General features: G+C 43.5%; 50 protein-coding genes (2 of these 50 cut by a window edge). 47 read left to right on the top strand and 3 right to left on the bottom strand.

Going from position 1 to position 57,671, the window contains the following annotated elements; all coding sequences use genetic code 11:
• The 7 genes in view from ACQKL0_RS04565 to pyrE are tightly spaced (each overlapping or abutting the next) and all read left to right on the top strand, a layout consistent with a single transcriptional unit that may run on beyond the window.
• A protein-coding gene (locus tag ACQKL0_RS04565; RefSeq protein WP_427686436.1) for a dihydroorotase crosses the window boundary here: on the top strand, nucleotides 1–71 show its end. 1,216 nt of this gene lie to the left of the window's left edge; the window shows 71 of its 1,287 coding nt (coding positions 1,217–1,287); its start codon lies beyond the left edge, outside the window; its stop codon occupies nucleotides 69–71.
• Nucleotides 68–1,174: a carbamoyl phosphate synthase small subunit gene (locus tag ACQKL0_RS04560; RefSeq protein WP_402868214.1), complete on the top strand. Its 1,107-nt coding sequence runs from the start codon at nucleotides 68–70 to the stop codon at nucleotides 1,172–1,174. Before ACQKL0_RS04565 ends, ACQKL0_RS04560 begins: the two co-directional genes overlap by 4 nt.
• Nucleotides 1,153–4,359, top strand: coding sequence for a carbamoyl-phosphate synthase large subunit (gene carB, locus ACQKL0_RS04555; protein ID WP_403080025.1), 3,207 nt, complete (start codon nucleotides 1,153–1,155; stop codon nucleotides 4,357–4,359). The genes ACQKL0_RS04560 and carB overlap by 22 nt, the downstream gene beginning before the upstream one ends.
• Nucleotides 4,356–5,135 carry a dihydroorotate dehydrogenase electron transfer subunit gene (locus ACQKL0_RS04550; RefSeq protein WP_427686433.1) on the top strand — a complete coding sequence of 260 codons (780 nt, stop codon included), beginning with the start codon at nucleotides 4,356–4,358 and terminating at the stop codon, nucleotides 5,133–5,135. Before carB ends, ACQKL0_RS04550 begins: the two co-directional genes overlap by 4 nt.
• Complete coding sequence (locus ACQKL0_RS04545) at nucleotides 5,132–6,073, top strand: dihydroorotate dehydrogenase (protein WP_427686431.1); 942 nt, start codon at nucleotides 5,132–5,134, stop codon at nucleotides 6,071–6,073. Before ACQKL0_RS04550 ends, ACQKL0_RS04545 begins: the two co-directional genes overlap by 4 nt.
• Nucleotides 6,045–6,761 (top strand): orotidine-5'-phosphate decarboxylase, encoded by a 717-nt coding sequence (gene pyrF / locus ACQKL0_RS04540; protein WP_407407297.1) that lies wholly within the window; start codon nucleotides 6,045–6,047, stop codon nucleotides 6,759–6,761. The genes ACQKL0_RS04545 and pyrF overlap by 29 nt, the downstream gene beginning before the upstream one ends.
• Nucleotides 6,755–7,390, top strand: a complete 636-nt coding sequence (gene pyrE / locus ACQKL0_RS04535; protein ID WP_427686428.1) for an orotate phosphoribosyltransferase — start codon at nucleotides 6,755–6,757, stop codon at nucleotides 7,388–7,390. Before pyrF ends, pyrE begins: the two co-directional genes overlap by 7 nt.
• A 283-nt stretch (nucleotides 7,391–7,673) precedes the next feature.
• On the opposite strand, the gene ACQKL0_RS04530 is transcribed toward pyrE, so the two are convergent.
• Entirely contained in the window at nucleotides 7,674–8,423 is a 750-nt protein-coding gene (locus tag ACQKL0_RS04530; RefSeq protein ID WP_427686426.1) for an FxLYD domain-containing protein, read from the bottom strand.
• Between the two features lie 385 nt (nucleotides 8,424–8,808).
• Complete coding sequence (locus ACQKL0_RS04525; RefSeq protein WP_427591080.1) at nucleotides 8,809–10,536, bottom strand: Rqc2 family fibronectin-binding protein; 1,728 nt, start codon at nucleotides 10,534–10,536, stop codon at nucleotides 8,809–8,811.
• Nucleotides 10,537–10,859: 323 nt separating this feature from the next.
• On the opposite strand from ACQKL0_RS04525, the gene ACQKL0_RS04520 reads away from it, so the two are divergent.
• From ACQKL0_RS04520 to spoVM, 17 genes are all read left to right on the top strand, one after another.
• Complete coding sequence (locus ACQKL0_RS04520; protein WP_427686424.1) at nucleotides 10,860–13,538, top strand: calcium-translocating P-type ATPase, SERCA-type; 2,679 nt, start codon at nucleotides 10,860–10,862, stop codon at nucleotides 13,536–13,538.
• Between the two features lie 152 nt (nucleotides 13,539–13,690).
• Nucleotides 13,691–14,566 (top strand): YicC/YloC family endoribonuclease, encoded by an 876-nt coding sequence (locus tag ACQKL0_RS04515; protein ID WP_427686422.1) that lies wholly within the window; start codon nucleotides 13,691–13,693, stop codon nucleotides 14,564–14,566.
• Between the two features lie 54 nt (nucleotides 14,567–14,620).
• On the top strand, nucleotides 14,621–14,884 hold the full coding sequence (gene remA / locus ACQKL0_RS04510) for an extracellular matrix/biofilm regulator RemA (protein ID WP_034313813.1): 264 nt from the start codon (nucleotides 14,621–14,623) through the stop codon (nucleotides 14,882–14,884).
• Nucleotides 14,885–14,894: 10 nt separating this feature from the next.
• A complete protein-coding gene (gmk, locus tag ACQKL0_RS04505) occupies nucleotides 14,895–15,509 on the top strand; it encodes a guanylate kinase (RefSeq protein ID WP_402868230.1) in 615 nt (204 codons plus the stop codon).
• Nucleotides 15,510–15,512: 3 nt separating this feature from the next.
• Nucleotides 15,513–15,719 carry a DNA-directed RNA polymerase subunit omega gene (rpoZ, locus tag ACQKL0_RS04500; protein ID WP_402868232.1) on the top strand — a complete coding sequence of 69 codons (207 nt, stop codon included), beginning with the start codon at nucleotides 15,513–15,515 and terminating at the stop codon, nucleotides 15,717–15,719.
• 264 nt (nucleotides 15,720–15,983) lie between these two features.
• On the top strand, nucleotides 15,984–17,186 hold the full coding sequence (coaBC, locus tag ACQKL0_RS04495) for a bifunctional phosphopantothenoylcysteine decarboxylase/phosphopantothenate--cysteine ligase CoaBC (protein WP_402868234.1): 1,203 nt from the start codon (nucleotides 15,984–15,986) through the stop codon (nucleotides 17,184–17,186).
• Nucleotides 17,187–17,192: 6 nt separating this feature from the next.
• The gene (priA, locus tag ACQKL0_RS04490) at nucleotides 17,193–19,604 is read left to right on the top strand and encodes a primosomal protein N' (protein ID WP_427686420.1); all 2,412 of its coding nucleotides are present in this window, start codon (nucleotides 17,193–17,195) and stop codon (nucleotides 19,602–19,604) included.
• 82 nt (nucleotides 19,605–19,686) lie between these two features.
• Nucleotides 19,687–20,172 (top strand): peptide deformylase, encoded by a 486-nt coding sequence (def, locus tag ACQKL0_RS04485; RefSeq protein ID WP_402868238.1) that lies wholly within the window; start codon nucleotides 19,687–19,689, stop codon nucleotides 20,170–20,172.
• Nucleotides 20,169–21,128, top strand: coding sequence for a methionyl-tRNA formyltransferase (gene fmt / locus ACQKL0_RS04480; protein WP_427650972.1), 960 nt, complete (start codon nucleotides 20,169–20,171; stop codon nucleotides 21,126–21,128). The genes def and fmt overlap by 4 nt, the downstream gene beginning before the upstream one ends.
• On the top strand, nucleotides 21,115–22,467 hold the full coding sequence (rsmB, locus tag ACQKL0_RS04475) for a 16S rRNA (cytosine(967)-C(5))-methyltransferase RsmB (protein ID WP_402868242.1): 1,353 nt from the start codon (nucleotides 21,115–21,117) through the stop codon (nucleotides 22,465–22,467). The genes fmt and rsmB overlap by 14 nt, the downstream gene beginning before the upstream one ends.
• The gene (gene rlmN / locus ACQKL0_RS04470) at nucleotides 22,467–23,561 is read left to right on the top strand and encodes a 23S rRNA (adenine(2503)-C(2))-methyltransferase RlmN (protein WP_402868244.1); all 1,095 of its coding nucleotides are present in this window, start codon (nucleotides 22,467–22,469) and stop codon (nucleotides 23,559–23,561) included. The genes rsmB and rlmN overlap by 1 nt, the downstream gene beginning before the upstream one ends.
• 4 nt (nucleotides 23,562–23,565) lie before the next feature.
• Nucleotides 23,566–24,315 carry a Stp1/IreP family PP2C-type Ser/Thr phosphatase gene (locus ACQKL0_RS04465; protein ID WP_402868245.1) on the top strand — a complete coding sequence of 250 codons (750 nt, stop codon included), beginning with the start codon at nucleotides 23,566–23,568 and terminating at the stop codon, nucleotides 24,313–24,315.
• A gap of 5 nt (nucleotides 24,316–24,320) precedes the next feature.
• On the top strand, nucleotides 24,321–26,339 hold the full coding sequence (gene pknB / locus ACQKL0_RS04460) for a Stk1 family PASTA domain-containing Ser/Thr kinase (RefSeq protein ID WP_402956247.1): 2,019 nt from the start codon (nucleotides 24,321–24,323) through the stop codon (nucleotides 26,337–26,339).
• Between the two features lie 25 nt (nucleotides 26,340–26,364).
• Nucleotides 26,365–27,246 carry a ribosome small subunit-dependent GTPase A gene (gene rsgA / locus ACQKL0_RS04455; RefSeq protein ID WP_402956249.1) on the top strand — a complete coding sequence of 294 codons (882 nt, stop codon included), beginning with the start codon at nucleotides 26,365–26,367 and terminating at the stop codon, nucleotides 27,244–27,246.
• Between the two features lies 1 nt (nucleotide 27,247).
• A complete protein-coding gene (gene rpe, locus ACQKL0_RS04450; RefSeq protein ID WP_402956252.1) occupies nucleotides 27,248–27,895 on the top strand; it encodes a ribulose-phosphate 3-epimerase in 648 nt (215 codons plus the stop codon).
• Between the two features lie 100 nt (nucleotides 27,896–27,995).
• Nucleotides 27,996–28,649, top strand: a complete 654-nt coding sequence (locus ACQKL0_RS04445; RefSeq protein WP_402956255.1) for a thiamine diphosphokinase — start codon at nucleotides 27,996–27,998, stop codon at nucleotides 28,647–28,649.
• Nucleotides 28,650–28,769: 120 nt separating this feature from the next.
• The gene (gene spoVM / locus ACQKL0_RS04440) at nucleotides 28,770–28,850 is read left to right on the top strand and encodes a stage V sporulation protein SpoVM (protein WP_034313769.1); all 81 of its coding nucleotides are present in this window, start codon (nucleotides 28,770–28,772) and stop codon (nucleotides 28,848–28,850) included.
• A gap of 201 nt (nucleotides 28,851–29,051) precedes the next feature.
• Here spoVM and rpmB read toward each other — a convergent pair whose 3' ends face one another.
• A complete protein-coding gene (gene rpmB, locus ACQKL0_RS04435) occupies nucleotides 29,052–29,240 on the bottom strand; it encodes a 50S ribosomal protein L28 (protein ID WP_402868250.1) in 189 nt (62 codons plus the stop codon).
• A gap of 251 nt (nucleotides 29,241–29,491) precedes the next feature.
• Here rpmB and ACQKL0_RS04430 point away from each other — a divergent pair, with 251 nt between their 5' ends.
• The 23 genes from ACQKL0_RS04430 to ffh all read left to right on the top strand — a co-directional run.
• On the top strand, nucleotides 29,492–29,854 hold the full coding sequence (locus ACQKL0_RS04430) for an Asp23/Gls24 family envelope stress response protein (RefSeq protein ID WP_402868253.1): 363 nt from the start codon (nucleotides 29,492–29,494) through the stop codon (nucleotides 29,852–29,854).
• Between the two features lie 18 nt (nucleotides 29,855–29,872).
• Nucleotides 29,873–31,543, top strand: coding sequence for a DAK2 domain-containing protein (locus ACQKL0_RS04425; protein ID WP_402868254.1), 1,671 nt, complete (start codon nucleotides 29,873–29,875; stop codon nucleotides 31,541–31,543).
• Between the two features lie 238 nt (nucleotides 31,544–31,781).
• On the top strand, nucleotides 31,782–32,444 hold the full coding sequence (sdaAB, locus tag ACQKL0_RS04420; RefSeq protein WP_402868255.1) for an L-serine ammonia-lyase, iron-sulfur-dependent subunit beta: 663 nt from the start codon (nucleotides 31,782–31,784) through the stop codon (nucleotides 32,442–32,444).
• A 42-nt stretch (nucleotides 32,445–32,486) separates the two neighbouring features.
• Complete coding sequence (gene sdaAA, locus ACQKL0_RS04415; RefSeq protein WP_402868257.1) at nucleotides 32,487–33,371, top strand: L-serine ammonia-lyase, iron-sulfur-dependent, subunit alpha; 885 nt, start codon at nucleotides 32,487–32,489, stop codon at nucleotides 33,369–33,371.
• The gene (gene recG / locus ACQKL0_RS04410) at nucleotides 33,368–35,419 is read left to right on the top strand and encodes an ATP-dependent DNA helicase RecG (protein ID WP_402956259.1); all 2,052 of its coding nucleotides are present in this window, start codon (nucleotides 33,368–33,370) and stop codon (nucleotides 35,417–35,419) included. The genes sdaAA and recG overlap by 4 nt, the downstream gene beginning before the upstream one ends.
• 125 nt (nucleotides 35,420–35,544) lie before the next feature.
• Entirely contained in the window at nucleotides 35,545–36,102 is a 558-nt protein-coding gene (fapR, locus tag ACQKL0_RS04405) for a transcription factor FapR (RefSeq protein WP_402868260.1), read from the top strand.
• A 25-nt stretch (nucleotides 36,103–36,127) separates the two neighbouring features.
• Entirely contained in the window at nucleotides 36,128–37,117 is a 990-nt protein-coding gene (gene plsX / locus ACQKL0_RS04400) for a phosphate acyltransferase PlsX (RefSeq protein ID WP_402956261.1), read from the top strand.
• Nucleotides 37,118–37,140: 23 nt separating this feature from the next.
• Nucleotides 37,141–38,088: an ACP S-malonyltransferase gene (fabD, locus tag ACQKL0_RS04395; RefSeq protein WP_402956263.1), complete on the top strand. Its 948-nt coding sequence runs from the start codon at nucleotides 37,141–37,143 to the stop codon at nucleotides 38,086–38,088.
• Complete coding sequence (gene fabG / locus ACQKL0_RS04390; RefSeq protein ID WP_402868264.1) at nucleotides 38,085–38,828, top strand: 3-oxoacyl-[acyl-carrier-protein] reductase; 744 nt, start codon at nucleotides 38,085–38,087, stop codon at nucleotides 38,826–38,828. Before fabD ends, fabG begins: the two co-directional genes overlap by 4 nt.
• Before the next feature lie 58 nt (nucleotides 38,829–38,886).
• Nucleotides 38,887–39,120, top strand: a complete 234-nt coding sequence (locus tag ACQKL0_RS04385; protein ID WP_053345291.1) for an acyl carrier protein — start codon at nucleotides 38,887–38,889, stop codon at nucleotides 39,118–39,120.
• A gap of 262 nt (nucleotides 39,121–39,382) precedes the next feature.
• Nucleotides 39,383–40,126, top strand: coding sequence for a ribonuclease III (rnc, locus tag ACQKL0_RS04380; RefSeq protein WP_402868266.1), 744 nt, complete (start codon nucleotides 39,383–39,385; stop codon nucleotides 40,124–40,126).
• A gap of 20 nt (nucleotides 40,127–40,146) precedes the next feature.
• On the top strand, nucleotides 40,147–43,710 hold the full coding sequence (gene smc / locus ACQKL0_RS04375) for a chromosome segregation protein SMC (RefSeq protein ID WP_427686417.1): 3,564 nt from the start codon (nucleotides 40,147–40,149) through the stop codon (nucleotides 43,708–43,710).
• A gap of 26 nt (nucleotides 43,711–43,736) precedes the next feature.
• Nucleotides 43,737–44,789 (top strand): signal recognition particle-docking protein FtsY, encoded by a 1,053-nt coding sequence (gene ftsY / locus ACQKL0_RS04370; RefSeq protein ID WP_402868269.1) that lies wholly within the window; start codon nucleotides 43,737–43,739, stop codon nucleotides 44,787–44,789.
• Nucleotides 44,790–44,922: 133 nt separating this feature from the next.
• Entirely contained in the window at nucleotides 44,923–47,304 is a 2,382-nt protein-coding gene (locus ACQKL0_RS04365; RefSeq protein WP_427686415.1) for a hypothetical protein, read from the top strand.
• The gene (locus tag ACQKL0_RS04360; protein ID WP_402868272.1) at nucleotides 47,301–48,236 is read left to right on the top strand and encodes an ABC transporter ATP-binding protein; all 936 of its coding nucleotides are present in this window, start codon (nucleotides 47,301–47,303) and stop codon (nucleotides 48,234–48,236) included. Before ACQKL0_RS04365 ends, ACQKL0_RS04360 begins: the two co-directional genes overlap by 4 nt.
• The gene (locus ACQKL0_RS04355) at nucleotides 48,233–49,084 is read left to right on the top strand and encodes an ABC transporter permease (protein WP_402868274.1); all 852 of its coding nucleotides are present in this window, start codon (nucleotides 48,233–48,235) and stop codon (nucleotides 49,082–49,084) included. Before ACQKL0_RS04360 ends, ACQKL0_RS04355 begins: the two co-directional genes overlap by 4 nt.
• On the top strand, nucleotides 49,081–50,637 hold the full coding sequence (locus ACQKL0_RS04350; protein ID WP_427686413.1) for a hypothetical protein: 1,557 nt from the start codon (nucleotides 49,081–49,083) through the stop codon (nucleotides 50,635–50,637). Before ACQKL0_RS04355 ends, ACQKL0_RS04350 begins: the two co-directional genes overlap by 4 nt.
• A gap of 7 nt (nucleotides 50,638–50,644) precedes the next feature.
• On the top strand, nucleotides 50,645–51,649 hold the full coding sequence (locus tag ACQKL0_RS04345) for an AAA family ATPase (RefSeq protein ID WP_402868277.1): 1,005 nt from the start codon (nucleotides 50,645–50,647) through the stop codon (nucleotides 51,647–51,649).
• Nucleotides 51,650–51,717: 68 nt separating this feature from the next.
• A complete protein-coding gene (locus tag ACQKL0_RS04340; protein WP_427686411.1) occupies nucleotides 51,718–52,512 on the top strand; it encodes a DUF58 domain-containing protein in 795 nt (264 codons plus the stop codon).
• Between the two features lie 9 nt (nucleotides 52,513–52,521).
• The gene (locus ACQKL0_RS04335) at nucleotides 52,522–54,288 is read left to right on the top strand and encodes a vWA domain-containing protein (RefSeq protein ID WP_427686409.1); all 1,767 of its coding nucleotides are present in this window, start codon (nucleotides 52,522–52,524) and stop codon (nucleotides 54,286–54,288) included.
• Complete coding sequence (locus ACQKL0_RS04330; RefSeq protein WP_427686407.1) at nucleotides 54,278–57,064, top strand: VWA domain-containing protein; 2,787 nt, start codon at nucleotides 54,278–54,280, stop codon at nucleotides 57,062–57,064. The genes ACQKL0_RS04335 and ACQKL0_RS04330 overlap by 11 nt, the downstream gene beginning before the upstream one ends.
• A gap of 106 nt (nucleotides 57,065–57,170) precedes the next feature.
• Nucleotides 57,171–57,503, top strand: coding sequence for a putative DNA-binding protein (locus ACQKL0_RS04325; protein WP_402868284.1), 333 nt, complete (start codon nucleotides 57,171–57,173; stop codon nucleotides 57,501–57,503).
• Between the two features lie 11 nt (nucleotides 57,504–57,514).
• Nucleotides 57,515–57,671: the 5' portion of a signal recognition particle protein gene (ffh, locus tag ACQKL0_RS04320; protein ID WP_402868286.1), read on the top strand. The gene runs 1,184 nt beyond the window's last position; 157 of the gene's 1,341 nt are visible here — the first part of the coding sequence; the start codon lies at nucleotides 57,515–57,517; its stop codon lies beyond the right edge, outside the window.

The following is a 57,671-nucleotide window of genomic DNA, read 5'->3' as shown; positions in this document are numbered from 1 at the left end:
GTCAGGGGTGGCCGGTCATGACGATTTCAGAAGGAAAGTTAGCTTGGGAAAAAGGACGTGTTCAGGGATGAAAAGACAGCTTATTTTAGAAGATGGTACGGTTTTCATTGGCGAAGCATTCGGTGGAGACGTGGAGAAAATCGGGGAAGTCGTATTTAACACAGGGATGACAGGCTATCAAGAAATTTTATCTGATCCATCTTATTGTGGTCAAATTGTTACTTTGACATATCCGCTAATTGGGAACTATGGAATCAACCGAGACGATTTTGAATCGATCAATCCAGCCATAGCGGGATTCGTCGTGAAGGAAACTGCAGAATTTCCTTCTAACTGGCGCAACCAATTATCACTTGATGACTATTTGAAAATGAAGAATATCCCTGGAATCTCCGGGATTGACACGAGAAAGCTGACAAGGATCATCAGAAAGACAGGTGCTCTTAAAGGGGCGCTCTGTAATATGAATAAGAAGGCCGATGAGGTTATTGCCCAGCTTAAAGCAACGGTACTCCCGACCACTCAAGTGAAACAGGTATCTACTAAAACGGCCTACTCAAGTCCAGGTAGGGGACCGCGAGTGGTTCTAGTCGACTACGGAATGAAGCATGGTATTTTACGAGAGTTGACGAAACGTGGGTGTGACGTCGTGGTCGTTCCTTATAACATCACGGCACAGGAGATCATGAACTATCATCCGGATGGAGTGATGCTGTCCAATGGACCTGGAGACCCAAAAAGCGTTCGGGAAACGTTAGAAATGATTCGGACAATCCAGAAAGAAGTCCCACTATTCGGAATTTGCCTGGGCCATCAGCTGTTCGCGCTTGCAAACGGGGCAGATACAGACAAACTAAAATTCGGTCATCGCGGATCCAACCATCCAGTAAAGGATCTTCGTACGGGAAAAGTGTCCATTACTTCGCAAAATCACGGTTACACAGTCGAAACGGATTCAATCGAACATACCGACCTTACCGTTACACATACTGCCTTGAATGATGATACCATCGAAGGTTTACGCCATAAACATTACCCGGCCTTTACGGTTCAGTACCATCCGGAGGCGTCACCAGGACCGGAAGACGCCAATTATCTTTTCGATGAATTTTTACGGAACATTGAAGTTGCCACTACAAAGGGGGAAGAAACATGCCAAAACGCACAGATATAAAAAGCATCTTAGTTATTGGTTCTGGTCCAATCGTAATCGGCCAGGCCGCTGAGTTCGATTATGCAGGAACTCAAGCATGCATCGCATTAAAAGAAGAGGGCTACCGGGTAATTCTGATCAACTCAAACCCCGCGACGATCATGACCGACAGTGAAATGGCTGATGCGGTTTATATCGAACCGATCACCCTGGAATTTGTTAGTAAAATCATCCGCAAAGAGCGTCCGGATGCCTTGCTTCCGACTTTGGGCGGACAGACGGGATTGAATATGGCCGTAGAATTGGCCAATGCAGGGATATTGGAAGAATGCAACGTCCAGATTCTGGGCACGAAACTTTCTGCCATCCAACAAGCGGAAGATAGGGATTTGTTCCGCACGTTAATGAATGAACTCGATGAGCCGGTTCCGGATAGCGACATTATACATAATTTAGATGAGGCCTATGCGTTCGTGGAACGAGTCGGCTATCCAGTCATCGTTCGCCCCGCGTTCACATTGGGGGGAACAGGAGGCGGGATCTGTGAAGACGAAGAGCAATTGATTGAGATTGTTGAAGGCGGCTTGAAAAGCAGCCCTGTCCATCAATGCCTTCTTGAGAAAAGCATTGCCGGCTTTAAAGAAGTGGAATATGAAGTGATGCGAGACTCCAATGATAATGCGATAGTCGTATGTAATATGGAGAACTTCGATCCAGTCGGTGTACATACAGGTGATTCGATTGTTGCGGCACCAAGTCAAACGCTAAGTGACCGAGAGTACCAAATGCTTAGGAACACTTCATTGAAAATCATTCGTGCCTTGAAAATCGAGGGTGGTTGTAATGTTCAGCTGGCCCTTGACCCAGATAGCTACCAATACTATGTGATTGAAGTCAATCCACGGGTAAGCCGTTCATCGGCACTCGCATCGAAAGCGACAGGATACCCGATAGCCAAACTTGCGGCTAAGATTGCAGTCGGTTTGACGCTAGATGAAATGATGAACCCGGTTACGGGCAAAACGTATGCCAGCTTCGAACCGGCGCTAGATTATGTCGTCACGAAAATCCCTCGGTGGCCGTTCGATAAATTTGAAAGTGCCAACCGTAGACTCGGCACGCAAATGAAGGCAACTGGAGAAGTCATGGCGATTGGCCGAACATTCGAGGAATCGATACTTAAAGCTGTTCGTTCCCTTGAAGCCGGGGTATATCACCTCGAGTTGAGTGAGAATTTCAATGATGAATTAATTGAAAAAAGAATCCGGAAAGCGGGAGATGAACGGTTATTCTATATCGGTGAGGCATTAAGAAGAGGAAAAACGATAGAAACCATTCACGAATGGAGTCAAATCGATTTATTCTTCCTTCATAAACTGAAGAAAATCATCGACTTTGAACAAGAGTTACGTACTCATATTTATGACACGGAAGTCCTGCAGAAGGCTAAAGAGCTTGGCTTTTCCGACAAAACCATTTCGGAAATCTGGGAAGTCGCTGAAATCAATGTATATGAATATCGAAAACAGCATGGAATCATACCAGTCTATAAAATGGTTGATACGTGTGCCGCAGAATTCGAATCAGAAACGCCGTATTTTTACGGAACGTATGAAGAGGAAAACGAATCGGTGGTAACGGATAAAAAAAGCGTCATCGTACTGGGGTCTGGTCCAATCCGAATTGGTCAAGGTGTTGAATTCGACTATGCGACCGTACATTCCGTGTGGGCCATTAAGGAAGCGGGCTATGAAGCAATCATCATCAATAATAATCCTGAAACGGTATCAACAGATTTCAGTATTTCCGATAAGCTTTACTTCGAGCCGTTGACACTTGAAGATGTGATGCATGTCATCGACTTGGAGAAACCAGAAGGGGTCATCGTTCAATTTGGCGGGCAGACCGCCATCAATCTTGCAGAGGGGTTAGTTCATCGGGGTGTAAAAATACTCGGTACCTCTTTAGAAGACCTGGACCGTGCGGAGAATCGAAACAAATTCGAAACCGCTCTCCAAGAAATGGGCATTCCACAGCCTAAAGGGAAAACGGCCACGTCCGTCGAAGAAGCGATCATCATTGCTGAAGATATCGGATACCCGGTTTTAGTAAGGCCTTCCTATGTACTCGGAGGAAGGGCGATGGAAATTGTCTACAAACAAGAAGAGTTGCTTCATTACATGAAAAATGCGGTGAAAATCAATCCGGAACACCCGGTACTGATCGATCGGTATCTAACGGGTAAAGAAGTGGAGGTCGACGGCATTTCGGATGGCAAGACCGTGGTCATTCCTGGAATCATGGAACACATCGAACGGGCAGGGGTTCACTCGGGCGATTCGATTGCCGTCTATCCGCCCCAAAGCCTGACGGATAAGCAAAAAGAAGTGATCATCGATTACACCACCAGATTGGCAAAAGGATTGAAAATCATTGGTTTGCTGAACATCCAATATGTCATCAGTAATGACGAAGTGTATGTCATAGAAGTGAATCCACGTTCAAGTCGTACGGTTCCATTCTTAAGTAAAATCACAAATGTACCCATGGCGAACCTCGCAACAAAGGTGATTCTGGGACAAAGCCTTGAAAGTCATGGGTATCAGTCAGGAATGGTTCCCGAACAAACCGGGGTCTATGTAAAAGTGCCTGTCTTCTCTTTTGCTAAATTGAGAGGAGTGGACATATCACTCGGGCCTGAAATGAAATCGACTGGGGAAGTCATGGGGAAAGATAGCACACTTGAAAAGGCCCTATACAAAGGACTTGTCGCTTCCGGCTTCACCATACAAAGCCATGGAACGGTCTTGTTAACCATATCGGATAAAGATAAGCAGGAAGCACTTCAATTAGCCAGACGCTTCCATAACATCGGCTTCAAGCTAATTGCCACAAGTGGAACGGCGAATATGCTGGAAGAGTCGGGCATCCCAACTGCTGTCGTAGGAAAAATCGGAGAAGAAGGCAGGAATCTGTTGGATGTCATCCGTCATGGCGAAGCCCAGTTCGTCATCAATACATTGACAAAAGGGAAGCAACCGGAGCGGGATGGGTTCAGGATTCGACGTGAATCGGTTGAAAATGGAGTTACCTGCTTGACATCATTGGATACAGCAGAAGCCATTTTAAGAGTGATCGAATCCATGACATTCTCGACGGAAGCCATGGGAAAGACGAAAAAAAGTCGTGAGGTGAGCTATACATGATCAAGAAGGAAACAATGAAGGTGTTGACACATAAAGAGCTGGCTCCATCTATCTTTGAGCTAACCCTACAAGGTGAGTTAGTTTCTGAAATGAAGCAGCCGGGGCAATTTGTCCAAATTAAACCGACGGAAGGTACCGAGCCGCTGCTAAGACGCCCGATTTCGATTTCTTCTTACAATAAAAGCAAAAAGGAATTCACGATGATTTACCGGGCTGAAGGGAAGGGAACAACATTATTGTCCCAGCGAAAGCAGATGGAAGGGGTAGATATTCTCGGCCCACTTGGCAACGGCTTTCCGGTTGATGAAGCGAAAGCTGGAGAGATTGCATTGTTGGTCGGTGGGGGGATAGGCGTCCCTCCCCTGTTCCAGCTCTCAAAAATGCTGGTTGCCAGAGGCGTTCGGGTTATTCATGTGCTTGGTTTCCAAACGATGGCCGCCGTTTTTTATGAAGAAGAGTTTAGTGAATTAGGAGATACATATATTGCAACGGTGGATGGATCATATGGGACAAAAGGATTCGTTACGACGGTAATCGAGAAGCTGGGTGTGGAATTTGAAACGGTCTTTTCCTGCGGGCCAACGCCGATGTTGAAGGCGTTGGAAGCGGGGTATAGCGACAAGAAGCTTTATCTATCGCTAGAGGAAAGGATGGGGTGTGGCATCGGTGCTTGTTTTGCCTGCGTATGTCACACTGCAGACGATCCGGAAGGCTTTAGTTATAAGAAGGTATGCAGTGACGGACCCGTATTTCGTTCAGGAGAGGTGGTACTATGAGCAGATTATCGGTAGAACTACCCGGTTTACACTTAAAAAATCCGGTCATGCCAGCTTCGGGCTGTTTTGGATTCGGGCGTGAATACAGCCAGTTCTTTGATTTGGATATATTGGGAGCCATCATGATTAAAGCGACCACACCAGAGCCTCGTTTTGGCAATCCGACACCGCGTGTCGCTGAAACCTCCTCAGGGATGCTGAATGCAATCGGATTGCAAAACCCGGGTCTGGATAAAGTCATCAATGAAGAATTGGCGTGGCTCGATAAATATGATGTGCCGATCATCGCAAACATTGCCGGATCCCATATAGCCGATTATGTGAAAGTTGCCCGGGACATAAGCAAGGCAGAGAATGTCGTGGCACTTGAATTGAATATCTCCTGCCCGAATGTGAAAGAAGGCGGCATCACTTTTGGGACGATTCCCGAAGTTGCAAAGGAAGTAACTAAGGCAGTAAAGGAAGTTTCCTCGGTCCCTGTTTATGTGAAGCTTTCTCCCAATGTCAGCGATATTGTAGCCATGGCCAAAGCGGTTGAAGAGGGAGGGGCCGACGGTCTGACAATGATCAATACGCTAGTCGGCATGCGGTTGGATTTAAAAACGGGTCAGCCGATCCTTTCAAACAAGACTGGTGGATTGTCTGGTCCTGCCATTAAACCAGTCGCACTTAGGATGATTTATGAAGTGAGTCAGCAAGTTTCGATTCCAATCATTGGTATGGGCGGCATCTCTTCTGCGGAGGATGTCATTGAATTTTTCTATGCAGGTGCAAGCGCAGTTGCGGTGGGAACAGCAAACTTTGTGGATCCCTTTGTGTGCCCGACGATTATTGAAGAATTGCCCAAATTGTTGGATGAGTTAGGATTTGAGCATATTTCGCAATGTACCGGAAGGAGTTGGAAGCAGAATGAAGCAATCGTTAATAATCGCGCTTGATTTTCCTAGCCTGATTCAAACGAAGCAATTTTTACAACATTTTCATTCGGAGAAACTAGCAGTTAAAGTCGGGATGGAGTTGTTTTATCAGAACGGACCGGGAATCATTTCATTTGTAAAAGAACAAGGGCATGATATTTTTCTGGATTTGAAGCTTCATGATATCCCTAATACGGTCAAAATGGCAATGAGGGGGCTTGCTACATTGAATGTGGATATGGTGAATGTCCATGCGGCCGGCGGAAGCAGAATGATGGAAGCGGCACTTGAAGGCCTTGATAGTGGAACGGCTACCGGAAAAAAACGCCCATTATGCATAGGGGTGACCCAACTGACAAGTACGTCACAGGAACAAATGAATCTCGAACAAAACATCAACGGAACACTTGAAGATGCAGTACTGCACTATGCAAAGCTCTCAGGCCAGGCCGGCCTTGATGGTGTTGTCTGCTCGACGCATGAAGTTAGAAGGATCCATGAACATATCAGCGACCAATTTATGACGGTCACGCCAGGCATCCGTAATGCAGGTGGACCAACACATGATCAACACAGAATAGCCACTCCTGAGCAGGCAAGGCTCATAGGGTCCGATGCAATCGTGGTAGGTAGAGCAATCACATCTGCAAAAGATCCATTACAAACATATTTAGACATGAAGGCATCTTGGGAGGGAATTCGATGTTAAACCAATTAATTGCAGAACGACTTTTAGAAATCAAAGCGGTATTCCTACAGCCAAATGAACCATTCACGTGGGCATCTGGAATCAAGTCACCCATTTATTGCGATAATCGTTTAACCCTTTCCTATCCAGCGGTTCGGAATGAAATCGCCGAGGGATTGAAAAAGTTGATTGAACAGAACTTCCCGGATACTGAGCTAATCGCTGGCACCGCCACGGCTGGAATACCGCATGCCGCTTGGGTGAGTGATAGAATGGATTTGCCGATGTGTTATGTCCGCTCGAAAGCGAAGGAACACGGAAAGGGCAATCAAATTGAGGGGCGTGCTTTGTCAGGTCAAAAAGTGGTTGTCGTTGAAGATTTAATATCTACAGGCGGTAGCGTCATCACGGCAGTAGACGCTCTTAGAAAAGCAGGATGCGAGGTCCTTGGGGTCGTTTCCATCTTTACATACGAATTAGAAAAGGGAAAAGAAAAGTTTACTGCTGAAAACATTACGAACTACTCCTTAAGTGATTATTCCTCATTGATTAAAGTGGCTAATGAAAAAGGCTATATTACTGCAGGGGAACTGGAAAAGCTAAAAAAATGGCGTGAAAATCCCGAAGACTCCGCCTGGATTTCTGCATAAATAGAGCTAATGGGTTGATGTTTGATAGGTACGCTTAAACAGCACCACGTATTCTCTACTGAATATGGGGTGCTGTTTTATACTTTTTTGGTACCGTACCCCCATGACACATATACTATGCCATTACAGTTTTGGCTATGGTGGAAGTAAAAGGGGGTGATCAGGGTTCGTATTAACATAAAAAAGCACACCACTAATACAAGCGGTGTACCAAAGTTTGTTTCATGTGGAAACATTCTAGTTATCACTTTTTTAATAAAATAGCCTTTTTTATACTATTAAATTACCACTTCCAACTGTAAGCAACAGTTTTTACTTCTTTCGCTTTTCCTTTGACGGTAGCTGGAAGTTCTGGATAGTTCAGTTCGAATGCCGTTTTTCCACCTGCATTCAACCCAATATCTAATGAACCATTCAATACGCCTACCAATTTCCCTTCTCCATCATATAAACCAGATGCCAAACGAATGTCATCCGCTTTTTCATCCCCGTCATTTATCACATTCCCTGTGACAGAATAAGGATTATCTGAAAAATCACCGCTCAAAGCGTTCAACTTAACATTTTCCGTTTTTAAATAGGCTGGTTCCTCATCTGTTGTATCGAAATCTATATTAGAATACGCTTTATTGACCAATTTAGGGTCTTTCACAGAATCTAAAATAGTGGATTCACCAATATACGCCGTTTCACCTGGCATGATGACATCAGGTGTAGCCGTTATCATACTGGCCGTACCAAGGACGCTTCCGTCTTCCCCTTCAAAATTAATTTGGATATCACTTAACGAAGCAGGGGCATTTCCAGTATTTTTCACTTCGGCAGAATAGTTCACCCAAACAGAATCAATAGAATCTTTCCAAGCATCGAATGTTTCTTGCATTATTTCTACTTTCGCTTCTTTTTTATCTTTTTGTTCAGCTTTTGTATTGGTAGAAGAACCTTTCTCAGTTGAAACAGTTTGTTCCTCACCTGAACAGGCAGTCAATAGTAAAACCACCAACAAAAGACTCATACTCCATATTTTTTTCATTGAAATAATTCCTCCCTTTTACAACAGGAACTATATTACCATAGTTTTTACGGATTTGGTTGAAAAAATCAAACCTTCAGTGCTTTACAAATGATGGACTAGAGAAGCATAGATCTTTGAATAGGTATTTATTCCATCTCGATTTCTAAAATATGTATTTATTTTTTTGTTTTACTATTTAACAAGACTTTCGACCTGGTGACATTCAAGGCATCGTTTTTTCATGAGATCAAAAGGGCCCTTCTCTTTACGATTTCTATTAGTATATTCTTCACTTTTACCATCTCTAAGATGATGCTTCAACCAAAATAAAAACTGCACCCCGCTTGTTAGGTCATGTCTAACAAGCGGGGTGCAGTTCACAGGGTATTGTTTTTATTAATACTTATCCTTTTACGTGTGTCGCTTCTTTTAAAGAAATGACCGTATCGGCATCAGGGGTAACATAAACGGTTTGCTGTTGTTCATAGATGACAAACCCAGGTTTCGATCCATTTGGTTTCTTCACATGGCGAACTTGGGTGAAATCGACAGGCACCGAGCTTGATTGCTTGGCTTTGCTGAAGAATGCAGCTAAAGCGGCAGCTTCCTTTATCGTATTTTCACTTGGTGATTCATTCCGAATCACGACATGTGAGCCGGGAATATCCTTCGTATGAAGCCAGATTTCATCACGACGGGCAAATTTATTCGTCAAGTAATCATTTTGCTTATTATTTTTCCCGACAAATATGAGGTCTCCATCACTACTGTAATAAGTCTCAAGCTGCGGTTTGGCATTGGCAGGTTTTTTCATGCCCTTTTTCTTTTTCTGGCGGATGTAGCCTTCTTCTTGTAGTTCTTCGCGTATTTCCTCGATATCTTTTGGTGAGGCAGACTGCAATTGCTGATGCAAGGCTTCAAAGTAAGCCAATTCCAGTTGGGCTTTTTCGATTTGCTCTTGGACGACAACGACCGCATTTTTGGACTTTTGATACTTTGAAAAGTACTTCTGTGCATTATCAGATGGGTTTTTTAATGGATTAAGCGGGATAACGACAGTCTCTTGATCTTCATTGTAATAATTGATGACCTCGATTTCCTTCATGCCTTTTTTCATTTGATATAAGTTGGCTGTCAGCAATTCACCGAACAGTTGGTATTGTTCCCCGCGTTCCGTTTCCTTTAGCGTACGTTCCAATTTTCCGATTTTTTTTGAGTTTTTTTCTATTTCATTCGTAATGAAGCGTTCTATATCCTGGCCCTTTTGCTTGACCCGGTCCCGTTCGGCTTTCCCGAAGTAATAGCGGTCAAGCATCTCGCTTAAGGATGGAAATGACCTTTCTTTACCCGTCAGGTGATTCAGAGAAAGCATATAGAAAACTTCTTTACTGCCATCTTGTTTGATGGTCGGGACATACTCTCGATCTGCAATCTCTTTTATGAGGCTAGAGAAAGCAGGTGGAAGTGTCGAACTGTTCGCCAAACCAGCACGGTAAACGGCCTCTTTAGCCGCTAGGGGTGAAACTCCTGAGAAATGGGCTACTAGCTGACGGTCAAGCTTTCCAGCATTAAAGTCCAGCGATTTCCTTATATCATCGTCAGTGGAGTCAAATGGATTTTGCTTCTCCTGTTCTGGGGGGAGAATGTATTCCTGGCCAGGTAATATCGCCCGGTGGCTGTTCACAGCGTGTGATACATGTTTGATGCTGTCTAAAATCATATTCCGCTCTTTATCAACTAAGATGATATTGCTGTGACGACCCATAATTTCGATGATTAGCTGTTTCTGGGAAACATCGCCCAGTTCATTTCTACCTTTCACTTCGAGGATGATCATCCGATCTAGCTCATGTTGATAGATGTCCTCGATTGTATATCCTTCCAGATGCTTCCTGAGCAGCATGCAGAACATTGGTGCCTCTTTCGGATTTTCATAGCTTTCTTCTGTCAGCTGTACCCTTGAATAGCTCGGGTGTGCAGATAATAGTAGCTTTTGATTTTTACCTCCAGCCCGAACCACCAGTATGATTTCGTTTTTATAGGGCTGATGCACTTTATTGATGCGCCCGCCTTTTAATAAAGAAGCGATTTCTTCCGTTATCGCTTTCGTGAATAATCCATCGAATGACATTCATTTTACTTCCTTTACATAAGATTTTCTATAAGGCTCTTTCAATAGCCGTTTTAAAATGGTTGCCTATATTACTGGAATAAACATGGGAATGAGTCTATTCCTGACATTCATTAATCCATCGGTAGGTCGGATAATCCGTTTGTGCAATTTCAGATTAATTATAGCATTTTTTTGGACGAGTCTGAATAATCATGGAAGAAGAGCAGTTGTTTTATGTAGTTTAGTATGCAGGCGGATGAGGGTGAGCAACGCTAAGTGCCTGTTTTGAGCATGTATACTGGGGCCTATTTCATTCTATTCAAAGGGATGTGTGATACTCGATGGAGTTCAAGGAAATGAATAAGCAAGAAATGGAGAAGGCGCTTCAAACGGACGTGAAAGCTGGTTTGAATGAGAAAGAAGTAAAGGACAGGCTGAACAAGCAAGGATTCAATGAACTGAAAGAAGGGGAAAAGCAATCTGCCATTTTACTGTTCTTCGCTCAATTTAAAGATTTTATGGTCATTGTCTTGCTTGCGGCAACCTTGGTCTCTGGCATCTTGGGTGAATATATCGATGCGATTGCCATCATTGCCATTGTTTTTTTAAATGGGGTACTTGGGTTTTTTCAAGAACGTAAGGCTGAAAAATCATTGGATGCCTTAAAGGAAATGACAGCCCCACAGGTTCAGGCATTAAGGAACGGGCAATGGCTGAAGATCCCTTCAAGGGAAGTGGTAGTAGGGGATATCTTGAAATTTGCAAGCGGGGACCGAATAGGGGCAGATTTACGGATCGTCGACCATTCCAGCCTTGAAATTGAAGAATCAGCTCTAACTGGCGAGTCCATTCCAGCCGTGAAATGCTCCGATCCATTAATGGGCGAGGCGGAAAGCATCGGGGATCAGGAAAATATGGCGTTCATGGGAACGATGGTCACTAGAGGAAATGGTATTGGAATTGTTGTCGCGACAGGAATGAACACAGCAATGGGAAAGATAGCGGACCTTCTTCAAACAGCAGAAACCAAGGAAACGCCACTACAACGACGATTGGAACAATTGGGAAAAATCTTAATCATTACCGCGTTGATCTTAACTGGAGTCGTCGTATTAACGGGTGTCCTTCAAGGGCATGATCTTTATACCATGTTTTTAGCCGGTGTTTCCTTGGCTGTTGCGGCCATCCCGGAAGGCTTGCCTGCCATTGTGACAGTAGCCTTGTCTCTTGGCGTTCAACGGATGATTAAACAAAAGGCCATTGTCAGGAAGTTGCCTGCGGTTGAAACGCTTGGATGTGCCACGGTGATATGTTCCGATAAAACTGGAACATTGACCCAGAATAAAATGACGGTTACGAAAATTTGGAGTGGCGGGAAGACATGGGATGTAAGTGGGACAGGATATCAGCCGACTGGGGAGTTTTCTTCAGGAGGAGTTTCGGTCGCTCCAAAAAATGAAAAGGCTCTCCTCCAAATGGTGACATTTGGGATTCTTTGCAACAAAGCCGAGGTAAATGAGAGAGGAAAAGGATATGTCCTTGACGGAGATCCGACAGAAGGAGCGATGGTAGTAGCGGCGATGAAGGCGGGTTTGACGAGGGAGCATTTGTCCAAACAGTTCACGATCGTGAAGGAGTTTCCATTCGATTCTGAAAGGAAGATGATGAGTGTTGTAGTCAAGGATGATAAAGAAAACCATTTTGTCGTAGTAAAAGGGGCACCGGATGTTTTGCTAGCCCAGAGTGATACGATTTTAGTGGACGGTAGAACGGACCCGCTAAATCGGGAAAACAAGGAACGGGTTCAACTGAAAATGAATGAGCTTGCATCTAGTGCACTTCGGATGATTGCAGTGGGTTACAAACCACTATCAAAGGGAACCATTTTACTCCATGAGACAGAGGCCGAACGGAATTTGACCTTCATGGGGCTGCAGGGCATGATAGACCCACCTCGTCCTGAAGTGAAACAAGCAGTGAAGGAATGCCGGGATGCGGGAATTAAAACGGTCATGATAACGGGCGACCATGTTATAACAGCCAGGGCTATTGCTAAAGATCTTGGTATTTTAAGAGGGAAAGACCGTGTACTCGAAGGTCATCAATTATCGGCGATGGAAGTTGACGAGCTCGAAGAAATCGTTGAAGGAGTGTCTGTGTTCGCCCGTGTTTCCCCGGAACATAAGTTGAAAATCGTGAAGGCTTTACAGAATAAAGGACATGTTGTTGCGATGACGGGGGATGGCGTCAATGACGCTCCGGCAATAAAGTCGGCCGATATCGGTATATCAATGGGCATCACGGGTACAGACGTCGCAAAGGAGGCTTCTTCCTTGATTTTGGTCGATGATAATTTCGCCACGATTAAATCGGCTATTAAAGAAGGAAGGAACATCTATGAAAACATTCGGAAGTTTATCCGGTATTTGTTGGCATCGAATGTTGGTGAAATTCTTGTCATGTTTTTCGCCATGCTTTGTGCCTTACCTTTACCATTGATTCCCATTCAAATCCTATTCGTCAACTTGGTGACGGACGGACTCCCGGCGATGGCTTTGGGTCTCGATGATCCTGAAGAAGATGTGATGAAAAGGAATCCGAGAAATGCTAATGAAGGGGTTTTTGGGAGGGGACTAGGCTGGAAAATCCTCTCACGTGGTTTTTTAATTGGGATCTCGACGTTAATTGCCTTTTATGTGGTATATCGTGCGAATCCTGATAATCTTGCATATGCACAGACCATCGCATTTGCGACCCTTGTACTTGCCCAGTTGATCCATGTTTTTGACTGTCGGAGTGAAAAGTCCATTTTCTCAAGAAATCCGTTTGGCAATCTGTATTTAGTGGGAGCAGTGCTCTCTTCCCTGTTGTTGATGCTTGCTGTCATGTATGTACAGCCGCTACAGGCAATCTTTCACACCGTTCCGATTTCGGGCAGGGATTGGCTATTAGTGGTAGGAATGTCATCAATCCCAACTTTTTTACTGGCGGGAACCTTTTTAGCAAGAAAAGCACAATAAAATATGATATAATCTTTTAGGTGATAGAGTCTTTCTCTATTACCTTTTTATTTTTAGAACCTTTTATTTATACTGATCATGACGTGAAAAAGCTGATATAGATTGAATGAACATACCAAGTTACTACATTATGTTTGATTGGAAGTGGAGACATGGTTACCAGTATGACGGGCTATGGAAGAGGAGAATCACAAAACGAACAGGTCAAGGTCTTTGCAGAAATCAAGACCGTCAACCATCGTTTCTGCGAATATACGATTCGAATGCCGCGCCAGCTGTTGGTTCTGGAAGAAAAAGTGAAAAAAATGGCGAGTGAATACATAAGAAGGGGACGGGTGGAACTCTTCATAACGGTCGAAGGGAAAAGCCTGGTTTCTAAAAATGTTGATATCGATTGGAATCTTGCAGATCAATATGTAAGCCTGATGGATGCAGTGAAGGGGAAATATAACCTTGGCGGTTCCATTTCGCTTCAAGATATACTGCAACTCGAATCGGTTTTCTTGATGGAAGAAGTAGCGACCGTTCCTAGTGATTTGGAAAAGTTGCTTATGGAATCAGTAAAGGGTGCCCTAGAAAACCTGAAACAAATGCGTGTTCAGGAAGGACAGGGGCTGGCCAGTGATTTGCAAAGTCAGTTAAAGAAGTTTGCTGAGATTGTAGCGGGGGTTAAAACCTATGCGCCTTCTGTTGTAAAGCAATATAAGGATCGACTGACAATAAAGCTTTCCGAGTTGACTGATGGCATGATTGAAGATAGTCGCATTGTCACAGAGGCGGCCATATTTGCGGATAAATGTGATATAAATGAAGAATTGACTAGGCTCGATAGCCATGTGCAACAGTTTTCGGATACCCTTAAGCAAGGCCAACCGATTGGGAGGAAATTAGATTTTCTCGTTCAAGAGATGAACAGGGAAGTCAATACGATCGGTTCAAAGGCAAATGACTCAGCCATTACAAAAGAAGTGGTTGAAATGAAAAGCCTGCTTGAAAAATTGAAGGAACAGGTTCAAAATATCGAATAATCGGTTTATGATAACCCTGTCAAGGCGACAATAGAATATGAATGGGGGACAAAAATGTCAATTAAGCTCATTAATATTGGTTTTGGTAATATCGTTTCCGCAAATCGGATCGTATCCATTGTAAGTCCTGAATCTGCTCCAATAAAAAGGATTATCCAGGATGCCCGTGATCGCGGATCATTAATAGATGCTACATACGGCAGAAGAACAAGGGCCGTTATTATTACAGACAGCGACCATGTCATCTTATCCGCCGTTCAACCGGAAACGGTTGCAGCAAGGCTTCAAGATCGAGATGATAGCGTAGAAGAGGGGTAACTGAAAGATTATGAGAGAAAAAGGTTTATTAATTGTTTTGTCCGGCCCATCAGGTGTGGGTAAGGGTACCGTAAGAAAGGCAATCTTTTCTCAGCCGGGTACGGCATTCGAGTATTCAATTTCTATGACGACACGACTTCCACGGCAAGGTGAGGTGGATGGGGTAGATTATTTCTTTAAAAAGCGTGAGGATTTCGAAGCGTTGATTGAAGAAGGAAAGCTCCTGGAATATGCGGAGTTCGTCGGCAATTATTATGGAACACCTGTTGATTATGTCCGAGAAACGATTGATTCCGGAAAAGATGTTTTTCTTGAAATCGAAGTACAAGGAGCTAGGCAGGTTCGGGAAAAGTTTCCTGAAGGCCTATTCATTTTCCTTGCCCCGCCAAGCTTGAGTGAACTTGAAAGTCGGATCGTAACCCGTGGTACCGAGACGGAGGAAGCGATCAAAGGGCGCATGAAGGTGGCTAAAGAGGAAATAGAGCTTATGGATCTGTATGATTACGTCGTTGAAAATGACCATGTAGATGCTGCTTGTGCTAGAATTAATGCAATTGTAATTGCCGAACATTGCCGTCGGGAAAGAGTTGCTGTTCTTTATAAAAAAATGTTGGAGGCGGAATAAACTATGTTATATCCATCTATTGATTCATTATTACTGAAAATCGATTCAAAATACTCACTTGTATCTGTGGCAGCCAAGCGTGCTAGAGAAATGCAAATTAAAGATAACTGCATGATTGCTAAACCAGTTTCTCACAAATCAGTCGGTCGTGCCCTTGAAGAAATCTATTCTGGTAAATTATCATATGATAATTCATCTGAAGTAAAATAATTGAACACTTAAGCTTGACCTATCGGGCCTGACACCCTAACAGCAAACAGGATGCGTTACTTTTGGAACTTGCTTCCTTCCTGCGGCAAAGGTGTGTCAGGCCTGTTTGTTTTGATTTTGGATAGGAGCAAACAAACAGCAATCCAAAAAGCGGTTATGGACTTTATTGACACTTACCAAGGTTCTTGCGCATATATAATGAAATTTTACCTGTAAACCTTCATAATTAGTTAATAATAGAATGTATAGTTAGGGGAAATTTGCATGCTTATCGATAAAAAGGTTCTACTTTGTGTCACTGGCGGAATTGCTGTATATAAGGCTGCAGCCCTGACCAGTAAACTGACGCAGGCAGGGGCTCACGTTAAGGTGATCATGAGTGCCTCGGCGCGCCAATTCGTGACGCCTCTTACCTTTCAGGCACTTTCAAGACATGATGTTTATACCGATACATTTGATGAAAAAGATTCCTCGGTCATTGCCCATATCGACCTTGCTGATTGGGCGGATATTGTCCTGGTGGCGCCTGCCACAGCGAATGTTATTGGCAAGATAGCCAATGGCATCGCGGATGATATGATCACGACCACGTTGCTTGCAACGGAGGCCCCTGTTTGGGTAGCTCCGGCTATGAATGTCCATATGTACGCTCATCCGGCTGTGCAGAAGAATATGGAGACGCTTCGTACGTTTGGTTATCAATTCATAGAGCCCGGTGAAGGGTATTTGGCTTGCGGCTATGTAGGAAAGGGAAGACTGGAAGAACCGGAAACGATTGTACAACATCTACAAGAATACTTTGGGGAAGTTGGCTTGAAACCACTTAAGGGTAAGAAATTCTTAATCACGGCGGGGCCTACCCGTGAAGCAATCGATCCTGTACGCTTCGTGACGAACCATTCTAGTGGCAAGATGGGCTATGCCATTGCCGAGCAGGCAGCCAATCAGGGAGCCGATGTGACCTTGGTCACCGGGCCCGTGAGTTTGGCTCCGCCTTCGAAGGTGAAGGTCATTCCCGTCGAATCAGCCGCAGATATGTATGAAGCGGTGTTTGAGCAATTTGACTCGAGTGATGTGGTAATTATGACGGCTGCGGTTGCCGACTATAAACCCAAATTCTATCATGAACAGAAAATGAAAAAACAGCCTGGTGAAAATGTGATTGAATTTGAACGGACAAAGGACATTCTTATGGAATTGGGCAAGAATAAGACTCATCAGCTCTTAGTCGGTTTTGCAGCCGAAACGAATAATGTGGAAGAGTATGCAAAAGGGAAATTGGTGAAGAAGAATGCCGATATGATCGTAGCCAATAATGTTACGGTATCGGGTGCAGGCTTCGGCACGGATACAAATATTGTTACGATCTTTAATAAGGATGGGCGTTCCATCGAACTTCCAAAAATGAGTAAAGCGGATATCGCCAAAAGTATTTTGGCAGAAGTATCCTGCATGCAAAAGGATTGATGTCTAATGGATATTGCATCCGTCATAGTGGATGTACCTGCAAAACAAACGGATAGGGAATTCGATTATCGAATTCCTAAGAAATGGATCCAGGTCATTAAACCTGGCATGCGAGTCATTGTTCCGTTTGGTCCCAGAATGGTGCAGGGATTCGTAACGGGGCTAAAAGATAAAAGTGAATTTGCTAAGCTCCGCCATATTAAAGAACTGATGGATTTGGAGCCTGTTTTAAATGATGAATTGCTGCAACTTGGTGACTGGTTGACGAAAGAGGCCATGTGTTTCAAAATTTCGGCGCTGCAAGCGATGCTACCGGCAGCAATGAAAGCAAAATATGAAAAAGTCATCAATATCGTAGACGGTAAAAAGGCCCAGCTGTCCACGATGATACAAGCTCTTTTTGGCAAGCATGATTCGCTATCATGGAAAGATGCGATAGAAGGGGAACATGCTTCCCTTCTTCAAAAAGAGTTGCAAAAAGGCAATTTAGAGTTAGTGTATTTTGTGAAAAACCGTCTCAATAAAAAGACGGTACGGGTTATAAAACCGTTAGTATCTCCAATGGAATTGAAAGAAATGGGTTCGTCGCTATCCGGAAATGCAAGAAAACAGCAGGAGCTCATCCAATATTTCATTGAACACCCAGACCCGATACCTCTTAAGGAGCTTCTTGAATTGGTTAATGCTTCTAGTGGGACGGTGAAGTCCCTTGTGGCAAAAGGGGCATTGGTCGAACTGGAACAAGAAGTATACCGCGACCCTTATGAAAACCGTGTATTTAATAAATCCAATCCCTTCACATTAACAGATGAGCAGGCTGCCGCGCTTGGGCCCATTCAGGAGAAGATTAAACAGGATGAACATGACGTTTTCCTTTTATATGGTGTAACGGGAAGTGGGAAGACAGAAGTGTATTTACAGGCCATCGCTTCGGTTATGGAGAAAGGGAAGGAAGCCATCATGTTGGTTCCGGAAATTTCTTTGACTCCCCAAACGGTGAAACGGTTTAAAGAACGCTTTGGCGAGCAGGTTGCGGTCATGCATAGTGGTTTATCCGTTGGAGAAAAATATGATGAGTGGAGGAAAATTCATCGTAAAGAAGTAAAAGTAGTGGTAGGGGCACGGTCGGCCGTTTTTGCTCCATTTGAGAATCTTGGGATCGTCATCATTGATGAAGAGCATGAGGCGAGTTACAAGCAAGAAGAAAATCCGCGTTATCATGCAAGGGATGTTGCGATTGAACGAGCGAAATCCTATCAATGCCCTGTCATCCTCGGAAGTGCCACCCCTACCCTAGAATCCTTTGCCCGTGCCAAGAAAAATGTCTATCAGTTATTGACCCTCAGTCAGCGGATGAATAAACATGCTATGCCTGCAGTCGATATCGTGGATATGAGGGAAGAACTAAGATCGGGAAACCGCTCAATGTTTTCCGAACTGCTATTCACGAAGTTGCAAGATCGGCTCGAAAAGGGACAGCAGACGGTACTGATGTTAAATAAGCGTGGGCATTCCTCCTTTGTCATGTGCCGTAGTTGTGGATTAGTGATCAACTGTCCAAATTGTGATATTTCCCTCACTTACCATCGCTTTAATGATATAATGAAATGCCATTATTGCGGGTTTGAGGAAGGGATGCCTTCTGTGTGTCCCGAGTGTGAGAGTGACCATATCCGATTCTTTGGAACGGGTACACAGAAGGTGGAGGAAGAACTTTCCAAGATCCTCCCTGATGCAAGAGTAATTCGGATGGATGTCGATACGACGAGTAGGAAGGGATCACATGAGCGGCTGCTGAATGCATTCGGTGAAGGAAAAGCGGATATACTGCTTGGAACCCAAATGATTGCCAAGGGCCTTGATTTCCCGAATATTACGTTGGTTGGCGTGCTTTCAGCCGATACGATGCTGCATTTGCCTGATTTCCGTTCTTCGGAAAAGACATTCCAGCTATTGACGCAAGTCAGCGGAAGGGCAGGGCGACATACACTTCCTGGTGAAGTGGTGATCCAAACCTATACGCCTGAGCATTACAGTATAGAGCTTTCCGCTATGCAGGATTACGATGCATTTTATGAAAGGGAGATGTACATCCGGAGGCAAGCCCATTATCCTCCTTATTATTATGTAATCCTCGTAACGGTTTCTCATGAGGACTTGATGAAAACCGTGAGTGTGACGGATAAGATTACTAATTTCCTGAGTTCGCGACTGCATAAGGATTCTATCGTCCTCGGGCCGGTCGCCTCCCCAATTAGTCGAATCAACAATAGATATCGATACCAATGTCTGATAAAATACAAACGAGAGCCGGAGCTTTATCACCATTTACGAACGCTTTTGGAGCATTATCAAAAGGAAACGGCCCAAAATCACCTGCAGATTTCCATTGATTTAAATCCGCAGATTATGATGTAGTTGTTATGATATCGCGAGCTGTTCAGGCTTGCGTTTTTATATAGTAAGTTTTGTTTTTTATATTAGGAGGGTACTTTTCGCTTTGACTATTTTACCGATTGTCATGTTTCCTGAAAAAATTTTACAACAAAAATGCGCTAAAATAACAAGTTTTGATAAAAAATTGGCAAAACTGTTAAATAATATGTACGAAACGATGGTTGAAGCGGATGGAGTGGGTCTTGCAGCCCCACAAGTGGGCGTGAAAAAACAAGTCGCCGTCGTAGAGATAGAGGAAGGATCAGGTGTCATTGAATTGATCAATCCGGAAGTGCTGGAAGTCGAGGGAGAACAGACAGGCGTTGAAGGCTGTCTAAGTTTTCCAGACCTATATGGGGAAGTGTCCCGTCCATACCGTGTCAAAGTGCGTGCACAGGACAGGAAGGGGAATTTTTTCGAAATAGAAGCTGAAGGTTTCCTGGCTAGGGCCATCCAGCATGAAATGGATCATTTGCAAGGGGTGCTATTTACAAGTAAAGTGTCCCGATATATTACAGAGGAAGAGTTAGAAAGGTTTGAAGAAAAATGACAAAAATTATTTTTATGGGGACGCCGGACTTTTCAGTACCGGTGCTTAAGCGAATCATTGACGAGGGGTATGAAGTGATTGCTGTCGTCACTCAGCCGGATCGTCCGGTTGGCAGGAAAAGAGTCTTGACTCCACCACCGGTTAAAGTTGAAGCAATCAAACAAGGGATACCCGTTTACCAGCCAGAGAAAATCCGTGAAAAAGAAGAATTGGAAAAGATCATCCGTTTAAAACCGGACTTAGTGGTGACGGCGGCATTCGGACAAATTCTTCCTAATGAGTTATTGGAAGCTCCTAAATTTGGCTGTATTAATGTACATGCCTCTTTACTACCTGAACTACGTGGCGGAGCGCCTATTCACTACTCCATCATACAAGGTAAAGAAAAGACGGGAATCACCATCATGTATATGGCTGAGAAATTAGATGCCGGAGATATTTTAACTCAGGCAGAAGTGGTCATCGAAGAACTAGATAATGTCGGTACGATGCATGATAAGTTGAGTAAGGTCGGTGCGGATTTACTTGCCGACACATTGCCGAAGTTATTGAATGGTGAGCTATCCCCAATTAAGCAAGACGAGGAAAAGGCAACTTTTGCTCCCAACATTAAACGATCAGAGGAAAAAATCGACTGGTCGAAAACGGGAGAGTCCATCTATAATCATGTCCGCGGCTTGAATCCTTGGCCTGTTGCCTATACACTCGTAAACGGGTCTGTCCTGAAAATCTGGCAGACAAAGAAAGTTAAAGGGAACGCTCAAACAAGCCCCGGAACGATCATTGAGGTGCTTGATGAAGGAATGGTCGTGGCGACTGGAAATGAAACGGCGATTCTCATCACCGAACTACAACCATCAGGTAAGAAAAAAATGCCAGCGAAGAATTACTTGATTGGTGCGGGTTCATTCATTAAAGCAGGTATAAAGTTAGGAGAAACTAATGACACAAACTAAAAAGGGAGTACGCGATATTGCTCTCGACATCTTGGAATCTGTAGAGAAAAATCAATCTTATAGCAACCTGTTACTTAATAATTTGATTAAAAAGCATCAATTGTCTGCAGTGGATAGTGGATTGTTAACAGAAATCAGCTACGGAACGATCCAGCGGAAGATGACATTGGATTACTATCTACAGCCATATATAAAAAATCCTAAAAAAACGCAAAGCTGGGTCATTAACCTTCTTAGGCTTTCCGTATACCAAATGGTTTATTTAGATAAAGTGCCAGATCATGCGATTATTTTCGAAGCTGTCGAGATATCGAAAAAACGCGGGCATAAAGGAACGCAGTCAATGGTCAATGGGGTGCTCCGCAATATCCAAAGAAATGGTGTTGCATCTTTTGATGATATCAAGGACGACCGTGAACGCCTATCAATTGAAGTGAGTCATCCATTATGGTTGATAAACCGTTGGGTTGAGCAATATGGGTATGAGAAAACAAAGGAAATGTGTGAAATTAACTTAATGGCTCCGTTACAGACGGGACGAGTTAACTTGAAACAGATTTCCCGCAGTGAATTAATCAGTATTTTGACTGAAGAGGGATATGATGTGGAAGCCAGTGAATTCGTGCCGGAATCCATTATCAGTTACAAAGGGAACCTGGCACATTCCGAAAGCTATAAATTAGGTCTTCTTTCCATTCAGGACGAAAGTTCGATGCTGGTCGCCCATGCGCTTGGTGCACATGATAACGATGCAGTTTTGGACTGTTGCGCAGCGCCAGGAGGCAAGTCAATGCATATTGCCGAAGGTCTGACGACGGGGCAGGTATATGCTCTTGACCTTCATGAACATAAAGTTAAGCTCATCAAGGAACAGGCAGAGCGACTAAAGTTAAGGAACAACATTAAGACGCAGGTCTTAGATAGCAGACACGTTCAGGAACACTTCAATAAAGAAGGGTTTGACAGAATCCTGATAGATGCTCCTTGCTCCGGATTAGGCGTCATGCGTCGTAAGCCTGATGTGAAGTATACAAAAACAAATAATGATATAATGAAACTTTCAAACATACAGAAACAATTATTGGAAGCAGCTGCTCCGCTCCTGAAACAAGGTGGACAGTTAGTATATAGTACATGCACAGTGGACAAAGAAGAAAATGACAGAGTAGCAGCGACGTTCTTGGAACAACATCCGGAGTTCGAAAGCGATACAACATTGTCTGAAAGAATGCCCGAAAGTGTTCAACCATTTGTTGAAGGTCATACCTTGCAAGTGTTCCCGCAATATTTTAGCAGTGACGGTTTCTTTATTGCGAGTTTTAGAAAGAAGGTGCTGTAATGGCAGAGATTACGAAATCATCAAGAGTGAGAAAAGACACAACACCAGAAAAACCATCGATTTATTCGTTGGAGCTTCATCAAATTAAAGAATGGTTGGTTGAAAACGGTGAGAAAGCTTTCCGTGCGGACCAAGTTTATGACTGGCTTTATAAAAAACGCGTTTCAAGTTTTGAGGATATGTCTAACCTATCTAAGACATTGCGTGATAAATTGGAAGATCAATTCACTTTCACGACGTTAAAGACATTGATCCAACAAACATCCAATGATGGAACGATGAAGTTCTTATTTGAATTGCATGATGGGTACTCAATTGAAACCGTATTAATGCGCCATGAATATGGGAATTCCATCTGTGTAACGACACAGGTAGGCTGTAGAATCGGTTGCACATTCTGTGCATCGACGCTTGGTGGTTTAAAACGTAATCTTGAATCAGGGGAAATCGTTGCCCAGGTCGTCAAGGTCCAACAAGCACTTGATGAAGTTGAAGAACGCGTTAGCTCGGTCGTTATCATGGGAATCGGCGAACCATTCGATAACTATGATAATATGATGTCTTTCCTTAAAAATATCAACCATGAAAAAGGGTTGAACATCGGTGCTCGCCATATCACCGTTTCGACTAGTGGGATCATTCCTAAAATCTATAAATTTGCCGAAGAAAGCATGCAAATCAATTTTGCTGTATCACTTCACGCGCCGAACACTGAGTTGAGAAGTAAATTGATGCCGATAAATAAGGCATATAAGCTTCCTGACTTGATTGAAGCCATCAAATACTACACGGAAAAAACAGGACGCCGTGTCAGCTTTGAATATGGTCTATTCGGTGGAGAAAATGACTCAGTAGAGCACGCTGAAGAACTGGCCGATTTAATAGAAGACATCAAGTGCCATGTCAATTTAATTCCGGTTAACTATGTACCGGAACGCAACTATGTACGTACACCTCGGGATAAGATTTTTGAGTTTGAAAAAACATTGAAAAAACGTGGCATTAATGTAACAATTCGAAGAGAACAAGGCAGTGACATTGACGCAGCCTGTGGCCAGCTTCGGGCTAAGGAGCGTAAAGAAGAGACGAGGTGACCCTATGAGGGCAATATTCAAGACTGACCGTGGGAAAGTCCGCCAACATAATGAAGATAATGGGGGAGTTTTTAGTAATCCGGAAGGCGTACGCCTTGCCATCGTTGCAGATGGCATGGGCGGCCACCGTGCCGGGGATGTAGCGAGTGGGATGACGATTGACCTTTTGAAGGAAAGATGGGAAGAGTCAAGTGGTATTGAAACGGCAAATGATGCTGAAAATTGGTTGAAAACACAAATCCTACTTGTCAATCAATTGCTTTTTGAACATGCCGAAGCGAACCTGGAATGTAAGGGCATGGGTACAACCATTGTTGCGGCAATATGCACAGATAAATTTGCAACCATCGCAAACATCGGGGACAGCCGGTGTTATTTGTATAACGAAAGCGGATTCAAGCAGGTCACGGAAGACCATTCGCTTGTTAATGAGCTGGTCCGTTCTGGTCAGATCACGAAGGAAGACGCTGAGCATCATCCAAGGAAAAATGTGTTGTTGCGTGCATTGGGCACTGAACTGCAAGTGGAAATGGACATTACGACAGTCATTTTCGAAGAGCAGGATATGCTTTTGCTTTGCTCTGATGGCTTAACGAATAAAGTAAGTGAAGTGGAACTCGAAGAAATGGTTAACAATGGACATTCACTTGAAGAAAAGGCACAGTCGTTAATAGAAATGGCCAATAACTATGGTGGAGAAGATAATATCACCCTTGTGCTTGTTCAATTTATTGATGAAAGCGAAAGCAGGTGAACTCAATGTTGATTGGTAGAAGGATCAACGGCCGTTATAAACTGATCGAGATGGTCGGTGGTGGCGGTATGGCGAATGTTTACCTTGCAAGAGATATGATTTTGGACCGTGATGTTGCCTTGAAGATCCTGAGGATGGATTTTAATAATGACGATGAATTCATTAAACGCTTTAATCGGGAAGCGCAATCAGCAACGAGTCTAGCCCATCCGAATATTGTCAGTATCTATGATGTCGGAGAAGAAAATGATATCTACTATATCGTCATGGAATATGTGGACGGGTTTACTTTAAAGCAATACATACAAAAATACTATCCAATTCCGGTTGAAAAAGCCTTAGATATCATGAAGCAAATTACGGCTGCCATCTCCCATGCCCACCATAACGGAATCATCCATAGGGACATCAAGCCTCAGAATATCCTGATTGATAAAGAAGGAACCGTTAAAATCACTGATTTTGGAATTGCCCTTGCTCTAAGTGCCACGAATATAACCCAGACAAATGCAGTTTTAGGTTCTGTTCATTACTTGTCTCCAGAACAGGCAAGAGGCGGTATGGCCAATAAGAAATCGGATATCTATTCTCTGGGTATCGTGATGTTTGAGATTTTAACTGGCAGGCTCCCTTTTTCAGGTGAATCTGCAGTTTCCATTGCGTTAAAGCATCTTCAGTCGGAAACCCCATCGCCAAAGCGTTGGAATCCTGATATACCGCAAAGTGTGGAAAATATTATTCTAAAAGCAACGGCAAAAGATTCATATTATCGTTATGAAAGCGTCGATTCAATGGAAGATGACATTCGAACTTCGCTTGATCCAGAGCGCTTAAATGAATTGCCTTTTGTCATTCCGGAAGATCATGATGCAACAAAAGCCATCCCCATCATCACGAATGACCAGCTGTCAAGTATAGATGAGACAATCATAAGAGGACCGGAAAAAAATGCGAGCGTAGTTGAACAAGATGAACAAAGTGATGAGCCAGCTACAACGACTAAGCTTAAAAAGAAACAGAAAAAACAAAAAACGAAATCGAAGCAAAAAAGTAATCGGCGCATAAAATGGCCCGCGATTTTAGTTACCATCTTTTTGGTTTTAGCGGTGGTTGCCATTTTATCCATTACCGTTTTTCCATCCATGCTTGGCACTAAAGAAGTGACCGTCCCTGACTTAAAAGGGGAAGAGCTGGATGATGCCATTTCTACCTTGGTGGAATTAGGACTTGTCACGGGGGACACGATTGAGATTAATGATGAAGAGGTCGAAAAAGGTCTCGTCATCAAGACCAACCCTAAAGAAGGTAAGCTGGTCAAAGAAGGCGCTAAAATAGATATCTATCAAAGCATTGGTAAAGAAACGATTACATTGTCTAGCTATGAAGGAAGAAAGTATGATGATATCGAGAGTATGCTCAATAAGATGGGCTTCAAGGACGTTGCAGTGACAGAGGTATTTGATGAAAGCGAGCCGGGGACGATCATTGATCAAGATCCTTCAGGAGGCTTTGAAGTCATTGCTTCGGAAACGGAGCTCGAACTCATGGTCAGTAAGGGTGCCGATCGATTAACATTAAAGAACCTAACGGGTTTCAATGAGACGGCTTTGAATGATTACTCCAATGAAAGTGGAATAAAAATTGCCGTCGAAAAAAAGGTGTATACGGACTCAGTGGCCGAGGGACTTGTTATTTCGCAGGAACCTGCACCATCTACTAAAGTGGACAAGGGAAGTACGGTAAGCGTGGTCCTTTCAAAAGGGAAAGAAGAGATTCCACCAAAGACGGTGACAGAGGAAATCACGATCGAATATGACCCTGTAGAGCCCGGTAAACCACAGCAAGTTCAAATCTTCATTGAAGACATCAATAATAGCATGACAGAGCCCTATGATACTTTTTCGCTCTTGGAAACTGAAGAAAAAGAGATCAAATTCTTGGTGTCCAAAGATAAGAAAGCCGGATATAAAGTCATGCGTGACGGACAGGTGATAAAGGAAAAAACCATCACTTATCCGGAATGAATTTAATCAAATTAGGAGTGTGGCTATGCCCGAAGGAAAAATCATTAAAGCCTTAAGCGGCTTTTATTATGTTTTAGATGGAGAAGAAGTATTCCAATGCCGGGGTCGAGGCGTTTTTCGTAAAAATAAGGTAACGCCCCTTGTTGGTGATTACGTTGTATATCAGGCTGATAATAAGACGGACGGAACGGTAACGGAGGTCAAGCCACGAAAGAATGAATTGGTTCGTCCACCGATAGCGAATGTCGATCAGGCCATTCTTGTTTTTTCAGCAGTCGAACCCGAGTTCAGTCCAGCTCTGCTTGATCGATTCCTGGTCCTCATTGAACATAATGAGATCGAGCCCATTATTGTCGTGACCAAAATGGACTTGGTAACGGAAGATAAAAAAGAGAAATTGTCTCAGCATATCAAGGACTATCAGAAGTTAGGCTATACAGTGCTGGAAACTTCTTCGATAACCACAGGAGGCGTCAATCAGCTTATTCCTTTAATAGAAGGGAAAACCAGTGTGTTTGCCGGTCAATCCGGAGTGGGGAAATCCTCGTTGTTGAATGCGATAAACCCGAGCTTGGCCCTAAAGACAGACGACATTTCATCTCATTTGGGACGCGGAAAGCATACCACACGTCATGTGGAACTGATTCACATGGGCACTGGCCTCGTCGCGGATACGCCTGGATTCAGTTCACTTGAATTCACGGAAATGGAAGCAGAACGTCTATCGTATTGTTTTCCTGAGATGCATAAGCTTGGTGAGGACTGCAAGTTCAGGGCCTGCCTCCATGACAAGGAACCGAAGTGCGCTGTGAAAGAAGCGGTAGAAACCGGGGTAATCCCACAATATAGGTACGAACATTATATGCAATTTTTAGAGGAAATAAGAGATAGAAAGCCGAGGTATTAGTATGGTTAAAATTGCACCATCCATATTATCAGCTGATTTCGCAAAGCTGGGAGAAGAAATCTTGGATGTTGAGAGGGGAGGGGCCGACTATATCCATGTAGACGTTATGGATGGCCATTTCGTGCCTAACATCACAATTGGTTCATTGATTGTCGATGCTATCAGACCGGTGACGAAACTCCCTCTAGACGTCCATTTGATGATTGAACGTCCAGATGCCTATATCGAGGCGTTTGCCAAAGCAGGGGCCGACTATATCACTGTCCATGTAGAAGCGTGTACGCACCTACACCGCACGATTCAATTGATAAAGTCCTTTGGTGTTAAAGCGGGGGTAGTCCTCAATCCGGCCACTCCAGCATCCGTGATTCAACCGATTATCGAAGATATTGATATGGTTTTATTGATGACCGTCAATCCAGGATTTGGGGGGCAAAAGTTCATCGCTTCTGTACTGCCAAAAATTTCCGAAGTGAAGGCGATGGCTGATTTGTACAATCCCAATCTTGAAATTGAAGTAGATGGCGGGGTAAATGAAGAAACGGCCAAAGTTTGTATTGAACGGGGAGCAACGGTACTTGTCGCCGGGTCAGCCATATATAACCAGGAAGATCGCCAGGCAGCGATTCAGAGAATTCGTGGAAATTAAAAAGAGAGAAAGCCGACATTATCGTATCTATACTACGATGATGATCGGCTTTTTTAAAACAATCAGACATGTAAAGAATTTAAGAATAGGGTGGCGGAATATGAAAATAAGCATTATGGCTGGAGGCCCAAAGGATTTGTGGCCTGATTTAACGACTTATAAAGAGAGTACTGACTTGTGGGTTGGGGTCGATCGAGGTGTTTGGTCCTTACTTGAAAATGACATTGTTCCTCAGTGTGGGTTTGGCGATTTCGATTCCGTATCCGAAGAGGAATGGTCTAAGATTCAAAAAAGGATGGAGAATATTCATCTTTACCCTCCTGAGAAGGATGAAACCGATTTGGAAATTGCATTTAAATGGGCAATGGAGCAGCAGCCAAATGAAATACATATTCTAGGTGCAACAGGAGGGCGGCTGGACCATTTTCTCGGCAATATCCAATTATTGCAGAAAGATAGCATCCTGCCTTATCACAAGGATATTGATATGTATATAGTCGATTGTCAGAATAGCTTAACCGTGAAGACGCCAGGATCCTACCCCTTGACCTTGGATGAAGAGAGGAAGTATATTTCCCTGCTTCCGGTAACCGAAGAAATCACCGGCATTACACTCTTGGGGTTTAAGTATCCACTTGTTGATGCAAAGCTTGAATTGGGCTCCACACTCTGTGTCAGCAATGAACTAATTTCTGATTGTGGGAATGTTTCATTTGAGGAAGGCATATTAATGGTGATAAGAAGCAGAGATTAAAATTCATGCTTAGAGCAGATTCGGATATACTTTTCATCCTATATCCGCTTAAAAGCTTATGTTGTAATAGAAAAGTTCCACTTCATCTTAAATTTGTGGGATGTAAAGAGGAGGGGCATTATGAAATTTTATACAATTAAATTGCCAAAAGTTCTGGGCAGTTTGGTAAGGGCCATGCTCGGAGCGTTTAAAAAAGGCTAATAAAACATATTTACGTGACACCTTCTATAAAGGGGGTGTTATTTTTTGGTTTGGCTGGGGACAATAAAAAGAAACGATAGGTTGGACAGGCTTTTAATGAGTGATGATCTTTCTGAAAGAATCAGATTGTCCAATCATCACCCATTATAAAAGCGGCAGCCATTTTCAAATAAAAAGGCATCCTTAGAGGATGCCGTAACATTATACGCGTTCTACTTTGCCCGATTTAAGAGCTCTTGCAGAAACGTATACACGTTTAGGTTTACCGTCAACTAAAATACGTACTTTTTGAAGGTTAGCGCCGAATGTACGCTTGCTAGCGTTCATTGCGTGAGAGCGGCTGTTACCAGAACGGGTTTTTCTTCCAGTGATTACACATTTACGTGCCATGTCAAATTCCCTCCTAACTACAACAAGCTTAAGTTTACGAAGTTGTCTTAAGTCTTTGTGAAATACTTTAATAATTTATCACACCTACCGTGAGAATGCAATACTTCAGTTAATTACTTTCAAGAAAAAAACCTTGACATACCCCCTTTAAAATTGAATTATATTAAGTACCGTATGACATTTACTTTTAAAACAATAGACATTATAGTAAAATGTCTTTAGTTGAGTTAGTTTTGGGAGGGAAAAAGAAAATGTCTATCGAATTACAAACGAAATATGGACAAATTGATATCTCTAATGATGTAATCGCTACTGTAGCCGGTGGTGCTGCTATTGATTGCTACGGAATAATAGGAATGGCTTCCAAAAAACAATTTAAAGACGGCATTGCCGAAATACTAAGAAAAGAAAACTTTACTAAGGGTGTAATAGTCCGACAAGATGAGGAAGAAGTTCATATCGATATGTATATTATCGTTAGTTATGGAACGAAAATCTCGGAAGTTGCACATAATGTGCAATCAAAGGTAAAATACACTCTGGACAAAACTGTTGGATTAGCTGTAGATTCTGTAAACATTTTTGTACAGGGAGTTCGTGTTACGAACCCTTAAGTATAGGAGGAAAGTTTTGTGTCAATTACAAGTTTAAATGGAAAGCGCTTTGCTGAAATGATCATCCAGGGAGCTAATCATTTAGCAGCCAACGCCCAAATGGTCGATGCATTGAACGTTTTCCCGGTTCCAGATGGAGATACAGGAACAAATATGAATTTATCTATGACTTCCGGCGCTAAGGAAGTACAAAATAATGTACAAGAACATATCGGAAAAGTGGGTACTTCTCTTTCAAGAGGTCTATTGATGGGGGCTCGAGGTAATTCTGGAGTAATCCTTTCACAGCTTTTCCGTGGTTTTGCAAAATCTATCGAAAATAAAGCGGTCATCAATAGTGAAGAATTCGCCCATGCTTTTGAGGCGGGTGTACAAACCGCTTATAAAGCCGTTATGAAGCCTGTTGAAGGCACCATTTTAACAGTCGCGAAGGATGCAGCCAAGCAAGCGGTTTCATCTGCTGCCAAGCATCAGGACCTTATCCAGGTAATGGAGGATATTGTCACTGAGGCAAATGCATCTTTAAAAAGGACACCTGATTTACTTCCTGTATTGAAAGAAGTCGGTGTGGTCGATAGCGGTGGACAAGGGTTGGTTTTCGTTTATGAAGGATTCCTAGCAGAATTGAAGGGTGAAGCTTTACCCGTTCGTTCAGCCAATGGCCCAAGCATGGATGATATGGTGAGTGCTGAACATCACATTAACGTACAAGGACACATTAATACGGAAGATATCGTGTTTGGTTATTGTACGGAATTCATGGTCCGGTTGGAAAAGGATAAGCCAGCTGCCCAATCGTTCAATGAAGAGAAGTTCCGGAATGATTTAAGTGAATTTGGAGATTCATTATTAGTCATCTCTGATGATGAAATAGTTAAAGTACATATTCACTCTGAACAACCTGGTAATTGCCTTAATTATGGTCAGACATACGGTAGTCTTATTAAGTTGAAAGTTGATAATATGCGTGAACAGCATACAGCTATAGTCGGCGAAACTAAAACGCCACTTCAAACAAAACCGAAAGCCAAGGATAAATATGGTGTCGTTTCTGTGGCGATGGGTGCCGGTATCAGCGAGCTTTTCAAAAGCATCGGTGCAAAATCAGTCATTGAAGGCGGACAAACGATGAATCCTAGTACTGAAGACATTGTGAAAGCAGTTGAAGAAGCCCATGCAGAAAAAGTAATCATTCTGCCTAATAATAAAAATATTATTATGGCTGCCAATCAAGCTGCTGATGTCCTTGGGGATAACGTGATGGTCGTTCCTGCCAAAACTGTACCGCAGGGAATGGCAGCATTGCTTGCTTTCAACCCTTCATTGGATATTACAGAGAACCAAAAGGTGATGACCGATGCTCTTTCTCATGTTAAAACAGGTCAAATCACATATGCTGTAAGGAATACAAGCATTGATGGTCTTTCAATCGAGAAGGGCGACTTCATGGGTATTGATGAAGGCACCATCAAAGTGAAAAATAAAGACAAGGCTCAGGCTGCAAAGGATCTTTTATCCAAAATGATTGACGAAGATTCCGAGATCTTGACCATTCTTTATGGTGAAGATGCAACTTCAGAAGAAGTGGATGAGCTTGTCGCGTTTTGTGAAGAAACATTTGAAGATGTTGAAGTTGAAGTCCATAACGGTAAACAGCCGTTATATGCTTTCATTTTCTCAATTGAATAAACTAAACCATCTACTTGGGTAAGATCACCTGATCGTCTTTTTCCCTTTAATAGATGTGATATAGAAGTCTCGATAAAAAGTAATAAACTGCATAGGTCATTAGGCTATGCAGTTTATTTTTGCGGACTAAAGGTTATAAAACAGCATGCATGCAGGAACTGTGACCAATCAGAAGATAACCTCTAGCGTTTTTCTTTAGGTTCTTAAAGTCCAGCGCGTAATGAAGGAGGAATAGAACGTGAAATATAGGAGTGTATTTGATATTATCGGTCCCGTTATGATTGGACCTTCGAGCTCACATACAGCCGGAGCTGCGAGAATAGGCAGGGTGGCAAGGAATCTATTCAACAAAGAACCGAAATGGGCCCGTATTTCTTTTTATGGGTCTTTTGCAAAGACCCATAAAGGTCATGGGACGGATGTGGCCATTGTAGGGGGACTACTTGATTTTGATACTTTTGATGAGAGAATCAAAGAATCTCTTGATATAGCCCGTCAAAAGAACATGGACATTGCCTTCCAAGAAGAAGAGGCCGTTCCGGAACACCCGAATACTGTGAAGATAACGGTTGGTGATGATGCGGATGAACTGGAGCTCGTTGGGATATCGATTGGAGGTGGCAAAATCGAAATAATCGAATTGAATGAATTCAAATTAAGGCTTTCGGGTCACAACCCAGCCATACTTGTCGTTCATGATGACCGTTTCGGAGCTATTGCCAATGTCTCTAACGTTTTGGCCAAGCATCAAATTAATATAGGACAGATGGAAGTATCACGAAAAGAAAAGGGAAAGATGGCACTTATGACCATCGAAGTGGATGTGAATATAGAAGAGCAAGTCATCGATGAAATTTCGAAATTGCCTCATATCACCAAGGTCGCAAGGATTGTCGACTGAGTTACTTGAGGCAACCGTTTTCATTAAGGAGGGAAAGAGGACATGTTTCGAAATGTAGCAGAACTAGTAGAATTGGCAGAAGCAAAGCAAGTGAAAATTTCGACGCTCATGATCGAACAGGAAATGGAGGTGTCGGGTAAAACCCGGGACCAAATCATCCACCAGATGGGTGTAAACCTTGACGTCATGGAACAGGCCGTTGAAAAAGGGCTCCAAGGAGTCCGTTCCGTTTCGGGTTTGACAGGTGGGGACGCCGTGCTTCTTCAGAATTATATTAAAACGGGAAACTCATTATCGGGTGAACTTTTGTTGGATGCGGTCAGTAAAGCTGTGGCAACAAATGAAGTGAATGCAGCGATGGGGACGATATGTGCGACGCCAACTGCTGGATCGGCAGGCGTTGTCCCAGGAACTTTGTTCGCTTTGCAGAATAAATTAAAGCCAAATCGGGAACAAAAAATTGAATTCCTCTTCACTGCAGGGGCATTTGGTTTCGTTGTTGCTAATAATGCTTCGATTTCTGGGGCCGCAGGAGGTTGCCAGGCGGAAGTGGGTTCAGCATCAGGGATGGCCGCGGCCGCCATCGTTGAAATGGCTGGTGGAACGCCATCTCAAAGTGCCCACGCCATGGCGATTACATTAAAGAACATGCTTGGTCTGGTTTGTGACCCTGTTGCTGGGCTCGTAGAAGTGCCTTGTGTGAAGCGGAATGCGATGGGGGCAGCTAACGCCATGGTGGCAGCTGATATGGCGTTAGCAGGTATTACAAGCCGAATTCCGTGCGACGAAGTAATCGATGCCATGTACAAAATCGGACAGGCGATGCCATCGGCCTTAAGGGAAACTGCACAAGGAGGATTAGCGGCCACACCGACTGGACGGAAGTTGGAAGCGAAGATCTTTGGCTTGCCGTTAAGTAACAAGTGAGCAACAGCTTACAGGAACCAATTACGGCAGTTAAGGGCATTGGGGGAGAGACAGCTGCTGCGATGCAGGAAATGGAGATCCATACCGTCAATGATCTTCTAGAGCATCTTCCCTATCGCTATGAAGACTACCGGTTAAGGGACTTAGAAACGGTTGAACATGAGGAACGCGTCACTGTAGAAGGGAAAATTCATACAGTGCCGACCTTGGGCTATTTTGGGAAGAAGAAGTCCAGGCTAACGATTAAGTTGTTGACTGGAAGATATTTAATTACGGTTATATTTTTCAATCAGCCTTATTTGAAATCAAAACTTACAATTGGGGAAACCGTGACAGTGACAGGTAAATGGGATCGTCATCGCCAAACCATCACTGGTTCGGAATGCCATGTTGGAGATCATAGCCGGGAAAAGGAATTCGAACCCGTGTATTCCGTCAAGGGGAGCATTACGGTAAAAGGTATGCGTCGCCATATCACGAATGGTTTTTCCCAATATGGAAATATGATTGAGGAAAACCTCCCACCACAGCTGCTGACAACCTATAAGTTGATGCCACGTAAAGATGCGCTTCGCATGATGCACTTTCCTATATCGGCAGTTGATGTTAAGCAAGCCCGCCGTCGTTTTGTATATGAGGAGTTTTTGCTGTTTCAGCTGAAAATGCAGGCACTTCGTAAAATACAGCGCGAACAGTCAAGAGGGACTGGACAAGAATTTGATAGGCAGCAGGTGAAGGGATTCATTGATACCCTCCCGTTTCCATTAACGACTGCCCAGAACAGGGTTGTCGAGGAAATCCTGACTGACATGGAATCGCCTTACCGTATGAACCGGCTTTTACAAGGAGATGTAGGCTCAGGAAAAACGGTAGTGGCCGCGATTTGCCTATATGCGACCATATCGGCCGGTTTCCAAGGAGCGCTAATGGTCCCGACTGAAATTCTGGCTGAGCAGCATACTCAATCATTGACCGCCATGTTAGAACCAGTCGGAGTAAAGGTGGCTTTATTGACCTCCTCGGTAAAAGGGAAGAAGCGTAGAGAATTATTGGAGAAACTTGAATTAGGGGAACTTGATCTTTTGATTGGAACCCACGCACTGATTCAGGACGAGGTGAACTTCAAGGACCTCGGTTTGGTTATAACGGATGAACAACATCGGTTTGGTGTGGAACAACGACGCGTCCTGCGTGAAAAGGGAGGAAATCCCGATGTCCTTTTCATGACGGCGACACCGATTCCCCGTACACTCGCCATTACAGTGTTCGGCGAGATGGACGTTTCCACAATCGACGAAATGCCGGCTGGACGGAAAGCCATCGAAACGTATTGGGCGAAACACCAAATGCTCGATAGAATCCTCTCCTTTGTAGAAAAGGAACTTCAAAAAGGCAGACAAGCATATGTCATCTGCCCATTGATCGAGGAATCGGAAAAACTTGACTCCTTGCAAAATGTTCTCGATGTCCATGCCATGCTTACGCAATACTTCGTGAATCGTTATAAGGTGGGGCTCATGCATGGGCGTTTGCCTGCGGATGAAAAAGATGAAGTGATGCAGGAATTCAGTTCCAACGAAGCGCAAATCCTTGTTTCCACCACAGTTGTCGAAGTTGGGGTGAATGTACCCAATGCCACGGTGATGGTCATTTATGATGCTGAACGATTTGGTCTTTCCCAGCTGCATCAGTTACGTGGCCGAGTGGGGAGGGGGAGCAACCAGTCTTTTTGCATCCTGCTTGCCGATCCGAAAACGGAAGTCGGGAAAGAGCGGATGAAGATCATGACAGAGACGAATGATGGATTTGTCCTTTCCGAGAAGGATTTGGAGCTTCGAGGTCCAGGGGACTTTTTCGGTAAAAAACAAAGCGGGCTTCCCGAGTTCAAAGTGGCGGACATGGTCCATGATTACCGGACGCTGGAAGTTGCAAGGGAAGATGCTGCGAAATTGATAGCCTCAAATAGTTTTTGGCATGCACCAGAATACGCATCGCTCCGGTCACATTTGGAAGGTACAGGCGTATTGACAGGAGAAAAGCTTGACTGATCTTCTTGATTGAATGAAACAGTAAAACAGATTGTGAGAATTTCCACAAAATCTTGCAATCTGTTTTTAAAATATATATACTACTATTAGTACCTAGTCATAATACTATGGATGGTGACCTTCAAATGCGAAGAAATAAGAAGGAACGCCAGCAATTATTAATCGAAACGATTAAACAGAATCCTTTTGTAACGGATGAGGAGCTGGCTGAAAAGTACTCGGTGAGCGTCCAGACAATTAGGCTCGATCGTCTTGAATTATCAATACCGGAGCTTCGTGAACGTATAAAAAACGTAGCCGAGAAGAAATTCAGTGACGAAATAAGGGCATTGCCATTGGATGAAATCATTGGGGAAGTAATAGATTTGAATTTAGATGAAAATGCAATTTCTATTTTAGATATAAAAAAAGAGCATGTTTTTAAGCGCAATGGAATCGCAAGGGGTCATCACCTTTTTGCTCAAGCTAATTCATTGGCGGTGGCGGTCATCAATGATGAACTGGCCTTAACGGCAAAAGCATCCATTCTATTTACTCGTTCCGTCAAGGAAAATGAAAGAGTGGTAGCTAAAGCGAAAGTTAAAAAGGTGGAGTATCAAGCAGATCGTTCCGTAGTGGAAGTCAGAAGCTACGTAGGAAATGAAATGGTATTCAAAGGTGAGTTCGAAATGTATCGCTCTTAACTTGCTTAGAAAAGGATGAACGTTCATGAAAATAACGCTAGATGCAATGGGTGGAGACAATGCTCCAAAGGCACAGGTATTAGGAGCCATGAAAGCAGTCGAGGCCTTTCCCGATGTGGAAATAACCTTAGTAGGGAACGAAGGCGAAATCAACCAGTTCTTAACGAAAAATGAACGGATCAAGATCATACATACGGAAGAAAAGATACTAAGTACCGATGAACCTGTTCGTGCGGTCCGTCGCAAGAAGAATGCATCGATGGTATTAGCAGCCCGCCAAGTGGCCGATGGAGAAGCGGATGCATGCATATCTTCAGGAAATACAGGTGCTTTGATGGCAGCCGGCTTGTTCGTTGTCGGGAGAATCGAAGGAATCGAACGTCCAGCATTGTCCCCAACCTTGCCGACAATAGATGGTAAAGGTTTTGTTTTTCTTGATGTGGGAGCGAATGCAGAAGCGAAACCGGAGCACCTGCTTCAATTTGCCATAATGGGTTCCGTATATGCCCAAAAGGTGCGTGGAATTGAAAAACCGCGTGTGGGCCTTTTAAATATTGGGACTGAAGAGAAAAAAGGGAACGAGCTGACGAAGCAGGCTTTCACGCTCCTTCAGCAATCATCGGACATCTCCTTTATAGGGAATGTAGAGGCCAGGGATCTTCTGAACGGTCCGGCAGATGTAGTTGTGACGGATGGCTTTACAGGAAATATGGTGCTGAAAACGCTTGAGGGAACAGCCATGAGTGTCTTTCATATGTTAAAATCCGCGTTGATGAGCAATATGAAGAGTAAGATTGCCGCAGCACTAGTGAAACCGGAACTAAAAGGCATTAAAAATCAAATGGATTACTCGGAATATGGTGGGGCTGGATTATTCGGTTTGAAGGCACCTGTCATCAAGGCACACGGTTCTTCCGACGCAAATGCGATTTATAACGCGATCCGTCAGACCCGGGATATGGTGAGTCATGATGTGATTCCGACCATTGCGAAGACGATAGAAAAAGTCCAATAAATATAGAGATAGGGGAGTTTGGGATGGGTAAGATTGCTTTTGTCTTTCCAGGACAAGGTTCACAGTCAATAGGGATGGGTTTAGACTTATTTGAGGTAAATGAGCAAGCACGGAAAATTTTTCAAACGGCGGATGAAAAACTGGATTTTGCGCTATCCGAGCTTATATTCAATGGCACTCAGCAGGAATTAACGGTAACCTATAATGCTCAACCTGCGCTATTGACTACAAGTTATGCCTTGTTCAATGCCTTGGCGGAAGCGGGCATCCAGCCTGATTACACTGCAGGACATAGTTTAGGGGAATATACGGCATTGGTAGCCTCAGGTGCAATTTCTTTTGAGGATGCTGTCTATACTGTTAGAAAACGTGGTCAATTCATGGAGGCCGCTGTTCCGAATGGCCAAGGCTCGATGGCCGCAATTCTGGGAATGGACCGTACAGCACTCGCTCTTGTAACGGCTGATATTACTGATGCAGGTGAATCCGTTCAGCTGGCTAACATTAACTGTCCGGGGCAAATCGTCATTTCCGGAACGGCAGAAGGCGTCAAGCTTGCGAGCGCAAAAGCGAAGGAAAGCGGAGCAAAACGTGCTCTCCCTCTTGATGTAAGCGGGCCGTTTCATTCTGAATTAATGAAACCTGCGGCTGAACAACTTCAAAAGGTACTTGATGAAGTGAGTTTCCGACAGGCACCCATTCCGGTGATTTCAAACGTAACGGGCGAGCCTATCACAGAACCATCTGAGATTAAAGATAAATTAATTGAACAATTGTATTCACCAGTTCTTTGGGAAGATAGTGTCAAAAAGCTGCTTGAATTAGGCGTGGACACGTTCATTGAAGTGGGACCAGGCAAGGTGCTGGGAGGATTGATTAAAAAAATCGACCGATCCGTCAATATTCACTCAGTATCGAATACAGAAACCCTACATAAAACGGTCGAAGCATTGAAAGGGGAACTAGCATGATTCTTGAAGGTAAGAAGGCACTAGTAACTGGTGCTTCCCGCGGTATCGGCAGGGAAGTGGCATTGGAACTCGCACGGCAGGGAGCGGACGTAGCTGTCAATTATGCTGGAAGCGAAACAAAAGCTAATGAAGTGGTCGATGAAATCAAGGCACTTGGGCGAAAAGCATTTGCCGTTCAATGCGATGTATCAGATAGTGAATCAGTAACAGGCATGATTAAAGAGGTCATTGAACAATTTGGCCGGGTCGACATTTTAGTCAATAATGCTGGAATTACCCGTGATAATTTATTGATGCGGATGAAGGAAGAAGAATGGGATTCGGTAATCGATACGAATTTAAAAGGTGTCTTCCTTTGCACAAAGGCAGTCACAAGACAAATGATGAAGCAACGTAGCGGCAAAATCATCAATATGGCTTCCATCGTCGGTGTGATGGGGAATGCGGGGCAGGCAAACTATGTTGCAGCCAAGGCAGGCGTGATTGGCTTGACAAAGTCCACTGCCAAGGAGCTTGCATCAAGAGGGATCACGGTCAATGCGATCGCTCCAGGTTTCATCTCCACGGATATGACTGGTGAACTGACGGAAGACGTGCAAAAAGCGATGCTGTCACAAATACCTTTAGCCCGCTTCGGTGACCCAAAGGATATTGCATCAGTTGCCACGTTTCTCGCTTCAGAGGCAAGCAGCTATATGACGGGTCAAACCCTTCATATTGATGGCGGTATGGTGATGTAAGTTTAGGTTTGATTTTTTTGAAATATAATTTATAATGTCTTGAGGGGAGGTGAACATATTGGCAGATGTATTAGAAAGAGTAACGAAAATCGTTGTAGATCGCTTGAACGTTGAAGAATCAGAAGTAAAGCTTGAAGCTTCATTCAAAGAAGATCTTGGTGCCGATTCCCTAGATGTAGTCGAACTAGTCATGGAGTTTGAAGACGAATTTGATATGGAAATTTCGGACGATGACGCTGAAAAAATCGCCACAGTGGGTGATGCTGTGAATTACATAAAAAGCACTATGTAATGTTAATGTCTTTTGATTAAAAGCTCCGTTTTTTAACGGGGCTTTCTCTTGTAATGTAAGGGTCTGGAAAATAACAGGCTTGAACGAATACGTGCAGTTCCGATTAAGTTCCATGTGTCAAGCATCAACGCTGCTGGCTATTTTTCTTTAAGCGGATTATACTGTATGATGGTACATAGGAAAGCTTGACAGGAATTCCTGCCAGGTTTCTTTTTATATGTAGGAAAAATTTGTTTTTGAACCGTAGTGGAGGGTTTTTGTGATGCGTAGGAACGTAAATAATCGTAAACCATTAAGTAAGGATAATAAATTTAAAGAGTTACAGGACAATCTGGGTTTTCATTTTGAAGATGAAAATTTGTTGAAAAAAGCTTTTACACATTCATCTTATGTGAATGAGCATCGCCGCAAGCCTTACGAAGATAATGAAAGGCTAGAATTTCTAGGAGACGCAGTACTTGAACTGACAATCTCGAAATATCTGTATCAGAAATACCCGATGATGAGTGAAGGAGAGCTTACGAAATTAAGGGCAGCCATTGTCTGTGAGCCGTCACTAGTCGACTTTGCCAACAGCCTCTCTTATGGGGAATATGTATTGCTTGGTAAAGGGGAAGAAATGACAGGCGGTAGAGAACGCCCTGCCATGCTTGCAGATGTATTTGAAGCCTATATCGGCGCTTTATATCTTGACCAAGGATTAGAGCCGGTTGTGCAGTTCTTGAAAAATGTCGTGTTTCCGAAGATAGACGAGGGTGCTTTTTCTCATGTGATGGATTATAAGAGCCAGCTCCAAGAGCTTATCCAACGGGATGCAATTGGGGTTCTGCAATACAAAATACTGCAGGAAAAAGGACCGGCCCATAATAGAGAGTTCGTTTCGACGGTTTCTTTGAATGGGGAAGATCTAGGAACTGGTGTGGGAAAATCGAAAAAAGAGGCAGAGCAACATGCCGCCGAACACGCATTGGCCGTTTTAAAGAAAAAAACTCAACAAGATAGTTGAACAGTAGAGGGGGAAAGGTCATGTTCCTCAAACGCTTGGACGTTGTAGGATTCAAATCTTTCGCAGATAAAATTTCGATTGAATTTGTACCTGGTGTCACGGCAGTGGTTGGACCGAACGGTAGTGGTAAAAGCAATGTGACTGATGCAGTCCGTTGGGTTCTTGGAGAGCAATCCGCAAAATCACTGCGTGGAGCAAAAATGGAAGATATCATCTTCTCAGGAAGTGACACAAGAAAGGCCTTGAATTTTGCAGAGGTTTCCTTGACTTTGGATAATGAGACCAACACCCTTCCAATTGACTTTCATGAAGTTAGTGTGACAAGAAGGGTATATCGATCGGGTGAAAGCGAATTCTTCATTAATAATCAAGGATGCCGCCTGAAAGATATCATTGAATTATTTATGGATTCAGGACTTGGACGCGAAGCATTTTCCATTATCAGCCAAGGGAAAGTGGAAGAAATCCTTAGCAGCAAAGCAGAAGAAAGACGAGTTATTTTTGAAGAGGCCGCTGGTGTCTTGAAGTATAAAACAAGAAAAAGAAAAGCGGAATCAAAACTGACAGAAACACAAGATAATCTCAACAGGATTCATGACATCCTTCATGAACTAGAAGGTCAAGTGGAACCCTTGAAAATTCAATCTTCCCTGGCCAAAGAATATTTGGATAAGAAAGAGGAACTTGAAAAAATCGAAGTGGCTTTGACCGTTTTTGAAATTGAAGAACTTAATGAAAAATGGGAAAGTCTTACCCAGGAACTTGGGAAACACAATGAGATGGAGCGACAATTGGCTGGAAGGCTTCATGAACGTGAAGAGCATCTTAAAGAGGTTCGAGGAAGCATTGCCGGACTCGAAACATCTATTAACGAGCTTCAAGAAGTGCTATTGAACGCCAGCGAAGAGCTTGAGAAGCTTGAGGGTCGTAAAGAAGTATTGAAAGAACGGAAAAAGAATGCGGCACAAAATAAATCACAGCTTGAAAAAGCGATTATAGAGGGCAAGGCAGCCGTTGAACGTCTTTCTTTACAAAAGGAAAGAGAAACGGAAGTTCTGCATGCATTGAGTTCTGAAGTAAAACAGCTTCAAGAGCTTTTACATGAAAAACAAAAAAGCTTAGGTCTATTCAATACCGACATTGAAGCCCTGATAGAAGTGAAGAAAAGTGACTATATCGAGTGGCTGAACAAGCAGGCTGCCGCCAAAAATGAAAAGCATTACCTTCTGCAGCAACTCACGCAGCAGGAACATAAAAATTCCAAACTGGATCACGAAAATGAAAAATTCCTTACCGAGAGAACGGAAATCACTGCTAAAAAGTCAGAATACTCCAAGCGTATGGAAAAACTGAGCAAGCAGCTTGAAGACCATGTCACTTCTTTCCGAAATCAACAGAATAAGCTACAAACGGCAAAAGATACGTATCAAAAACAGGAAACGACCCTATATAAGGCCTATCAATTCCTTCAACAGGCAAAATCCCGAAAGGAACTGCTTGAAGAGATGGAAGAGGACTATGCAGGCTTCTTTCAAGGTGTTAAGGAAGTCCTAAAAGCAAAAGGTACTCTAAAGGGCATTGAAGGTGCAGTGGCGGAACTGATCAAGGTCCCAAAGGAATATGAAACCGCCATCGAAACAGCACTAGGTGGGGCGATGCAACATGTGGTTGTGGAGAGAGAAGAACATGCCCGTGAAGCCATTTCCTTCTTGAAGAAAAACAGGTTTGGACGGGCGACTTTCCTGCCCTTATCTGTCATCAAAGGAAGAGAGATTTCATCGAACCAGCTATCGATGCTGAAGAATCACCCTGCTTTTGTCGGGACAGGTTCCTCGTTGATCCAATATGATGAGAGACATGCTTCCATCGCGGCAAACCTGTTAGGAACCGTCATTATCACAAAGGACTTAAAAGGAGCCAACGAACTGGCAAAAATGGTGCAGCACCGTTTTCGCTTTGTTACGCTTGAAGGGGATGTCGTCAACCCTGGTGGTTCGATGACGGGTGGAACGATCAAACAAAAATCGACTTCACTACTATCCCGGAAAACCGAGCTTGAAGAATTACATGAGAAGCTAGCCGGGATGGAATTAAAAACGAACCAGCTTGAAAAACAGGTAAAACAGCTGAAGGTGGATGTCGGTGTTCAAGAGCAAACGCTTGAACAAACGAGAAAAACAGGTGAAATGCTACGATTACAGGAGCAATCCCTGAAAGGTGAACTTCGTGAAGTCGAGCTACAAGAAAGAAATGTGAATGATCGCCTACACCTTTATGATTTGGATAAAAACTCCTATTTAGAAGAGCAACAGCAAAAGAAAGCAAGGCTCGAAGAATTGGAAGAACTGTTGGAATCCTGTAAAGTGGAAATCGATGGGCTTGACCGCCTTATAGCGGAAATGACAGAACAAAAACAATCACAGCAATCATCAAAGGAAAGTCTTGCCGAAGAAACGAGCGAGTTAAGGGTAACATTGGCCTCAAAACGCGGTCAGCTTCAAAATCAAAGAGAAAAAATGGAACGGCTTGAGGCGGACTTGGCAAAAGAGACCAGCACCTTAACTGAAAACAAGGATGACTTGGGGCTTTTAACAAATGAAATGACGGACAGTTCGAGTGGGGAAGAAACGCTTGAAGACATGGCCCAACAAAGATTGCTTGATAAGAATGCGGCCATTGAAAATATTTCCGCCAAAAAACAGGAAAAGACCGAAATGCAAACTCATCTCGAAACCCTCGAAATAGCTTTGAAAGAGGAAAGTCGTCTCTATAAAGGTATCGTTGAAGTGGTCAAGGATGAAGAGGTCAAATTAACCCGACTTGATGTGGCGCTGGAAAACCGCCTGGATCATTTACGCGAGGAATATACATTATCCTATGAAGGGGCTAAAGAAAAGTATCCATTAATGATACCTATCGAAGAAGCTCAGAAAAAGGTAAAGCTCATTAAGCTGGCCATTGAAGAATTGGGGACGGTCAACTTAGGAGCAATAGACGAGTATGCCCGTGTAGCCGAAAGGTACGAGTTCCTTCTCGGTCAAAAAGAAGATCTGCAGCAGGCTAAGGATACCTTATTCCAGGTTATCGACGAGATGGATGAGGAAATGAAACGACGCTTTTCAGAAACATTCTATGCGATTCGTGAACAGTTCGAACAGGTATTTAAATCACTGTTCGGTGGTGGCAGGGCTGAATTAAAACTGACAGATCCCAATGATTTATTGAATACGGGAGTAGATATCATCGCACAGCCTCCGGGGAAAAAACTACAGAACTTAAGTCTCTTGTCCGGTGGAGAACGAGCATTGACTGCAATTGCTCTTTTATTCTCGATTTTAAAGGTCCGGCCCGTTCCTTTCTGTATCCTCGATGAAGTCGAGGCGGCACTTGATGAAGCGAATGTAGTTCGTTTCAGCCAATTTTTAAGGAAATTCAGTCAAGAGACTCAGTTTATAGTAATCACCCATCGTAAAGGGACGATGGAGGAAGCGGATGTCCTCTATGGCATTACGATGCAAGAGTCAGGTGTTTCCAAATTAGTTTCCGTTCGTATGGAGGAATCAGAGAACTTTGTTGAAATATAAATCCATGAATTAGAGGAAGTGGGACAATGAGTTTCTTCAAGAAGCTAAAAGAAAAATTCACGGCACAAGAAGAAAAAGAAACAGCTGTAGAAACAAAAGTAGAAGTAGAAGTTGAAAAAAAAGCAACATCCGAAATATCAATCGGGGAAAAGTTTAAGCAAGGTTTAACGAAGACGAGGAATTCCTTTACCGGAAGGGTTAATGAACTCGTTGCCCGTTACCGGAAAGTGGATGAAGACTTTTTCGAAGAACTTGAGGAGATTCTCATCCAGGCTGATGTAGGCTTCGATACCGTTATGGAATTAATCGACCAATTAAAAATGGAAGTGAAACTGCGCAATATCTCTGATACGAGAGAAGTGCAATCTGTCATTTCTGAAAAACTTGTTGAAATTTACCAAGGTGATGAAGAAGGAATATCCAGCTTGAACATTCAACAAGACGGCCTGACGGTCATTCTCTTTGTCGGTGTGAACGGTGTAGGTAAAACAACGACAATCGGTAAACTTGCCCATAAGTTTAAGGAAGAAGGCAAATCGGTCGTATTGGCGGCTGGTGATACTTTCCGCGCCGGAGCGATTGAGCAACTCGAAGTGTGGGGAGAACGTGTCGGTGTCAGTGTCATTAAACAAGGAGAAGGATCTGACCCTGCTGCTGTTATGTTCGATGCCGTTCAAGCGGCTAAGGCACGCAAAGCCGATATCCTGATTTGTGATACAGCAGGCCGTCTGCAAAATAAAGTGAATTTGATGAAGGAATTGGAAAAGGTGAAGCGTGTAATTGAACGTGAAGTGCCTGGTGCACCACATGAAGTGCTCCTTGCCCTTGATGCAACGACGGGTCAAAATGCACTCATTCAAGCGAAAACGTTCAAGGAAGCGACAGATGTAACGGGTATCGTCTTAACGAAGCTTGATGGTACAGCAAAAGGCGGAATTGTCATAGCGATCCGAAATGAGCTTTCCATTCCCGTGAAATTTGTCGGACTTGGTGAAAAAATGGACGATCTTCAAGAATTCGATGCTGAAAAATATGTGTATGGGCTCTTTGCCGATATCATTGATAAAGAAGAAGTATAAAGGTGGATAGTTTTAGCCGGAAGGGATTTTCCCTTCCGGTTTTTTTGATTTTTTTTACTTTTTATATAAATACTGTATACTTTTTCGTGATCTAATCGTCTATTAGGAGTATAGAAAAAAAGGGGGAGTTCGGTTGTTCAGAAAATTAAAGGGAATCGCTGCTTGTTTATTATTTTTAGGCCTATTTTTACATTCATATACAGTTCAAGCAAAAGCAGCGGACACGGACATAAAAATCTCGATTGAAACAGGGTTTGATGGATACATAACTCGGGCCAAGGCCATGCCGATGACCGTACATATCGAAAATAAGGGGGAGGCTTTCAGCGGTACGCTGATTTTTCAATTTCAGGCCGATTACGATTTCGGAGGGTCGCAAATTCTAAAAGTGGAATTGCCAAAGGAAAGCAAGAAAACCTATTCCGTTTCACTTCCAGGGTATACCGACGAAAATTATAATTATAATGGGACCGCACTGGCGAAGTCGATTTATCTCTATGAGGGAGATTGGAAGAATGGTAAAGAAGTAGACTATTCCGGCCCGAAGGTACTGGCACCTAAGTTCTTTGATGAAAGCGAGGACCTGATTGGAGTATTAAGTGAAAATTTCGATCGTTTGACGGAATTGAGAGTCTTGCCATCCCTCCAAGCCAGGATGGTCGAGTTGGAAAAAGAAGATTTGCCTAAACAGTCAATTGGCTATGAAATGTTAGATTATTTAATCATTGATGAATTTGCAATTGCCGCTTTGGATGAGGCACAACAGAAAGCACTAAAGGGTTGGATCCGTTCTGGTGGTGTATTGATTTCCGGGTCATCACCAAGTGCCGCTCAATCATACGGGTCCCTGTATAACCTTTTACCGATGAAGATGGATAAAGGAATCAAGATGGATTCATCCTTTCTTACAGAAAAGAAAAAAGATCGACCATCCTTTGAAAAATTGCCGGGCTTTACTGGTGAAGTGGAGAAAGGGACAGAAATCATTGCGAAGAGCGGGTCATCACCGGCCGTTGTCAAAAAGCAATATGGAAACGGGATGATTGTCCAGACGGCCTTTTCGTTAGGAGATGAGCCACTTGCCTCTTGGAAAGGATACGGCACGTGGTTTGAAGCGATTTTAAAGAAGGTGGAGTTGAATGCGTTTTCCACTTCAAGTGAATTCATGGACGAAGCAAGATGGGAAATGAATGACCCCAATAGTTACTTTGATGATACGAATTTATCCGTGATTCAATTGGCATTGTTGCTGTTAGTCTACGTTGTGATCATTGTACCGATTTTATTTGTTATTCTGAGGAAAATGGATAAAAGGGAGCACGCTTGGTGGATCATTCCTTTGATTGCCTGCATTACGACGATTCTAACGTTTGCCGTCGGAGCGAAAGATCGTCTTGCCAAACCTCAACTCAATCAATTGGGAATCTATCAAATTGAGGATGACCAAATCATCGGCATCCAATCGAATGTCCTCCTGTCCAATAAAGGAGGCAATTACAACCTGACTTTCCCGAAAAATGAGTTAGTTGCGATGCCAATGACTCAGGAGGGATTAGGTGGAAGCGTGAAAAGAGCACCAATGCTTGAAGAGAAAGCTACCGATATGGAATTGACCTTTCCAAACGTCGAATATTGGTCTACCAGGTCCTTTATAGGAAAGGTTTATAAAGAAAATGCAGGTCAATTGAAAAATGACTTGACCGTTGAAAACAGGACCTTGACAGGTACGATTCAAAATGAGACACCTTATGACCTTAAGGAATTAATGATCCTGACCGGCAATGAACGAATCAATCTCGGAACGTTGAAGAAGGGGGCAGAGATCAAGGTAAATGAAGCGTTAAAGAGTGATTTCTTATTTAAACCGTATGGAACGACATCGTCTTCTTGGAATAATGGAACTATGGGAAAAAAAATCGATATTGAAAAAATGCGCAGGGATCAGCTTCTTTACCTGACGGAGGCGTATTTCGGAGGGGCCTCGACAAAATCCGAACCTGTCATCGGCGGTATAACCGACGATTCAATCGTAGACGTTAGACTATCGAAAAAACCGAAAGTAAATATAGATAATCTGATTTTCCAAACATTCAGTCCGAAAACAATTTTGGCTGGGGAAGTGACATTGTCAAAAGAAATGTTCGCGGGGTCTGTGAATGCCCTCCGGGGTTCAGTTGGCGAAGAAGAAGGATATGGTACGTATTGGTTTGAAAGGGGAGAATATGAATATATCAGTTCAGTTCCAAAGATCATGAAGGACGATACATTCAAAGCGTCAGAAATGACGATTAAGTTCAGTAAACAAGATGTTAAGTATGAACTCTATAATTTTTCGACTGAAAAGTATGAATCGATACCTAAGGGAGAACGGGAAATTACTTTCAAAGGGACTAAGGATATATCATCCTATGTATCAAAACAAGGGAACATCCAGATAAAAGTCATGATAGATAATGATGATGACCCGAGTGTAAGGATGCCACAAATCACTGTGAAGGGAGTGGTGGAGAAATGATAGAAATTATACAGTTAACTAAACAATATGGCACGTTCACCGCATTGGATCATTTGGATTTGCAAATAGACAAAGGAACCGTGTTTGGTTTTGTCGGTCAAAATGGGGCAGGGAAATCCACGACTTTTTCCATTTTGGCTACCTTGCTTGCACCAACATCGGGAACGGCTTATATCAATGGCTACAATATATCGAAGGAACCTAAACAAGTCCGTAGCCAGATCGGTTATATGCCTGACTTTTTTGGTGTGTATGATCAATTGAAGGCTGAAGAGTACCTGGATTTTTACGGAGCAAGTTATGGTATACCCGTTTCGGAACGGAGTAAACTGATTCCACAACTGCTCGAGCTCGTAAATTTATCGGATAAAAAGGATTCCTATGTGGATCTTTTATCACGGGGAATGAAGCAACGGCTTTGTCTTGCAAGGAGTCTGATACACGACCCCGAAGTGCTTATTTTGGATGAACCCGCTTCCGGGCTTGACCCGAGGGCTCGTGTTGAAATGCGGGAGATTTTAAAGGAATTGAAACATATGGGTAAAACGATTTTGATATCATCGCATATTTTACCTGAACTTGCGGAAATGTGTGATGTGCTCGGCATCATCGATCAGGGTAAATTGAAAGCACAAGGGTCGGTCGCGGAAATCCAACATAAGCTGCAGGGCGAAAAGAGCCTGATTATTAAGGTTCATGAGGATATTGAGCGATCCATCGCTTTTCTAGAAGATAATCCGGATATTAGCCAGATCAATACGCATGTTGATGAAAAAACGATTCAGTTTCTATTCAAAGGAGATGCAGGGGCCCAACAACAGCTGCTGAAGTCCTGTATGTTGCAAGACTTGCCCATTGTCTCTTTTTCGGAAATAGAGACGGATCTGGAGGATGTGTTCATGGAAATCACGAAAGGGGTTGAACTGTCATGAAGAGCTGGCTGATGAATCCGGTTTTGAATAAAGAGTTTAAGCTACGCTTTCGCTCTTTTAAAAGTTTTTTAGGTGTATTATTCTATGTTCTTGCGATTGGTGCCATCGTTATCGGTATGATTTTTATTCAGTCTCTTAGTAGCATGGGCGGGCGCGTTGACCCGGATGCAAGCCGGAGTATGTTTATATTTCTATCCGTTATCCAACTGGCCTTGGTCTTGTTCATTACACCTGGACTGACGGCAGGCGTCATCTCGAGTGAGAGGGAGCGACAGACGTTAAATATTTTATTGACGACTTCCCAAAGCTCGACAGGCATCATTTTCGGGAAATTAATTTCATCCATTTCCTACTTGCTATTACTGGTTGTGGCCAGTTTACCGCTATATAGCATCGTCTTTTTATTCGGCGGAATTTCGCCGAATCAGCTTTTGATGGTGCTGGGCTTCAATGTCTTCACCGTCATCGTATATGGCAGTATCGGGGTGCTTTTTTCTACACTTGTGCGAAAAACCATTCCGGCGATGGTCACGACTTATGGAATCACATTGTTTTTAGTAGGTGGCACAGCTTTATTGACCCTACTATTCACTACCATGGCCGTGGGGAATCAGGTAAATGTCACCACACCAACGACTAACCCATTGCCTTACTTAGCGGCCATGCTAAATACCCCAATCGTATTAATCGGCTTTGTTGAACCGACTTACTCTGAGGAAATCCAGAAGTTATCGGGGATTGATTTTCCACTTTGGGCGTCTCATTTGATTTGTTACACACTTCTACTAATCGGGTCCGTTCTTCTAAGCGTTAAAAAGCTGCGCGTGGGAATGAAGACAAAACGATGAACAAGGATCTTACCCATGATGAACTCCAGTTTCTCAAGTTGATTAAACCCGTTAAGCGGCAACTTTTCATGCAGCATGTGATGAGGGAGGGGCAACTTTTACTCCTTGCCGTGTCTGCATGGACGACTTTACTATTTTTCATGGCACGTATAGTAGTCATACCCTTCGTTTTCCGTTATTTTTTCATTGGAATCATCTGTTTACTTGCTTTTTTTGTCTATAGAATCATTAAAGGAAAACCCGGTAATAAAACGGCTGCTTTGCTGTTTAACCAGTATGTTCCTGATGACCGTGTCGTGACGGGATTCGCTTTTTTAGGGGAGATTGGTGAGCTTAAGTCACTCCAGCTCAGGGATGCTATTCACCATATGAAAATCCATCAGGAGGAGGCCCTCAGAAGGAAGAAAGTATGGGTACATCCGAAATGGCTGACGCTAGCTCTTTGTTTAGCAATAGGAGGTTCCCTATTGGCAATTTTGCCAAATCAGAAAATGGATCAAGCCAGGCAGGCGGAAAAAGAAGTGAAGCTTGTCGAGGAGGTCAAAAAAGAGCTTGATGAAAAAGTGAAGGAAATAAAGGATCCTGATGTCAAAAAGACATTGAAAGATGTAAAAGAGAAAGTTGCGCTAGAGAAAGAGGCTGAGAAGGCCTTAGAGGCACTCGCCAAACAGTCAAGCGAGCTGCAATTAAAAGAAAAGAAGCAAAGAGAAAAGCAAGAGTCACTGGAAACCTGGAAGGATCAGTCAAAAAAAACCGGCCTTACGGAGCTGTCCAAGGCACTTGAACAAAAGGACATGCGACTGGTCGAAAAAGAACTGAAAGAACTAAATGAAAGATGGGATGAGCTGTCCAAGGAACAGAAGCAGGCCCTAGAGAGCTACACAGAGCAGGAGCTTCCATTAACGGAAGAACAATTGGATGTACTGATGCAGCAGTTGGAGGAAGCGATGGAATCGGGAGAACTTGCCAAGCAGTTAGCATCAGCCAATCAAGCTGTTCGTCAAGCGGGATCCCAACTTCAGAATAAAATGAGTCAAGATGGTATTCCTTCTTCTCAAACAGCTTTTTCTAACAGCGATGGAACACAAGGGAACCAACCCGCCAATCAGCCCCTAGGTCAGCCCTCCTCTACGCCTAATGGACAGCCCAACGCCAATTCTGGGAATAATCCCGGAAGCCAAAAAGGACAAGGACAAGGACAAGGACAGGGTCAAGGACAAGGACAAGGACAAGGACAAGGAGCAAGTGGAACCGGCGGAGGAAAAGGAGGCACGAAGGGGGGTGCTGGACAAGGGTCGAGGGAAATGCTGACGATTCCCGAAAAGACCGATGGAAAGCAGAATATGGAAACCGACAATGGGAAACTTGGTGAAGGGAGTGGCGAGCAGGAGGAGGCCGAGGGTCCAGTATTGAGGGGGAACTTGCGGAATTATGAGGAGGTCTATCAGCAGTATGAGGAATCTTATCGCAAAAGTACGGATCGCCTTAGGCTACCCTCTGATTTGAATGATATCGTCAAGAATTATTTTAATAATCTTGATCCGGAAAGGTAGTGGGAAAATGACGGAAAAAGAACAGCAGTTTAATGAAGCAGGGACTATGATTGAGAGAGTTAAGCAGGAAATCTCCCGTTTTATAGTTGGGCAGGAAGACGTGATCGATCAAGTTTTATGGAGCATTTTTGCAGGTGGCCACGTATTGCTTGAAGGCTTGCCGGGACTTGGGAAGACGATGCTCGTTCGGACGATTTCGGAATGCCTGGATTTAGAGTTTTCTAGAATCCAGTTTACACCAGATCTGATGCCTTCCGATATTACGGGAACCATGTTATTGCAACCTGGAGAGGACGGAAGGCAGCAGTTTACCTTCCATGAGGGGCCTCTTTTTTCTCATATCGTCTTAGCTGATGAAATCAATCGGGCGACGCCGAAGACACAGAGTTCGCTTTTAGAGGCAATGGGGGAGAGAACTGTAACAGTCATGGGGGAAACGAAACAGCTTGATCAGCCCTTCTTTGTGCTTGCAACCCAGAATCCAATCGATATGGAGGGGACGTATCCATTGCCCGAAGCCCAGATGGACCGGTTTATCTGTAAGATTCTTGTCCGTTATCCATCAAAGCAGGAATTAAAGCAGATTGCCCTTCGAACGACAGGCAGGGAAACCATTTCTATTGAAAAAGCTGCCTCCATCAAGGATGTTTTGTTACTGCAGCAACTAGTAAAGGAGGTCCTTATTTCAGAAGAGATGCTGGATTACGCGGTTTTGATTATTTCGAGTACTCATCCAAATGTGGAGGAATCGCCGGAACTTGTCCGGCAATACGTTCAATTCGGAAGCGGACCTCGTGGGTTGCAAAGCTTGATCAAAATGGCAAAGGCAAGGGCTTTATTTGCCGGGCGTTATCATGTTTCTGCCGGTGACTTGAAGCAAACGGCCTATCCTGTGCTGAGGCATCGGATTATACTCAACTTTGAAGCGGAAGCAAACGGGGTTCTCATCGATTCCATTATTTCTGAAGTCGTTGAGTCGGCGTATAAATTAGGAAAAGGAACACCGGTTTGATGGTAGCTTATGCTTTTTTAGAAAGGCTACAGAAAAAGAGATTGCTCGTGAAAACGAGGAAGCGAGGGATGCATAAAGGTTCGAGACGGTCGAGTGCGTTTGGTTCTTCGCTTGAGTTCTCCGATTTTCGGGCCTATCAACCGGGAGACGATGTCCGGCAAATCGATTGGAATGTATTTGGCCGAACCCAGAAGCATTATATAAAAAGGTTCCTCGATGAACAGGAGTTATCTGTGGCCGTTTACCTGGATATGTCTTCTTCGATGCGAGCTCTCCCGGGAAAATGGGAACAGGCGCGAAAGCTCGCCGCTTCATTGAGCTTTGTTGTCCTTGTAAGCGAAGACCGTCTGAATTTTGTTCCCGTCGGTAATCAAGGAGCCCATCCTATTCGACGTAAAGGAGCGGTTCACCGTAAAAGGGTTTTTCGAGAGATAGCTGGATTGGAAGATACGGAGAGAAGCGGGGAGTTTTATGAGCAACTTGGCAAAGTGATGGTGAGGAATCAGCAACTTGCGATTATCATCTCGGATGGTCTTGAGCCCATCGAAAAGGTGGAGGCGACTTTAAGAAAGCTACGCTCGGCAAGACAAGAAGTCTGGTTCATTCAACTGCTGGGGAAAGAGGAACTTCAACCTATGTATGATGGGGACCTGAAGTTTGTGGATAGTGAAATGGAAACAGCGGTCAATGTTAGCCTTAATCCGACCCTCATCGACAACTATCGAAGGCGTCTAGCACACCATAACGAGCAGCTTGAAGCTATCTGTGAAAGTCTTGGCAGCCGCTATATGCTCATATCTGCTGAAACGGATATACAAACGATTTTATTTCACGACTTCCCACGCCACGGGCTAATGAATTGAGGTGAAGATATGCATATTTCAAACCCACTCTTTTTTCTATTGACCATTTTTATCGGAGCCGTCATTCTGTTTTATTTTTTCCGGAAGCAATATGAGAAAACGACGATTTCGTCCAATTTATTATGGGAGCAGGTGCTGAATGAATGGCAGGCTTCTCCATGGCTTCATAAATTACAGCATAATCTCTTATTCTGGCTTCAACTTCTCGTACTTCTCCTCCTCATGTTCGCGTTGGTTCGACCCTTTTGGTTTCAAAAGGGCATTCCGGGCGACCACCTAATCCTAATTGTCGACACATCGGCTTCGATGAGTGCAAAAGAAGGGGAGCTCACCCGGTTTGAAAAAGCCAAGCAAGAAGTGGGGGAGATGCTTCAAGCGGTGGATGATCAAGAAGTGACAATCATAGATGCTGGTCAAAAGCCTGTGATACTTGCCAATCACGAAACAAACCGGGCTGAGTTAAAAAAACAAATAAAAGAAATGGAGCTAACATACAGTCATGAGCATGTTGATAAGGCATTGAAACTGGCAGACTCGCTAGCGGCTGGAAAAGAATCGGTCATTCATTTATACTCCGATGCGGTTGTGGAGGAGGACCTTAGGGGGTTATCGGAAGACATTCCCATTGGTGTACATAATTTCAGCAGCCTGACTGGCAATCTCTCCTTGCTTTCATTTGGCACGGCAAGCTCTGAAGGAGGCATTACTGGGGTGGCGGTCATTGAAAATCAAACGAAGCAGGATGAAACGGTGAAATTTCAAGTAACGAATGGAAAAGATGTTCTATTCACAAAAAGGATAATGGTGAAAGCAAGCAGCGAGAAAATAATTGATATACCGGTTCTGAAAGAAAAACCGTATTATACGGCCTCCATCATTGTGGATGATGACTATTCAGCGGACAATGAAATGACGGCCATCCAAACGGCCATATATGAGAAAGTCTATGCAGTGGGGGATGTGAATCCATTTTTGATTAATGGGCTCGAAACGATTGGCCTTGATATCATCCAGCTTGAGGATAAAGAAAAAGTCGAAATGGATGGAATCGTGATTGCCGAAGGAGTGGACTTAGAGGAACTTGGATCGTACCCGCTTCTTTTTATCAATGCCACTGAAAAAGGAAAACAAAAACTGACAGGTCAACCAAAGGGAACGGGTGACCCACTCATGGACTACGTAAATATGGACAAAGTGTATATTAAATCGTCATCCCCTCCGATCAGCAAGCAATGGCATCATGTTACTACAAGTGAGGGTATACCGCTCATTCAAAAAGGTACGCACCAAGGACAGCCGATCATTGCCCTGAACTTCTCCGTTGCGGACAGCGATTGGCCGTTACAACCTGGATTTCCTATATTTTTATATAATTCCTATCAATGGCTGACCCAACAGTCGAACTTTCTAGGTTACTATCAGCCTGGTGAAGAAAAGTGGTTGAATCTTGGAACGGAAACGGGAAAATTGGCTATATTTACAGAGTCCGGAACGAATCTCTTTTCCATTGATTTGCAAAAGGAGGGTTTTCGAGCGCCAAATAAGCCTGGTATATACGAAGCGATGGCGGGAGAACAGGCATTTTACTTTTCGGTATTATTGGACGAAAGGGAAAAAAGAGTCGATTCAGCTCCGTCGTTCAAGATGAATATGAAATCATCAGAGTTGAAAGAAGGGGGAAGCGATACAAAACAGGATATCTTATGGTACTGGCTGGCTTGTATGGCCCTTCTGCTACTAATGGCCGAATGGGAGGTATATCGACGTGGGTATTGATGTTACTTATCCCCTGGTTTTTTTATTGCTGATTCCCTGTGCAGCCCTTATTTATATGCATGTGATAAAATCACGTAATCAAACGAAGCATGTAGAGACGGTCGTTGTGGCCATATTGCGGTCATGTATTTTTTTTCTCATTGTATTGGCACTGAGCGTTCCGCAATTGCTACAACCTATCAAGGGATCGACGGTTGTTTTTTTAGTCGATCGTTCTGCAAGTGTCAAAGACTCTGGCACAAAGTCGCTTGCTTGGATTGAGAAAAGTGTTGAAACAATGGGTAGAGACGACTCCTTTGCGGTGGCAGCCTTTGGGGGCAGTGCCGTTGCTGAGCAGGCGTTGTCGACAAAACATACACCCATAAGCCAATTTAGCGGTGAAGTGGAAGAAGAGGCAAGTCAATTGGATTCAGGCATTCAATTTGCTTCCTCGCTCATTCCGAGCTATTCAAGTGGGAGAATCGTCCTTTTTTCGGATGGCAATGAAACGTCGGGAAGCAGTGTGGAGGAGGCCAAACTACTTGCAAATAAAAATATTGAGCTCGACATCGTGCCACTAATCGAATCGATTGGCGAAGATGTCGCCCTGAAGAATGTAACGATTCCCCCATCTATCTATCAAGGCGAAAAAACGGAGATTTCATTGGAGGTCTTTAGCAATACAGCGAAAAAAGCGACTGTCCGCATTTCACTGAATGATCAGGAAATCATCAAAAAGGCAGTGAGTGTAAAAGAAGGGACTAATTTATTCTCTGTTTCTCATACAGCCGAGAAAACTGGACTACAAGTATATAAGGCCGAAATCATCGCTGAAAATGATACATTTGCGGAAAATAACCAATTGCAGGCAATCACGAATGTAAAAGGCACACCCAAAGTATTGATTGTCGAAGGTGAGTCAACAGGACGGCTTGAAAATATTTTGAACGGCAGCGGGCTAATTGTCGAATCGACGATACCGGAAAAACTGCCGACCACTTTATCCGGTTTTTTACAATACCAATCGATTGTGTTTAATAATGTTCCTGCCACCTCAGTCTCGGAAATTCAAATGAAAATGATAGAGCGGTCCGTTAAGGATTTCGGTAATGGGTTCGTGATGACCGGCGGAGAAAATAGTTTCGGGCTCGGCGGGTATTTCAAGACACCCATTGAGAGATTACTTCCAGTAGATATGGACATCAAAGGAAAAAAAGAGATGCCATCTCTTGGACTGATGATTGTTCTCGACCGATCAGGCAGTATGGATGGAAACAAGCTATCATTGGCAAAGGAAGCAGCTGCCCGCTCTGTTGAACTTTTGCGTGAAAAGGATACGTTTGGATTCATTGCCTTCGATGACCGACCATGGGAAATCATCGAAGCAGCCCCACTTAAGGATAAGGAAAAAGTCGTGGAGAAGATTCGTACACTGTCTTCAGGTGGCGGTACTGAAATCTTCAGCTCGCTTGAAATGGCCTATGATAAGTTAAGGGATGAAAGGTTGCAGCGGAAGCACATTATTTTGTTGACCGATGGACAGTCAAACGCTTCAAGTAATTATGAAGACTTGATTGAAGAAGGAAAGGAAGAGAACATAACCCTCTCTACCGTTTCAATTGGAAATGATGCCGATAAGAACCTACTTGAGGACTTGGCCGACTTTGGTGCGGGGCGCTATTACGATGTCACGGATGCTTCCGTTATTCCGAGCATTTTATCGAGGGAAACCGTCATGGCGAGCCGCACTTACATTGAGGATACCCCATTTTATCCATCTATCAAGGACAATCCGGAATGGAACGGATTGTTTAAGGATGGCGTACCTAAGATGAATGCCTACATCGCGACAACTGCAAAGCAGCGTGCATTACAGTCGCTGATCAGTGAAAAAGAGGATCCCGTCCTTGCCGAGTGGCAATATGGAATGGGAACGACGGCAGCTTTCACTTCGGACATTAGTGGGAAATGGTCGGGCGATTGGCCTGCTTGGGGAAAGTGGGGGACATTTCTCAATCAATTGATCACAAACACGTTGCCCAAGTTCGAAAGTGAGCCGTATATGCTCACACAGGATAATGGTGGGGAGGAAACGGTCATCAACCTTGAATCGTCCACACAAAATCACCTTCCTGTATCGGCAAATGTAGTGTCTGAAAAAGGTGAGGAAGTAGACGTCAATACGAAGCTCATCGCGCCGGGAAAATACGAAGTCATCATGCCTAAGCAATCAGGGATGTATTTTCTCAGCATAAAACAAGATACCAAGGGTGGAAGTACGAATCTATATCAAACAGGTTTCACCGTGCCCTATTCAGAGGAATACCTGCAACAAGGCCTAAACAAAGCGCTTATTAAGGAATTATTGGCTGTTTCGGGTGGTCAGGAGTTGAAGGATGAATCTGAGGCATTCCGGCCATTGCAAAATACGTCAAGGCAAGAACAAAGTATTAGTTCTTGGCTGCTTTTATCGGCATTCTTGCTCTTATTTTGCGAAATTGCGGTCCGAAGGTTTGGTTGGCACAGAGTTTCGCGTATCTTTTCGGGAAGTCGTGAAAAATCAGAAACCACTTCATCTAGGCAAAACGAAAGAGTCGCAAAACTGAAAAAGGTAAAACAAAAAGTTGGTAAGGAAGAAGCATTAAAGAAGCAGCCTGTAGAAATCGAGCAAAAAAAGGAGCAGGTAAAATCAGTGCCAGCTCGCCACCACAAGAAGGAACCTGTAAATAAACTATCGGAATCGGAACGTGAAGAGCAGATGAAGCGCCTGATTGAAGCGAGAAAACGAAAAAAATAATGATTTTTATCTTGTGGTAAGGAGTTTAGCTTGACATGAAATAATCGACACTATACAATATAAACTTGTAAAGGGTTTTCACTTAACAGCAGGGAGGCTTGCTAACATGCTTGAAAAGACAACGCGGATTAATTATTTGTATGACTTTTACCAATCGTTGTTAACGGAAAAGCAGCAGAGCTATATGGCCCTCTACTATCTGGATGATTACTCTCTTGGAGAGATTGCCAATGAATACGAAGTCAGTAGGCAGGCAGTCTATGATAATATAAAAAGAACAGAAGCAATGCTCGAAGAATATGAAGCGAAGCTATTGTTATTTCAAAAATTTCAAGAGCGTAACCAATGGATTGCGAATGTGAAGGATCTTTTAGAGAAGGAATCCTTTTCTAAAGAAAAGTTGCTTGACGCAATTACAGCGCTTGAGAAGTTAGATTAGGAGGCGGCAATATGGCATTTGAAGGATTGGCCGACCGACTGCAGAACACGATGCAAAAAATCCGTGGAAAAGGGAAGGTCAACGAAGCCGACGTTAAAGAAATGATGCGTGAAGTTCGTTTGGCCCTGCTTGAAGCGGATGTTAACTTTAAAGTCGTGAAGGAATTTG

This window comes from Peribacillus sp. NPDC097264 (assembly GCF_050277925.1).
Lineage (GTDB): Bacteria > Bacillota > Bacilli > Bacillales > DSM-1321 > Peribacillus.
This window is presented reverse-complemented; position numbering and strand designations above follow the sequence as displayed.

Coding starts and splice junctions, on each gene's coding strand:
- ACQKL0_RS04560 (WP_402868214.1), top strand. CDS start 68: ATGAAAAGACAGCTTATTTTAGAAGATGGTACGGTTTTCATTGGCGAA.
- carB (WP_403080025.1), top strand. CDS start 1,153: ATGCCAAAACGCACAGATATAAAAAGCATCTTAGTTATTGGTTCTGGT.
- ACQKL0_RS04550 (WP_427686433.1), top strand. CDS start 4,356: ATGATCAAGAAGGAAACAATGAAGGTGTTGACACATAAAGAGCTGGCT.
- ACQKL0_RS04545 (WP_427686431.1), top strand. CDS start 5,132: ATGAGCAGATTATCGGTAGAACTACCCGGTTTACACTTAAAAAATCCG.
- pyrF (WP_407407297.1), top strand. CDS start 6,045: ATGAAGCAATCGTTAATAATCGCGCTTGATTTTCCTAGCCTGATTCAA.
- pyrE (WP_427686428.1), top strand. CDS start 6,755: ATGTTAAACCAATTAATTGCAGAACGACTTTTAGAAATCAAAGCGGTA.
- ACQKL0_RS04530 (WP_427686426.1), bottom strand. CDS start 8,423: ATGAAAAAAATATGGAGTATGAGTCTTTTGTTGGTGGTTTTACTATTG.
- ACQKL0_RS04525 (WP_427591080.1), bottom strand. CDS start 10,536: ATGTCATTCGATGGATTATTCACGAAAGCGATAACGGAAGAAATCGCT.
- ACQKL0_RS04520 (WP_427686424.1), top strand. CDS start 10,860: ATGGAGTTCAAGGAAATGAATAAGCAAGAAATGGAGAAGGCGCTTCAA.
- ACQKL0_RS04515 (WP_427686422.1), top strand. CDS start 13,691: ATGGTTACCAGTATGACGGGCTATGGAAGAGGAGAATCACAAAACGAA.
- remA (WP_034313813.1), top strand. CDS start 14,621: ATGTCAATTAAGCTCATTAATATTGGTTTTGGTAATATCGTTTCCGCA.
- gmk (WP_402868230.1), top strand. CDS start 14,895: ATGAGAGAAAAAGGTTTATTAATTGTTTTGTCCGGCCCATCAGGTGTG.
- rpoZ (WP_402868232.1), top strand. CDS start 15,513: ATGTTATATCCATCTATTGATTCATTATTACTGAAAATCGATTCAAAA.
- coaBC (WP_402868234.1), top strand. CDS start 15,984: ATGCTTATCGATAAAAAGGTTCTACTTTGTGTCACTGGCGGAATTGCT.
- priA (WP_427686420.1), top strand. CDS start 17,193: ATGGATATTGCATCCGTCATAGTGGATGTACCTGCAAAACAAACGGAT.
- fmt (WP_427650972.1), top strand. CDS start 20,169: ATGACAAAAATTATTTTTATGGGGACGCCGGACTTTTCAGTACCGGTG.
- rsmB (WP_402868242.1), top strand. CDS start 21,115: ATGACACAAACTAAAAAGGGAGTACGCGATATTGCTCTCGACATCTTG.
- rlmN (WP_402868244.1), top strand. CDS start 22,467: ATGGCAGAGATTACGAAATCATCAAGAGTGAGAAAAGACACAACACCA.
- ACQKL0_RS04465 (WP_402868245.1), top strand. CDS start 23,566: ATGAGGGCAATATTCAAGACTGACCGTGGGAAAGTCCGCCAACATAAT.
- pknB (WP_402956247.1), top strand. CDS start 24,321: ATGTTGATTGGTAGAAGGATCAACGGCCGTTATAAACTGATCGAGATG.
- rsgA (WP_402956249.1), top strand. CDS start 26,365: ATGCCCGAAGGAAAAATCATTAAAGCCTTAAGCGGCTTTTATTATGTT.
- rpe (WP_402956252.1), top strand. CDS start 27,248: ATGGTTAAAATTGCACCATCCATATTATCAGCTGATTTCGCAAAGCTG.
- ACQKL0_RS04445 (WP_402956255.1), top strand. CDS start 27,996: ATGAAAATAAGCATTATGGCTGGAGGCCCAAAGGATTTGTGGCCTGAT.
- spoVM (WP_034313769.1), top strand. CDS start 28,770: ATGAAATTTTATACAATTAAATTGCCAAAAGTTCTGGGCAGTTTGGTA.
- rpmB (WP_402868250.1), bottom strand. CDS start 29,240: ATGGCACGTAAATGTGTAATCACTGGAAGAAAAACCCGTTCTGGTAAC.
- ACQKL0_RS04430 (WP_402868253.1), top strand. CDS start 29,492: ATGTCTATCGAATTACAAACGAAATATGGACAAATTGATATCTCTAAT.
- sdaAA (WP_402868257.1), top strand. CDS start 32,487: ATGTTTCGAAATGTAGCAGAACTAGTAGAATTGGCAGAAGCAAAGCAA.
- fapR (WP_402868260.1), top strand. CDS start 35,545: ATGCGAAGAAATAAGAAGGAACGCCAGCAATTATTAATCGAAACGATT.
- plsX (WP_402956261.1), top strand. CDS start 36,128: ATGAAAATAACGCTAGATGCAATGGGTGGAGACAATGCTCCAAAGGCA.
- fabD (WP_402956263.1), top strand. CDS start 37,141: ATGGGTAAGATTGCTTTTGTCTTTCCAGGACAAGGTTCACAGTCAATA.
- fabG (WP_402868264.1), top strand. CDS start 38,085: ATGATTCTTGAAGGTAAGAAGGCACTAGTAACTGGTGCTTCCCGCGGT.
- rnc (WP_402868266.1), top strand. CDS start 39,383: ATGCGTAGGAACGTAAATAATCGTAAACCATTAAGTAAGGATAATAAA.
- smc (WP_427686417.1), top strand. CDS start 40,147: ATGTTCCTCAAACGCTTGGACGTTGTAGGATTCAAATCTTTCGCAGAT.
- ftsY (WP_402868269.1), top strand. CDS start 43,737: ATGAGTTTCTTCAAGAAGCTAAAAGAAAAATTCACGGCACAAGAAGAA.
- ACQKL0_RS04360 (WP_402868272.1), top strand. CDS start 47,301: ATGATAGAAATTATACAGTTAACTAAACAATATGGCACGTTCACCGCA.
- ACQKL0_RS04355 (WP_402868274.1), top strand. CDS start 48,233: ATGAAGAGCTGGCTGATGAATCCGGTTTTGAATAAAGAGTTTAAGCTA.
- ACQKL0_RS04350 (WP_427686413.1), top strand. CDS start 49,081: ATGAACAAGGATCTTACCCATGATGAACTCCAGTTTCTCAAGTTGATT.
- ACQKL0_RS04345 (WP_402868277.1), top strand. CDS start 50,645: ATGACGGAAAAAGAACAGCAGTTTAATGAAGCAGGGACTATGATTGAG.
- ACQKL0_RS04340 (WP_427686411.1), top strand. CDS start 51,718: ATGCATAAAGGTTCGAGACGGTCGAGTGCGTTTGGTTCTTCGCTTGAG.
- ACQKL0_RS04335 (WP_427686409.1), top strand. CDS start 52,522: ATGCATATTTCAAACCCACTCTTTTTTCTATTGACCATTTTTATCGGA.
- ACQKL0_RS04325 (WP_402868284.1), top strand. CDS start 57,171: ATGCTTGAAAAGACAACGCGGATTAATTATTTGTATGACTTTTACCAA.